Source organism: Amycolatopsis sp. 195334CR, from assembly GCF_017309385.1.
Lineage (GTDB): Bacteria > Actinomycetota > Actinomycetes > Mycobacteriales > Pseudonocardiaceae > Amycolatopsis.
Map to the genome: position 1 here is coordinate 1,353,687 of NZ_JAFJMJ010000001.1, position 55,941 is coordinate 1,409,627.

The window sequence follows — 55,941 nt, forward strand, 5'->3', positions numbered from 1 at the left end:
CCGTCCGCCAGCTTCGCCGCCAGCTCGGCCGCCATCCCGCTGAGCCGCCGTTCCCGCAGGTCGAGCAGGTGCGCGCGGGCTTCCTGGTGCAGGTCGACGGCCTTCACCTGCACCTCGACCGCAGCCCGCACGGCCTCTTCCGCGGCCGGGATCCGGTTGGCGGAGGCGACCGCGCGGGTCAGTTCGTCGGCACGGGCCTGCGCGCCGTCCAGCTTCGCGGCGGCCTGCGTCGCCGCCTCGACCCGCGACCGCAGTTCCTCGGAACGGGCGGGCATGGTGGCGAGCTTGCCGCCCAGCGTCTTCGCCCGCTCGTTCGCCTGATCCGCCTGTACGGCGAGGCGGCCGAGCCGCTCCTTGTCCCGCCGCTGCTGCTCACCCTCCTCGACGAGCCCGGACAACGCACCCGCCTCTTCGCGCAGCTCACCGGCTTCCTGCCGCAGCTCGGGCACGGTCGCCTTGGTGCGCGCAAGCGTTTGCGCCCGCTGCTTGGCGTTCTGCTGGACCTCGGTGAGGCGCTCCTTCAGCCGTTCCTCGGTGGCCACCGCCTCGGCCACCGGGATGGCCCGGCGCGCGGCCGCGATCTCGGCCGTCCAACGACGGCGTTCGGCCTCGCCTTCCTTCCAGGAAGCCAGGTTCGTCATCGCCACCCGCACGCGGCGGACCTGCTCGACGAACGTGCGGCCCTCCTGCAGGCGCTGGTCCGCGGCGTCCCACGCCTTGCGGGCGGCGGTCTCGGCGGCGAGCGCCCGCGCCACCTCGGCGTCGGCGCGCTCGCGCAACTCCAGCGCCCAGGTGGAGCTGACCTCCTCCGGCGCTTCCACCCCGGCCGCCTGCGACAGGCGCGCGACCCACTCCCGCACGGTCTGGCGGCGGACCTCCAGGTCCCGCATGCGTTCGGTGCGCAGGTTCCGGAACCACGCCTCGACGTCCGAGAAGCGCTTGGTGCCGAAGAGCCGCTCCAGCAACTGCTCGCGTTCGGCGGTGTCCGCGCGGAGGAACCGGGCGAATTCGCCCTGCGGCAGCAACACCACCTGGAAGAACTGGTCCGCGCTCATGCCGAGCAGCCGCTGCACCGTGCGCGCGACCTCGTCGATCCTGGTCAGGCCCTCGGCGGGCTGCCCGGCCGGCGTTTCGCCGACCCACGAGAGCGAGCACTTCGCGCGCTGCTTGGTGGTGCCGTCACCACTGCGCTTGGGGCGGTCGTATTCGGGACTGCGGACCAGCCGGAGCCGTTGGCCCTGCACGGTCACCTCGAGCACGACCTCGGTGACCTGCTCGGCCTCGGCGAGTTCGCAGCGCAGCTTCTTCGCTTCGTTGCGGGCACCGGGGACCACGCCGAACAACGCGAACGCGACGGCGTCGAGCAGGGTGGTCTTGCCCGCGCCGGTGTCGCCGTGCAGGAGGAAGAGGCCGTCGGCGCCGAGCGCGTCGAAATCCACCACCTCGCGGCCCGCGAACGGGCCGAAGGCGGCGACTTCCAGCCGGTGCAGCCTCATAGTTCCGGGCCCACCGCCTCGAGCTTGCCCGCTTCCTCCAGCGCGCGGGTGAGCAGCGCCTGCTCGGATTCGTTGGGCGCGGCACCGCGGCAGTCGGCCACGAAGGTGGACGCGATCTCCAGATCGGACCGGCCGCGGATGGCCTCGGAGTACTTGAGCTCACCGGTGGCGCGTCCGCCGTCCGGCTCCCATTCCAGGTGCACGGCGTGGGCGAACCTGGTGCGCAGCTTGCGCATCGCGTCGATCGGGCGGACCTCGTCGGTGAGCGTGATCGAGAGGTAGCAGTCCTCGAACTCGGTGTGCTCAGGCGCTTCGAGCAGGGCCTCGAGCTTGCCGCGCAGGGTGGCGAGGCGGCGCGGCACGGGCAGGTCGTGCCGGGTGACCTCGGCGAGCCCGGCCGCGTCGAACTCCACCAGCCACACCGATTTCCGTTGCTGCGACTCGGAAAACGAGTACGCGAGCGGGCTGCCGGAGTAACGGAGGTGGGGGGCGAGCACCTGCGGGCCGTGCAGGTGGCCGAGTGCGACGTAGTCCACGCCGTCGAACACCGAGCCGTCGACGTCCTCGACCCCGCCGACGGCGATGGTGCGTTCGGATTCGGTGGGCGCGGCACCGCTGACGAAGGCGTGTGCGAGCACGATGGACCGGGTTCCGGCGGGCCGGGTGGCGAGGTCCTCGCGGATGCGCCGCATGGCTTCGGTGAGCACGCCGGTGTGGCCCTTCGCCTCCGGCACGCCGAGCGCGTGCCGAGCTGGTTCCGGCTCCAGGTAAGGGATTCCGTAGCAGGCGATCGGGCCGTGGTCATCCTCGAACAGGACCGGCTCGTGCAGTTCCTCGATGGTGGTGCGGAGGTACAGCCCGCCCGCCGCGGCGAACCCGGCGAACGCGCCCAGCCGCGCGGCGGAATCGTGGTTGCCCGGGGTGATCACCACGCGGGCGCCCGCCTCGCGGATCTGCTCCAGGCCCCTGGTCGCGGCCCGCACGGCCTCGGCGGAGGGCACCGCGCGGTCGTACACGTCCCCGGCGACGAGCACGACGTCGACCGCCTCGGCCGAGACCAGCTCGGCGAGGTGGGTCAGCACGGCTTCCTGCTCGGCCAGCAGGTCGGTGCCGTGGAAGGTACGCCCGACGTGCCAGTCCGACGTGTGCAGGACCTTCATGTTCTTCAAGTTAGGCGCTGCCTCCGGGAAGACCGGGGACCTGTCGTGGGCGTGTCACCGCACGGATTCTGTCGGTGTCCTCGGCCATGATGGGCACCGACCCCTTCGACGCAGGTTCGACGCAGAGGAGTGTGCTTGCGGTGACCACGGTGATCACCGCGGCGGCGGTGGCCGTCGCGCTGGTGCTCGCGATCGGGATCGCCCTGGTCTGGCGGCTCTACACGGACAGCGTGCGGCGGGCGGACTCGGCGGTCCGGCAGATCGACGCCGAGCGCAAGCGGGTGGACGCGCAGCAGGCCGCGTTGCGGCGGTACGAGGTCGCGTTCGCCTCCATCAGCGGCCGCGGTGAACTGGGCGAACAGGTGCTCGCGGAGACGGCGAAGGCGCTGGGTCTGCGTGAGGGGCTGCACTTCACGCTGCAGACGGACCTGGCCGGTGGTGGCGCGGCCAAGCCGGACATGGTGCTGCGGGTCGGCGGCGACCGCACGGTCCCGGTGGACGCCAAGGCGAGCATGGCGTGCTGGGCGGAGGCGGTGGAAACGGACGATCCGGCCGAACGGCTCGACGCGCTGCGGGTGCACGTGCGCAACCTGCGGTCGCGCGCGGCGGAGCTGTCCGGGAAGGGGTACGCGCGCTGGGCGGACGCGATCTACGGCACGATCATGTTCGTCCCGTCGGACGCGGCGGTGGTGGCCGCACTGGACACCGATCCCGAACTGCTGCGCTGGTTGCTGGACCGGCGGATCTTCATCTGCGGCCCGACGGGGTTCGCGGTGCTGGCTTCGTCCGCTTTGTTCGCGGTGACCGAAACGGCGCTGGCCGAGGACGTGGAGATGGTGCGGGAGGCGGCCGCTTCGGCGCACCGGGCGGCCGGTGGGGCGATCGACGCGCTGAACCTGTCCAGCACGCACCTGCAGCGCTTCGTCTCCGCGCGGCGTCGTGAACTGGAAGCGCTGGAAGGCTTCCGGGCGGCGGTCACGCCGTTGACCGAGGCCGCCGCGAGCCCGGCCCCGGTGCCCGCCATCCGGCGCGGGGAGGAGCTTGCCTAGACGCCGTGGGAATCGAGTCGCAAGGCGACGCTCCGGACGCTGCGAAATCGAGGCAGAGGTCTGCGTCACACCGCAGAGGGGAACGCATTCGCCCTGATGGCGGCATTGTCGATCACGCTGGGAGGCCGATCGGGCGAGTGGGCTGAGACAGTGGTGGCATTCCCCCCGTGACCACGGGATACGGTGTGCTGTGTGACCGCCATACGCGATCGGCAGAGCGATCCCGACGCCGACGACCTCTTCGTACCCTGGGACGAGCTTCCCATCGTGGGTACGCGACGAGGGCTGCCCTGGTGGGGCGGCGTGCTGCTGGGCTTCGGGCTGGCCGCGCTCGGCGCGGTGGCCAGCCTGCAGATCACCGACAACCTGGAACTGATCTTCCAGGGTGCCTACTTCATCGGTGCGGTCGGGGCGGTCGCCGCGGTTCAGCGCCGCAGCCTGTTCGGGCCGATGGTGCAGCCGCCGCTGATCCTGGCCGTCACGGTGCCCGCCGCGTTGCTGTTCTCCGGCACGCCCGCCGGCGGGGACACCTTCTCCACCGCGCTGGCCATCGCGCAGCCGCTGATCAACGGCTTCCCGACGATGGCCATCACCACCGGCGCGGCGCTGGCGCTCGGTTTCTTCCGGATCTACCGCGAGCGGGACCCCGACCCGCCGATGAAGCCCATGAAGAAGGGCAAGGACGGGCGGCCTGCCGAAGCTGCTCGGCCGCCGAAGGCTCGGGCGCGCGCGGATGAGGACGCTCCGCCGCGACGTCCGGCCCGTGGCGGCCGCGACTCGGACTTCGACGACTTGGACGACGACCGGGGCCGGGGCCGCGGGTTCGGCCGTGGCCGCGGCGCAGACCGCGGCTCGGGCCGCGATGGCGGCCGTGGCGAAGGCGGCCGTGGTGGCCGCAGCGGTGGTGGCCGTGGCGACTTGGACCGCGGCGACGGTGGCCGCGATGGCGGTCGAGGTGGCGACGGAGGCCGCGGTGACCTGGGCCGCGACGGTGGCCGGGGCGATGGCGGCCGAGGTGGCGATGGCGGCCGGGGCGACGGTGGCCGAGGTGGCGATGGCGGCCGCGGCGACGGTGGCCGAGGTGGCGATGGTGGCCGCGGCGGTGACCTGGGCCGTGGCGATCGGAACCCCGATCGTGGGCGCGGTCGAGGCCGGGATCGCGAGCCGCTGCGGGACCGTGAAGCTCCGTCGCGGCGGCCGGCCGCCGGTGCTGGCGGGCCCGTGCGGCGCCGCCCGCCGGAAGACACGCCGCGTCGCCGGGAACCACTCGACCGTGAACCCCGAAAGCGCAACCCACCACCGGGCGACAAGCCGGTCCGCCGGAACCCACCGCCCCCGCGTACCGGCGACGCCCCCCGCGACCGGACCGGCCGCCCACCCGGCAGGCGCACCCCTCCCCCGCGAACCCGCCCCTGGGACGACGAGCGCGACTGACCGAGGCCGCCCCCGACGGCGCCCCGCCCGCCAGCGTCGCCCCCGCCCGCCAGCGCAGTGAATGTGGCTTTCACTGCACATTCCGCAGTGAAAGCCACATTCACTGCAGCCGGCTAGCGGGAGGCGGCCGGCTAGCGGGAGCCGTGCAGGGCGGCGTCCGCCACCCCCAGGCGGTCACCGGCGGTCTTCGCCTGGTGCCAGTGCGGGTAGATCAGCTCCGGCGCGCTCACCGAATCCAAAGTAGACAGTTCAGCATCCGACAACCGCAACGAAGCCGCGCCCAGGTTGTCCACCAGCTGCGACTCCTTCCGCGCCCCGATGACCAAAGTGGACACCGCGGGCCGCGTCAGCAGGTACGCCAGGGCCACCTGCGCCGGCGAAACCCCGTGCCCCGAAGCGATTTCCACCAGCCGGTCGATCGTGTCGTAGAGGCGCGACTCGTTCCGCACCGGCGGCTCGTCCCATGAACTCAGGTGCCGGCCCTCCGAAGCCGAAGAACCCCGCCGGTACTTCCCCGACAGCAGCCCACCGGCCAGCGGGCTCCACACCATGATCCCCAGCCCCTGGTCCACGGACAGCGGCACCAGCTCGTACTCCGCGTCCCGGCTCTCCAGCGAGTAGTAGATCTGGTTGCTCACGAACCGCTGGTACCCGCGCGCGTCCGCCACCGCCAGCGCCTTCATCAGCTGCCAGCCCGCGTAGTTCGACACCCCCAGGTACCGCACCTTCCCCGACCGCACCAGGGTGTCCAGCGCCTCGAGCGTCTCCTCCAGCGGCGTCTGCCCGTCCCACTCGTGCACGTGGTAGATGTCGATGTGGTCGGTGCCGAGCCGCCGGAGGCTGGCTTCGGCCTGCGTCAGCACGTGGTGCCGCGAAAGCCCGGCGTCGTTCGGGCCGTCGCCCATGCCCATCCGGACCTTCGTCGAGATGAGCACGCGGTCCCGGCGCCCGGCGAGCACCTTGCCGACGATCTCCTCGGACACCCCGGTCGAGTACACGTTGGCCGTGTCGATCAGGTTCACCCCGGCGTCGAGGCACAGGTCGACCTGACGCCGGGCATCGTCCACCCCGGTGTCCCCGACGTTGGCGAACACCCCGCCACCGCCGAAGGTCATCGTGCCCATGGTCAGCGCCGAGACCCGCAGCCCGGACCGGCCCAGCTGGCGATACTCCATCGAGCGTCCTCCCGATTTCCGTTGCCCCTCAAGGCGAACCTAACCGGGAAGCGAGCTCAGCGCACGGTGCTGCGGAGCTCCTTCGGCAGCGAGAAGGTGATCTTCTCGCTGGCCGTGGTGACCTCGTCGACGTCGCCGTAACCGCGCTCGGCCAGCCAGTCGAGCAGGTTCATCACCAGGCTGTCCGGCACGGAGGCCCCGCTGGTCACGCCGACCGTGGTGACCCCGTCCAACCAGGACTCGTCCACCTCGTGCGCGAAGTCGACCAGGTGCGCGTCCTTCGCCCCGGCCTTCAGCGCCACCTCGACCAGCCGCTTCGAGTTCGACGAGTTGGTCGAGCCGACCACGATCACCAGGTCGCACTCCGGCGCCAGCGCCTTCACCGCCACCTGCCGGTTCGTGGTGGCGTAGCAGATGTCGTCGCTCGGCGGGTCCGAGATCTCGGGGAACCGCTCGCGCAGCTGATCCACCCGCTCCATCGTCTCGTCCACGCTCAGCGTGGTCTGGGACAGCCAGATCACCTTCGACGGGTCGCGCACGGCGACCTTGTCCACGTCCTCGGCGGTGTCCACCAGCTGGACGTGCTCGGGCGCCTCGCCCGCGGTGCCCTCGACCTCTTCGTGCCCCTCGTGGCCGATGAGCAGGATGTCGTAGTCGTTCTTGGCGAACCGGTTGACCTCTTTGTGCACCTTGGTGACCAGCGGGCAGGTGGCGTCGATGGTGCGCAGGTTGCGCTCGGCGGCCTCGGCGTGCACCGCGGGTGAAACGCCGTGCGCGGAGAACACCACGAGCGCGCCCTCGGGCACCTCGTCCGTCTCGTCGACGAAGATCGCGCCGCGCTCGCGCAGCGTCTCGACCACGTGCCGGTTGTGCACGATCTCCTTGCGGACGTACACCGGCGGGCCGTGCAGCTCCAGCGCCTTCTCCACCGCGATCACCGCGCGGTCGACCCCGGCGCAGTAACCGCGCGGCTTCGCGAGCAGCACTCGCTTGCCCTCGCGCGGCTTGATCGGGGCGATTTCGGCGGGCTCGGTACCAGGAGTCGGTGAGCTCATGCCCCCAGGGTACGGGTACGCCCGTTGTGCCCGGGCTCACGCGTGGGTCGTTCGGTTAGGCCGTTGGAGTAGGCCGAACAACACACAGAGTTGGGCAGGACGGCCTAGGTACGGCAGGCTGTACGGCATGAAGCCACTCCCGCTCCCGCTGCGCGTCGCGGCGGGCCTCGCGGTGGAGACCGTAGAGCGGGCTCGCGAACTGCCCCGGCAGCTCACTGGCCTCCCGGTCACCGTCGCCAGCCAGGTACTCCAGTTCTCCATGCGCGTCCAGCAGCACGTCACCGAGCTGGCGATCAAGGGGGACGACGTGCTGTCCTCCCTGCGCCCGGTCGAGGAGTCGCCCAGCTGGGCCACCTTCGACGAGGACCTGCCGGAGGCACCCTCCCGCAACGGTCACCGCGCCGAACCGGCCGCCGCCGAAGCCGCGGCCGCCAAGGCCGGAGCCACCGCCACCGGAGCCACAGCCGCCGAGGCCGGAGCCGCCGAGGCCGAGGACCCCTGGGCCGCCGAAGAGCAGGCCATCGCCGAGGAGGCGGGCCCGGCCGGCGTCACCGGTTACGACGAGCTGACCCTGCCGCAGCTGCGCGCGCGGCTGCGGAAGTTCTCCGCCGCCGAGGTGGAGGAGCTGCTCGCCTACGAACGCGACCACCAGAACCGGCCGTCGTTCACCGGCATGCTGGCCCGGCGGCTCGGCAACCTCCAGCAGCCCGGCGAAGGCGGCCAATGAGCGAAACCGCGGCTCGCGAGACCTCGACCGCGGAGAACCCCTGGCCGGTGCGCACGGTCGCACGCAAGATCGGGGACTGGATCCACCGCCTCGGCGCGGTGTGGGTGGAGGGGCAGGTCACCCAGATCTCCGCCCGGCCAGGCACCGGGACGGCCTTCCTCACCCTGCGCGACCCGGCCGCGGACGTGTCGATGTCGGTGACCTGCCCGATGAGCCTGCTCCGCTCGCTCGAACCGCCACCGCGCGAGGGCGCCAGCGTGCTGGTCAACGCGCGGCCCGCGTACTTCTTCGGACGCGGCACGCTGAGCCTGCGGGCCAGCGAGATCCGCATGGTCGGCATCGGCGAGCTGCTCGCCAGGATCGAGCGCCTGCGCCGGCTGCTCGCCGCCGAAGGCCTGTTCGCCCAGGAGCGGAAGCGACGGCTGCCGTTCCTGCCGAAGGGCATCGGACTGATCACCGGCCGCGCGTCGGCCGCCGAGCGCGACGTGCTGGTCAACGCGCACGCCCGCTGGCCGGCCGCGCACTTCCGGGTGATCAACACCGCGGTGCAGGGCGCGCTCGCGGTCCCGGAGATCCTCGACGCACTGTCCATTTTGGAACGCGACAAGAACGTCGAGGTGATCGTGATCGCCCGCGGCGGTGGCAGTGTGGAGGACCTGCTGCCGTTCTCCGACGAGGCGCTGTGCCGCGCGGTCTCGAACGCGCGCAAACCGGTGATCAGCGCGATCGGCCACGAGCCGGACACCCCGCTGCTCGACCACGTCGCCGACGTGCGCTGCTCCACGCCCACCGACGCGGGCAAGCGCGTGGTGCCGGACGTGCGCGAGGAGAGCGAGCGCGTGCGGCAGATGCGCGACCGCGGCCGCCGCGCGTTGCACGGCTGGGTGGACACCCAGCGCCGCCTGCTCGACCAGCTGCGCAGCCGTCCGGCGCTGGCCGACCCGCTCGGCCCGATCGACCGGCGCGCCGACGAGGTCGAACTCCAGCGCCAGCGCGGCCGTCGCGAGATCCTGTCCACGCTGACCAGGGAGCAGACCGCGCTGACCGCGGCGCGGGCCCGGTTGACCGCGCTCGGTCCGGCGGCGACCCTGGAACGGGGTTACGCGGTCGTGCAGTTTTCCGACGCGGCGGGCAACCTCGGAGTGCTCCGATCGGTCTCTGAAGTGTCGGACGGAACCGAGGTCCGCATCCGGGTGGGCGACGGCGCGGTCCGGGCGATCGTGTCCGGGCCCGCAGAGGAGGGGTGAGGGGTGCTCGAACCACGGGCGAACGAGTTCCTGCCTCTGACCAGCGGGGCCGCCGCGCGCGCCGGTGCCGGGGCGGTGCTGCTGCGGGCGCAGGAGGCCGACGTCGCGGCGGGTGCCTGCTGGACGGCGCTGATCGCGGGCTGCGCGAACGCGGGCCGGTGGGGGCTGGCGCCGCGGCTGCGGCAGCTGTCCGAGGCGACCTCGGAGTACGTCGGCACCCGCTGGTGGTCGACCGAGGGCGTGTCGCACCGCAACCGGGTGGCCGGGGCGCAGGGGCAGATCGAGGACGCGATCGCCGAGGGTGACGGCCAGGAGTTCGCGAAGGCGTTCAGCGACTACGACAACGCGATGGCCAGCGCGGTAGTGTGCGGCGGACGTCATCGAGCGGAGAAGCAGGCACAGTGACCGAAGAACTCGGCTACGAGCAAGCACGCGACCAGCTGGTCGAAGTGGTGCGCGACCTGGAAGCGGGCGGGCTGTCCCTGGAGCAGTCGCTGGCGCTGTGGGAGAAGGGCGAGAAGCTCGCCAAGGTCTGCGAGCGCCACCTCGACGGGGCGCGCGAACGGGTGGAGGCCGCGCTGGCCTCGGTGGAGGATTCTCCGGAAGAGGGCAACGCAGGGTGAGGAACCCCATCCTCGCGGGTACCCGGAGTGCCGCCGGTATCTGAGAGGATGACCGGGCGACTGGACGACCCTGGAGGCAACACATGTCCAACCCCAGCCAGCCCACCGAAGCCGCCCGCCGCGGGGAGGCACCCGACCGCAACCTGGCCATGGAGCTGGTCCGGGTGACCGAAGCCGCCGCGATGGCCGCCGGGCGCTGGGTCGGCAAGGGGGACAAGAACGGCGGTGACGGCGCCGCGGTCGACGCGATGCGCCAGCTCGTCGGCACCGTGTCCATGCGCGGGGTGGTGGTCATCGGCGAGGGCGAGAAGGACGAAGCCCCGATGCTCTACAACGGCGAAGAGGTGGGCAACGGCGACGGGCCGCACTGCGACGTCGCGGTGGACCCGATCGACGGCACCACGCTGATGGCCAAGGGCATGCCGAACGCGCTCGCCGTGCTCGCGGTCGCCGAGCGCGGCGCGATGTTCGACCCGTCCGCGGTGTTCTACATGGAGAAGATGGCGGTCGGGCCGGAGGCCGCCGGGCTGGTCGACCTGGCCGCGCCGGTCGCGGAGAACATCCGGCGGGTGGCGCAGGCGAAGAACAGCGGCGTGTCCGACGTGACGGTGTGCATCCTGGACCGCCCCCGCCACGAGCAGCTGATCAAGGAGGTCCGCGAGGCGGGCGCCCGGATCCGGTTCATCTCCGACGGTGACGTGGCGGGCGCGATCGCCGTCGCGCGGCCGAACACCGGGGTGGACATGCTGCTCGGCATCGGCGGCACGCCGGAGGGCATCATCGCGGCGAGCGCGCTCAAGTGCATCGGCGGTGAGCTGCAGGGCCGGTTGTGGCCGAAGGACGACGAGGAGCGCGAGAAGGCCCTCGGCGCCGGGCACGACCTGGAGCGCGTGCTCTCCACCGACGACCTGGTCCAGGGCGACAACGTGTTCTTCTGCGCCACCGGCGTCACCGACGGCGACCTGCTGCGCGGGGTGCACTACCGCGCGGGCGGCGCGACCACGCAGTCGATCGTGATGCGGTCGAAGTCCGGCACGGTCCGGATGATCGACGGGTACCACCGGCTGACGAAGCTGCGCTCGTACTCCTCGGTGAACTTCGACGGTCACCTCGACGACGTCGACGACGAGCTCGACGTGGTGCCGCCGCTCCCGTGATCAAACGCCTCGCCCTCTGCCTGACCGCGCTGCTGCTCGCCGCCGCGCCGGCTTCCGCCGTGGAGCCGTTCATCGTCGGCGGGGTGGTGGCCGACCAGGAGTACCCGTTCATCGTCTCGCTGCAGTCGAGCACCGGGAAGCACAACTGCGGTGGCTCGCTGATCGCGCCGGACCAGGTGGTCACCGCGGCGCACTGCGTGCAGGGCCGCAACCCGGACATGCTCAAGGTGCGCATCGGCAGCAACGACCACAGCCAGGGCGGCGAGGAGCTGCGGGTGACCGGGCTGGCCGTGCACCCGGAGTACAACCCGGACGGTGCGCGGGGCGACATCGCCATGGTGCGCCTGGAAAAGGCGGCGGCCGCGACGCCGATCCCGCTCGGCGCGAGCGCGGGCGTCGGCACCTCGACGCGGTTGCTGGGGTGGGGGCAGACCTGCCCGAAGCTCGGCTGCGCGGACAAGCCGACGCAGTTGCAGCAGCTGGACACCTCGATCGTGGCGCCGGAGGAGTGCGCGGCGGTCGCCTTCGACGGTGCGGTGGAGTTGTGCACGGACAACCCCGGGGACACCGCTGGCTCCTGCTACGGCGATTCGGGTGGCCCGCAACTGGCCAAAGTGGACTCCCGGTGGGTGCTGGTCGGCGTGACGAGCAGGCCGGGCAACGACTCCGACACGTGCGGGACGGCTCCGTCGATCTACACGTCGGTGGTCGCCTACGCGGGGTGGATCACGGAGCAACTGGCCGGTCCTACCGAGCCCGCGCCGGAGCCGCCACCAGAACCTTCGCCGGAACCCTCGCCTTCGCCTTCGCCTTCGCCGTCGCCGGAACCCTCACCTTCGCCGGAACCCTCGCCTTCGCCGGAGCCTTCCCCTTCGCCGGAGCCCACTCCGGAACCGTCTCCGGAGCCTTCACCCGAGCCCTCCCCGGCACCGAGCCCTTAACCGGACCGATGCAGTGAATGTGGCTTTCACTGCCGATTCCGCAGTGAAAGCCACATTCACTGCACCCGCACCTATTCGGCGTTGCTCGAGTGGCCTGGGAAGAGGTGCGCCTCCGGGTCCAGCGCGACGGCGATGTTGTTCACCGCCGTGGCCGCTTCGCCGAAGCCCGTGGCGATCAGCTTCACCTTCCCCGGATAGGCCGCCACGTCGCCCGCCGCGTAGACGCGTGGTTTCGCGGTGGCCATGGTCGAGTCCACCGAGATGGCGCGGTGGTCGATCTCCAGCCCCCAGTTCTCGATCGGCCCCAGGTCCGCGGTGAAACCCAGCGCGGCGATCACCGACTGCGCGGGCAGCACCAGGGTTTCCCCGCCCTTCACCTCGACGGTGATCTCGCCGAGCGCGCCGTCGCCGGTGTCGCGCAGTTCGGTCACCTCGGCGTCGGTGATGATCCGGACGCCCAGCTCCCGCGCCTGCCGCACGATCGACTCCACCGCGCGGAACCGCGCCCGCCGGTGCACCAGCGTGACGCTGCGCGCGATCGGGTGCAGCGCGAGCACCCAGTCGAACGCCGAGTCCCCGCCGCCGACCACGACCACGTCCTGCCCCTCGTGCGCCCGCAGCGAAGGCACGAAGTGGACCATGCCCCGCCCGAGCCAGCCGTCGCCGGCGGGCAGCGGCCGCGGGGTGAACTCGCCGATGCCCGCGGTGATCAGCACCGCGCCCGTCCGCAGCACCTCACCGCCGTCGAGGGTGACCGACAGCCCGTCGCCGACGTAGTCCAGGCCTTCGGCCTTGCGGCCCAGCAGGTACGTCGGCTTCCACTGCGCGGCCTGCTCGACCAGTGCGTTGACCAGATCCCGCCCGCGCACCGCGGGGAACCCGGCCACGTCGTAGATCATCTTCTCCGGGTACATCGCGGTGACCTGACCGCCCGCCTCCGGCAGCGAGTCGATCACGGCGGTGGACAACCCGCGGAAACCGGCGTAGTAAGCGGCGAACAGGCCGGTCGGCCCGGCACCGACGATCGCCAGGTCCACGGTCGAATCGGGCGCACTCATCCTGAAGAATCCCTCCGCCGTGCTGTGGTGGTGTGGCAGCAGTCACAGCCCACCCTAGTGCGAAAGACCACTCCGCAGGCTTGCCTTACCTGGGCCAGACTGGAGTTATGCCTGAACAGGAATTCCGGATCGAACACGACACGATGGGCGAAGTGAAAGTGCCCGTCGACGCGCTGTACCGCGCCCAGACGCAACGCGCCGTGGAGAACTTCCCGATCTCCGGCCGCGGCCTGGAACGCGCCCAGATCCGCGCGCTCGGCCTGCTCAAGGCCGCGACCGCGCGGGTGAACGCCAAGCTCGGCGTGCTCGACGAGGACCTCGCCACCGCGATCGCCGCGGCCGCCGACGAGGTCGCCGAGGGCAGGCACGACGCCCACTTCCCGATCGACGTGTTCCAGACCGGTTCCGGCACATCGTCGAACATGAACGCCAACGAGGTCATCGCGACGCTGGCCACCCGCGCCCTCGGCCGCGACGTGCACCCGAACGACCACGTCAACGCCTCGCAGTCGTCCAACGACACCTTCCCGACCACCATCCACGTGGCCGCGACGGAAGCAGTGCTCTCGGATGTGATCCCCGCTCTCGACCACCTCGCGCAGGCCATCGAAGCCCGGGCCGCGGAGTGGGCGGACGTGGTCAAGTCCGGCCGCACGCACCTGATGGACGCGGTGCCGATCACGCTGGGCCAGGAGGCCGGGGCGTGGGCCGCGCAGGTCCGCTTCGGCATCGAGCGGCTGCGGTCCGGGCTGGACCGGCTCGGCGAACTGCCGATCGGCGGCACCGCGGTCGGGTCCGGCCTCAACGCGCCGGACGGCTTCGGCGCCGCGGTCGCGGCCGAACTCGCCGAGGTGACCGGCCTGCCGCTGACCGAGGCCCGCGACCACTTCGAGGCGCAGGCCACCCAGGACGGCGTGGTGGAGACCTCCGGCCACCTGCGCACGGTCGCCGTCTCGCTGAACAAGATCGCGAACGACCTGCGCTGGCTGGGTTCCGGCCCGCGCACCGGGCTCGCCGAGCTCGCGCTGCCGGACCTGCAGCCGGGTTCGTCGATCATGCCGGGCAAGGTCAACCCGGTCATCCCGGAGGCCACCCTGCAGGTGGTCGCGCAGGTGATCGGCAACGACGCGGCGGTGGCCTTCGCCGGTGCGCAGGGCAACTTCCAGCTCAACGTGAACCTGCCGGTGATCGCGCGCAACGTGCTGGAGTCCGCGCGCCTGCTCGCCGCGGTCTCGCGCCTGCTGGCGGACAAGGTGTTCGCCGGGGTCACGGTGAACACCGACCGGGCGCGGGAGTACGCCGAAGGTTCGCCGTCGATCGTGACGCCGCTGAATAAGTACATCGGCTACGAAGAGGCGGCGGCCGTGGCGAAGCAGGCGCTCAAGGAGTTGAAGACGATCCGCGAGGTGGTCATCGAACGCGGGTACGTCGCCGACGGCAAGCTGACCGAGGCTCAGCTAGACGAGGCGCTCGACGTGCTCCGGATGGCGCGCGGCGGCAAGTAGTCAGTCGAGTTCGCGCAACGCGGCGGTGAGCGGGCCGGCCAGCCGGTCCGCGAACCCCGCGGGCACCGGTTCGCGCAGCATGTGCAGCCAGGCGAACACCGACCCGAGCAGAACGGCGTGGACGGCCGTCGGCTCGGGTCGTTTTTCCAGCTCGCCGCGGGCCACCGCGCGGTCGAGCATCCGCACCAGGTAGTCCCGCTGCCGCCCGACGAACTGCGTGCCGAAGCGCTCGGCCAGTTCGGGGTCGGCCTGGACGTCGGCGAGCAGGCCGGGGATCGCGCTGGCCGCCGCCGGTCCGTCCAATGAGGACTGGATGACGGCGAGCACGCCGGCCACGTCCCCTTGCAGCGAGCCGGTTTCCGGTGGTGGTGGCAGGTGCTCGTCGTGCACCACCGCGGCGAAGACCAGTTCGGCCTTGGACCGCCAGCGCCGGTAGACCGCCGCCTTCCCCACCCCGGCACGCGCCGCGATCATGTCCACAGTGGACTTCTGGTAACCGGACTCGGCGAGCAGCTCGTGCACGGCGGCGCGTACCGCGTGGTCGATCTCGGTGGCCCGCGGCCTGCCCCGGCGAGGTGTGCTCATGGGGTCAGTTTACGGAACCGGCAGTTCCGTATATGTTCGGGGTCATGACCTGGACGAGAAGCGCCACGCAAGTCCTCGACGTCGAACGCGAACTGGTCTGGCCGGTGCTGGCCGACCTGCCCGGCTGGTCGCGCTGGGACCCGGACCTGGTCGAGGTGACCCGGCACGGCGAAGGTGGTGACCTGGTGCCGCCGGGGCGGTTCTGGGGTGCGGTGCACCGGAAGACGGCGGGGCCGTACCGGCTGGTCGCGGTCGAGGAGGGCAGGCGGATCGAGTTGCACCAGCCGATTCCGCTGGGCGTGATGCGGTTGGAGTACCTGCTCGCGGACGCGCCGGGCGGGCGCACTTCGTACACGCAGCACGTGTCGCTCTCGGGGCCGCTGGCGCGGGTGATGGTGTGGGTGGTCGGCGGGAACGTGGTGCGGCACTTCCCGGAGAAGGGGGCCGCACTGGCGCGACTGGCGTCACCCGCGACGGCGTAGGCCGATCAGCACGCCGAGCGCGACCAGGCCGACGCCGGCGAGATCGGTCAGTTCGAGCCGTTGGGCGCCGAGCAGGACCGCGACGAGCAGGCCAGACACCGGCATCACGCCGATCAGCACCCCGGCGCGATCGGCGCCGAGCACGGAGACGGCGAAGTACCAGATGCCGAATGCGACGGCGGTGACCACCACGGCCAGCACGAGCAGAGCGGTGAGCTGCGTGGTGTTCGGCCGGATCCAACTCTCCACAAAGGACGAGAGCAGGGCGCTGCCGATGGCCGCGGCGAGGCAGCTCCAGGCCGAGGTGGCGAGGGGGCCGAGCCGTTTCACCAGGCCGACGGCGAAGAGGGTGAAGCAGGCCTCGCAGAGCATCGCGAGCACGGCCAGCACGAGGCCGGGGCCGGTGGTGGCGCCGCCGCCGGTGAGGACGACGACTCCGCTGACCGCGAGCACGGCCCCGAAGATGGGCGCGGCGGACGGCTGCTTGCGCGCGAGGAGCGGCCCGGCGACGGCGAGCACGAGCGGACTACCCCCGAGGACGGCGGCGACGAGGCCGGGCTCGGCGTAGCGCTGGGCGTAGAGGAGGCAGGCCTGGAAGCCGACCATCCCGGTGGCGGCGAGGGCGATGAGGGCGGGGAGGTCCGTCCACTTCGGAATGGGGAGGGAACGTCGGCGGAGGGCGAACCAGGAGAGGAGGAGGATGCCGGCTAGGCCGTAGCGGAGTGCCTGGCCGAGGAGGAGGGGGTACTCGTCGAGAAGCCCGGTCACGGGCACCGACCCGCCGACGATCGTGGCGGTGGTCACCCCAGCCACAATCCCGAGGCGGTCGCGGGTTGGCGCCACAGTCGTCGTCATAACGATCAGCGTGGCTGGGGAGCGGCCCACTCAGAAGGACCACTTCACCTCCACTGACTTGATCCATCCGCGCCACCCTCTTCGACCGAGAGCGCTGCTCTCCTCTCAGATCACCGCTCTCGCCCACTTCGAGATCACCGCTCACCAACGAGAGCACCGCTCTCCACCCAGGGCACCCGAGCCGGAGAGGGGAAGCCAAAGGAGAGCCCTGCTCTCCCAGAGCGCCCCCGCCAGCGCCACCCCACCCAGCCAGGCGCCCGGCCAGCGCCACCCGATCAGCATCTCCCCAATCAGCGCCGCCCCAATCAGCGCAGCCCCGCCCCGGCGCCACTCCGACCAGCGCCGCCCGGTCGGCGCCACTTCCGATCAGCGTCGCCCGGTCGGCGCCACTTCCGATCAGCGTCGCCCGGTCAGTGGCGGCCCACCCCGGCGGCGGCCCACCCTGGCGGCGGCCCGATCGCCGCCGACCGGTTAGCGCCGTCGCAGGGACTTGTCGGCTAGGGCCGGCGGCACGTAATCCGCCTCCAGTCGGTTCAGGTCTACGCCCGGCGGCACGATCTCATCGATCCGATCCAGCGCCGCCCCGTCCAACCGCAGGTCCGCCCCCTCCAGCAAGTCCGTCAGCTGAGCAGGCGTCCGCGGCCCGATGATCGCCGACGTCACAGCCGGGTGCGAGAGCACGAAAGCCAGGGCCAGGTGCGACATCGGCCTCCCCAATTCCGCCGCCAGCTTCCGTAGCTCCCCCAGCGCCGCGAACTTCGCCGCGTTCCCCGGCAGCGACGGATCGAACTTGTGCGCCTGAACAGCCTGCCGCCCCTTCGTCAAATCCACATCCCCAGGCTCCACATACCGCCCCGACAACCACCCGCTCGCCAGCGGCGACCAAGTCAGCACCCCCAGCCCGTACCGCTGCGCCGTCGGCAGCACCGCCCCCTCGATCGCCCGGTTGAAGATCGAGTACGGCGGCTGCTCACTCCGGAACCGCACGTGCCCCCGCCGCTCCGCCACCCACTGCGCCTCGACGATCTGCTCCGCCGGGAACACCGAATGCCCGATCGCCCGCACCTTCCCCGCCCGCACGAAATCCGACAACACCGACAGCGTCTCATCGATGTCCGTCGCGTGATCCGGCCGGTGAATCTGGTAAAGGTCCAGGTAGTCCGTGTCCAACCGCCGCAGGCTTCCTTCCAGCGCCCGCACCAGCCACCGCCGTGAATTGCCGGAGTGGTTCTCATCCGGCCCCATCGGGAAATGCGCCTTCGAAGCCAGCACCACGTCGTCGCGACGCCCGCGAAGGGCCTTCCCGATAATCCGCTCGCTCTCCCCGTCCGAATACATGTCGGCGGTGTCCACAAAATTGATGCCGCCGTCCAAGGCCGCGTGCACCATCCGCACGCCCTCCTCGTGCGACGGATTGCCCCACGCCCCGAGCATCATCGCGCCGAACGCGTATTCGCTGACCGAAATACCCGTACCACCCAGAATTCGCCTGTGCATCGCCAGTTCCTTTCCTAGTCCGGAGTCCGGAGTCCTGACACCAGCCTGCGTCCGGGAACCACGACCGCCCAGGCCCGCCGCAACCTGGGTCTGCCAGTACCAGGCACCTCGCCCCCAGGCGGGGATACTGGAGGCATGACCGAACTCGGCGGCTTCCTCAGGGCCCGGCGCGCGGAACTGGACCCCTCCGACTTCGGGCTGCCGCCGGGGGTCAACCACCGGCGCGTGGCCGGGCTGCGCCGCGAGGAACTCGCGCAGCTGGCCGGGATCAGCGTCGACTACTACACGCGCCTGGAGCAGGGCCGCGCCCGCAACGTCTCCGACGCCATCCTCGACGCGGTCGCGCGCGCACTGCGCCTGACCGCCGACGAAGAGGCCTACCTGCGCAACCTCGCCACGCCACAACGCCGCCGCCCGAGCGCCCCGGCCAAACCCCGCGTACGGCCGGAACTCCAGCACCTGCTCGACGCCATGCAGGTCCCGGCCTTCGTCTTCGGCCGCTACATGGACGTGCTGGCGTGGAACCGGCTGGCCAACGCGCTCTCCTTCGACTTCGACGCGATGCCGCCCGAGGAGCGCAACATCCCGCGCCTGTTCTTCCTCGACGACTCGGCCGCCGAATTCCACCCGCAGTGGGCCAAGGTCACCGGTGAGATCGTGGCCAACCTGCGTGCCGAGGCCGGCCGCCACCAGGACGACCCGAAGCTCGCGCAACTGGTCGGCGAACTGTCCGTGCGCAGCGAGGAGTTCCGCCAGCTGTGGGCCCGGCACCAGGTGCAGGACAAGGCCCACTGCACCAAACTCGTGCGCAACCCGGTCGTCGGCGACCTCGACCTGCGCTACGAAACGCTGCGCCTGCCCGACGAGGACCTCGCCGTGGTCACCTACACCGCCGAGCCCGGCAGTGAATCCGAGCGCAGGCTGAACCTGCTGGCCTCCTGGGTGACCGAGGCGGCCCGTGCCGGATAGCGCACTGCGGGAGCTGCTGCTCCCGGCGATCGACGCGGGCGGACGGCCGGGCAAGGCCGCCGAATCCGCGCTGCGCGAGGCGATCCGCTCCGGCAGGCTCCCCGCGCACACCCGGCTGCCGTCGAGCCGCGACCTCGCCGTGCAACTGGGGTTGGCCCGCGGCACGGTGATGGCCTTCTACGCGCAACTGGTCGCCGAGGGCTACCTGTTCGCCGAACGCGGTTCCGGCACGCGCGTGGCACCGATCGGCGGTGGCGCCGAAGCGAAACCGGCCCCTACCACCAGCGCGCCCGCCTGGCGCTACGACCTCAAGCCGGGCCTGCCCGCGCTCGGCGCCTTCCCCCGCGCGGAATGGCTCGCCGCCGAACGCGAGGCGCTGAACTCCCTGCCCGACGCGGGACTCGGCTACCCCGATCCCGCCGGACTGCACGAGCTGCGCGTGGAACTGGCCAGCTACCTGGGCCGCGTGCGGGCCCTGCCGACCAGCCCGGACGACGTGGTGATCACCAGCGGGGCCGCCGAAGCGCTGTCCCTGCTGTCGACCGTGTTGCACCAGCGCGGCGCGCACCGGATCGCCGTCGAGGACCCGAGCCACCTCGGGCAGGCGGACCTGCTCGCCTCCCACGGCCTCGAACCGGTCGGCGTCCCGGTCGACGAGGACGGCATCGACATCAGCCTGCTGACCGAGCCCGGCTGTGGTTCGGTGCTGGTCACGGCCGCGCACCAGTTCCCGCTCGGCATGGCGCTGCACCCGAAGCGCCGCCGCGCGCTGCTGTCGTGGGCCGAGCGCACCGGCGGGTTGGTCATCGAGGACGACTACGACGCCGAACACCGCTACGACCGGCCCGCGCTCGGCGCGATCCGCGCGCTCGACCCGGGCCGCGTGGCCTACATCGGCAGTGTGAGCAAGGTGCTGATCCCCGCGTTGCGCATCGGCTGGCTACTGCTGCCCGCGCACCTGCGCGACCACGTCGTCCGCACCAAGCACCGCCACGACCTCGGGTGCGCGCCGCTGCCGCAGGCCGCGCTCGCCAGGATGCTGCGCACCGGCGGGTACGACCGCCACCTGCGGCGCACGCGGCGGCTCTACCGCCAGCGGCGGGACGCCCTGCTCGACGCGCTCGCCACCGCACTGCCCGACTGGCGCCCGGTGGGCATCGCGGCCGGGCTGCACCTGGTGGTCCGGCTGCCCGACGGCACCGACGACACCGAGGTGCACCGGGCGCTGGCCGCACGCGGGATCTACGCGCCGGCGCTGTCCGAGTACGCGCATTCGGCCGCGGGCCGCCCGTTCCCCGGCCTGGTGCTCGGGTACGCGGCCTCCTCCCCCGACCGGTTGCGGGCGGCGGTGGCCGAGATGGCCGAGGTCACCACCGGCTGAACCCCCGGTGAACAGCCGGGTTTTCGCCGTGGTGCGCCAAAACCGCCGCCTAGGATCCGGCGGTGTGGGGATCGGGCAGGTGCTGCAGTCGCTGGCCGACTTGCTGAGCTCCGACCAGGGCAGCCTGCTGCTCGGCATCGCCGCGCTCGCCGCCATCGGCGCGCCGCTGGCGGACCGGTACCTGGTGCGCCGCAAGCGGATCCAGTTCCGCGTGCTGTACAACTCGAAGATCGGGCTGAACCCGGTCGACCTGAACGGCGAGCCGGGCGTCGACCCCGAACTGCGGCAGCTGGCGCAGCTGCTCGACCGGCTCAGCGTGGTGGTCATCCGGATCCGCAACACCGGCGGCTTCGACATCGGCCCGGACGACTTCGACACCCCGATCGCGTTCACCTTCGGCAGGCGGATCGTCTGGGACGCCAGGATTTCCGAGGCGAGCGACCCGGATCTGCGGAAGCTCGTCCGGGAGAACATGGAGTTCTTCTCCACCGGGGTGCCGGAGGAGGGCCTGACCGAACTGCGCCGCTCGATGGCCGACCGGCTGCGGGGCATGTTCGCCGCCAAGGCGCAGGCGGCGCCCGCCCCACCGCAGTGGCACGGCGTGCGGCTGAGCAAGCTTTCCTTGAAGGCCAAGGAGAAGTTCAAGCTGGTGGTGGTGCTGCGCGAGCCGGACGACGCCGACGGGCCGGACATCACCAAGGAGTGGCACCGCGAAGGCCGGATCACCGGCGGCCGGATCAAGGACGAGAAGAAGCAGCGGCGGCTGAGCTGGCCGGTGCTGGCCGTGGCGGTCGGTGTGCTGCTCACCGGCGCGCTGCTGGCGACCCTGCTCACCGCGGGTTCCCGGCCGGACCTGGCCGAGCAGTGCGCCGAAGGCTCGCTGAACGTCGAGGGGTCGAGCGCCTTCGAGCCGATCATGCGGACCATCGCGGCCGAGTACGCCGCGGGTTGCTCCGACGCCGCCGTGGCCACCCGCGCGACCGGCAGCAACGACGGCATCCGCGCGCTCAACGAGCTGCCGCCGGAACGCCAGCACGAGCTGGCCGTGCTCTCCGACGGGGTGGCCGGTGAGGCCGGCCCCGAGCTGGTGTCGCAGAAGGTGGCGGTGGTGGTCTACGGCGTGGTGGTGAACGCGTCGGCCGGGGTCGACGGGCTGACCGCGGACCAGCTGCGCGGGATCTACGAGGGCCGCTTCCGCGATTGGAAGGACGTGCGCGGCGGCGAGTCGCTGCCGATCCGGATCGTCGGGCGCGGGCAGGAATCGGGCAGCAGGCAGGTGTTCGAGGGCAAGGTGCTCGGTGGTGACGGACGCCGGATCTCCGAGGGCGTGCTGTCCTCGGATTCGTGCGAGCAGGCGACCGTGCCCGCGCCGACCACCCGCTGCGAGCGCAGCAGCACCGCGCAGGTGCTGGAGGAGGTCGCCGCGACCCCGGGTGCGATCGGCTACGCGGACGCGCCCGCGGCGAAGGCGGCGACCGCGCGGAACCCGGCCGTGGTGACCGCGACGATCGACGGCCGGTACCCGGACTTCACCGCGATCGAGCCCGGTTATCCGTTCTGGACGATCGAGTACCTCTACACCAAGGGCGTGCCGAAGAACGACACGCTGCTGAAGAAGTTCGTCGACTACCTGGGCAGCGACACCGCCCGCGCCGAACTGCAGGACGCCGGGTACACGCCCTGCGTCGGCCGGGACGGCTTCCCGCACCCGCTCTGCGTCCGGGGCGAGTAACGCGCGAACTGTCGGGGGTCGGCCGCACAATGGGGCCATGTTGCTCGCCGACGCCGTGCAGGCCTCCGCCGCGCTCAGCGCGACGCGATCTCGCAAGACGAAGATCGCCACGCTGGCCGAAGTGCTGCGCGCGGCCTCACCCGAGGAGCTGGCGCCGGTGGTCGGCTTCCTCACCGGTCAGCTGGTGCATGGCCGGATCGGGGTCGGCTGGCGCACGCTGGCCGAGCTGGGCGTCACCCCGGCCGCCGAACCGTCGCTGACCATCGCCGAAGTGGACCAGCGGCTCACCGACATCGCCGGGATCACCGGATCGGGGTCCGGCAAACCGCGGACGGAGGCGCTGCACGAGCTGTTCGGCCGGGCCACCGAGGACGAGCAGCAGTTCCTCGTCCGGCTGGTGACCGGCGAGCTGCGGCAGGGCGCGCTCGAAGGGGTGATGGTGGACGCGGTGGCGGCTGCCGCCGAGGTGCCGCTGGAGGTGGTCCGCCGCGCGTTCATGCTGTCCGGGCGGCTGCCCGCCACCGCCGTGGCCGCGATGAACGGGGGCTCGGCCGCGCTCGGTGAGTTCCGGCTGGAGCTGGGCAGGCCGATCCGGCCGATGCTGGCGTCCCCGGCCGAATCGCTGGCCGAAGCCGTCGCCGAGCACCCGAGCGCGCTGGTCGAGTACAAGATGGACGGTGCGCGCATCCAGGTGCACCGCGACGGCGACGAGGTGCACGTCTACACCCGCACGCTGCGCGAGATCACCGGTTCGGTGACGGAGCTGGTCGAGCTGGTCAAGGCGCTGCCGTGCGAATCGGTGGTGCTCGACGGCGAGACGCTGGCCCTCACCGACGACGGCAGGCCCCGGCCCTTCCAGGAGACGATGAGCCGGTTCGGCAGCACGCGCGAAGAGCAGGTGCGGGCGCTGCTGCTGCGGCCGTACTTCTTCGACTGCCTGCACCTCGACGGCGAGGACCTGCTCGACGCCCCGCTGCGCGAGCGGAACGCCGCCCTGCGCAAGGTGGTCGGCGAGCACCTGATCCCCGGTGAGGTCGAGCCCGCCGACCCGGCCCGGCTGCTCGGCGACGCGCTGGCCGCCGGGCACGAGGGCGTGATGGTGAAGAGCCTCGATTCGCCGTACGCCGCGGGTCGCCGCGGCAACGCGTGGCTGAAGGTCAAGCAGGTGCACACGCTCGATCTGGTGGTGCTCGCCGCCGAATGGGGGCACGGCCGCCGCACCGGTTACCTGTCGAACCTGCACCTCGGCGCCCGCGATCCCGACGGCGGTCCGCCGATCATGGTCGGCAAGACGTTCAAGGGCCTCACCGACGAGCTGCTCACCTGGCAGACCGCGAAGTTCCAGGAGATCGAGCGCGAGCGCGACGACTGGACCGTGTACGTGCGCCCGGAGCTGGTGGTGGAGATCGAACTGGACGGCGCGCAGGTCAGCACGCGCTATCCGGGCGGGGTCGCGCTGCGGTTCGCGAGGGTGGTGCGGTACCGGCCGGACAAGGACCCGGGCGACGCCGACACCATCGACGCCGTCCGGGCCACGTTGGCTACCAGCTAGCGACCGTCTTGACCACGCCGCCGTGGGACGGGAAGTTGGTCGGGCAGCCGATCTTCGAGCCGTCCTTGAAGTAGACGGTCACCTTGCCGCCGCACTCGAACGCCTCGAACCCGCCCCAGGTCCGGGTGCCCGGCTTGAGGCAGAGCGCGTCCTTGCCGAACCGGCGGATGTAGCCGGCGTAGCCGTCCCCGCAGGTGCGGATCACGTCGTTGGGTGCCTGCGCGGCGGTGGCTCCCTGCTCGGCGGCCGAGGCCGCTACCGGGACGGACAGCGCGGTCACCGCGATCCCGAGCATGACCGTGGCTTTGGCGAATGCACGCATGGAAGTCCTCCTCAGTAGCAGCGGGCCGATGAGATGGCGTAGGTGTAGTTGTTCGTGGCGTTCGAGGTGACCTCGAAGTCGATCTTGTAGCCGAGCGGGGGCTCGCCGAAGATGTCGGTGGTCACCTTCTTGTCCTTGCCCGGCCCGACCACGCCCTTCCACAGGCCCTTGTCGAACTTCACGTCGCGGATGGTGACGAGCATGCCGCGGTAGTCGTGGTTGTGGACCTTGATGGTGATCTTCTGGTCGGCCAGCACCTCGGCGCGGGTGGTCTGGCCGCCCTTGAGCTGCCCGCCGGCGCACACCCGCTCGGCCGCCGAACCGGCCGGCGCGGTCGCCAGCGGGACCGCGATCGCCAGCGCCAGCACCGCGCCGCCGCGCTTGAGCCATCCTGAAGTAGTCATGTTCCCTGTGCTCCCCGTCTGTCTGCTGTGGACGGAGATGACGCTAGGGAGCCGGGTGCGCACCGCGGAAGCACTCGACCGGCCGCGGGCCGGAAAGCCACTGTCCACGCAGGTCAGCGCTTTGGCCACCGGTCGCGGTAGCCAAACTCACCCGTCTATGGTGAGCAGGAAGTAGAGGCCGCGGTTGCCGGGGAGCAGCAGGCGGCCCTGCGCGTCGGCCATCTTCCAGTAGACGTGGCAGTGCCCCGGCCGCGACGGCGTGCGCACGTCGACCGAGACGCGCACGGTCTGCCCCGGCGCAGTGTCGGGCACGGGCACCTGCGGCGGGGTGACGCACTCGTCGGGGTCGCCGAAGGCGCCCTCGCGGCGCAGCACGCGGCCGACCCACGGGACGGTGCCGCTGTTGCGGATTTCCCAGGTCTTGATCACCTGGGTGTCGGTCGGCACGCGGGCGCCGTCTTGGAGGGTGACGTCGCTTACGTACTCGGAAGCGTCTCCGTCCACGATCGGGGCGGCGGGCGTGGCCTGGTCGGGCGGGTCCTCCTGGCCGAGGACCAGCACGAGCCCACCGGCAAGCACCAGCGCCACCACCGCGGCGACGCCGATCACCGGCCACCACCGCTTGCGCGGCTGTTCGACCGGGACCGCCTCGACCACGGACTCTTTGGCCGGTTGCTGGGCCCGTTCCCAGCGGCCGCGCCACTCGTGACGCACCCGCTCGACGTCCTCCCCCAGCACGCCGACCGCCAGCACCCGGACGAACTCCCAAGCCGTCTCCCAGGACGGCAACCGATCCCCGCGCGCCGCCGCCGACAACGCCGACTTGGAGGCGAGAGCCCCCAACTCGTCCCGCATGCGGTCGTAGGAGGGATCGCCGGCCGCCCGCTTCAACTCCCAAAGCCCATGGGCGAACTCGGGCACCGGACCAGCCGCGGGATCCGGCCCCTTCGCCACCCGCCCGCGACGCGCTTCAGTCATTGCCTCAGCGTAACCAGTGGTCACCGCCGGTATCAGCCGGAGAGGGCCTTGCCCAGTTCGGTCGGGCCGTGCAGCACCGAATTGCCCAGCCGCCGGCTGTAGATCAGTCCCGCATTCCGCAGCACCGTCGCGTGCTGACTCGCCGAAGCCGTGGAGACGCCCAGTTCTCGCGCGATTTCCGTGGTCGTCCGCCCGCCGTCGGAATGGGCGATGCAGCTGAGCACCTGCTGCCGCGTCGGGCCGATCAGGGCGGCGATCGCGCCGGCTTCGGCCTTCGGCTCCGACCAGTCCGCGGCCACCGGGTACACCAGCACCGGCGGCAGGCCCGGGTCCCGCAGGCTGGTCGGCCGCCCCAGGCAGAAGGCCGACGGCAACAGCACCAAACCGCGCTCGTCGAGTTCCAGCTCCTGCTCCACCGGGAAGTCCACCTCGAGCACCGGCGCCCGCCAGCGCGCGAACGGCGCGAACGAGTCGAGCAGCCCCTCCACGCCCTGGTCGAGCAGGATCCGGTCCCGCACCATCCGCTCGGCCTCGAACACCGCGCGCAGCTGCCGCGACACCGGCGCGATCGCCACCTCGTGGAACCGCGTCATCGCGCCGACCAGGTCCCCCAGCCCGGTTTCGGTCACCCACCTGGTGTGCTCCCAGCGCTGGTCACCGAGCAGCCGCAGCTCCGCCTCGACCCGTTCGGCCGGCGTGTCCAGCAGCGTGCGCACCCCCGCGTCGAGCGTGGTCTCGCCCCTGGTCGGGGTCAGGAAATCCGGGAAGTACCCGCGACTGGGCAACACCGTGGCCAGCCGGTGCACCGCTTCGCGCCCACCCGGCGTGCGGGACACCTGACCACCGGCCCAAGTCCGCCACCCACCGAGCGCGGTCGAGCCGTCCGCGGCGCGGAGCCGTTGCAGGCCGAGCGCCACGTTCCACAGTTCGTCGGGCTGCCGGGCCACGCGCACCCGCCCCAGATCGGCCGACGACAGATGAATCCGCAGCATGCGTGCGTCTCCTGTTTGTTCGCTCAGGCCTGCTCACGGTAACCGGCGACGCGCACGAGCGCACTCATGAAGATCTTTCAGCCACGCACCCGGCGGAACGCGTTCAGCGGGTCGCTGACCCCCGCGTGCACCAGCGACCGGAGCGCGCCCCGCCGCCGGTCGACCGGCTTCCCGGCGGCGATCCGGTGCATCTGCTGCGTGTGCCACTGGATCTCCAGCCAGCTGTCCGCCAGCTTGACCCCGGTCTTCGGGCACAACCGCTCGGCGCCGATCTCCTCGCCGTCCAGCAGCCGCCCGACCAGGTCGGGGGCGACGGTCAGCGGGCGGCCGAGGCCGATCACGTCCAGCGCGCCGAACCGCACCGCGTCGGCCATGCCGTCCGCGGTGCTGAACCCGCCGGTGACCATCAGCGCCACGTCGGTGACCTTGCGCGCCTTGGTCGCGTAGTCCAGGAAGTACGCCTCACGACGACTGGTGCTTTCCCTGGTCATCCCCATCATCGCGGCGCGCTCGTAGGTCCCGCCGGAGACCTCCAGCAGATCGATCCCGGCCTCGCCCAGCTCGCGCACCACGGCCAGCGACTCCTCCTCGGTGAAGCCGCCGCGCTGGAAGTCCGCGCTGTTCAGCTTCACCGACAACGGCACGTGGTCCCCGATCGCCCCGCGCACCGCCCGCACCACCTCCAGCAGGAAGCGGCTGCGCCGCTGCCCCCAGACGTCGGTGCGGCGGTTGGTCAGCGGCGAGAGGAACTGGGAGATGAGGTAACCGTGCGCGCCGTGCAGCTGCACCCCGCCGAACCCGGCTTCGACGAAGGTCATCGCGGCGAGCGCGAACCGGTCGATGATCGCCTCGATCTCGTCACCGGTCAGCTCGCGCGGGGGCGCGAACACCGAGCGGATGCCGCGGGACTCGAACGGCACCGCCGACGGCGCGACCGGCTGGCGCGACAGGAACCGCGGGCTCTGCCTGCCGGGGTGGTTGAGCTGCACCCAGAGCTGGGCGTCGGTGCCGGACACCGCATCGGCCCAGGTGCGGTACTCGGCGGCGTCCGGTTTCTCCGGCAGCGCCACGTTCCTCGGCTCCCCGAGCGCGGCCGGGTCGACCATCACGTTGCCGGTGCAGAGCAGGCCGGAGCCGCCGCGCGCCCAGGTCCGGTACAGCTCGACCAGCTCCGCCGACGGCCGGTTGCGCCGGTCGCCGAGCTGCTCGCTCAGCGCCGACTTGGCGATCCGGTGCGGCAGCTTCGCCCCGCACCGCAGTTCCACCGGCTCAGCCAGGAGTTCCACCGCACCCATGCGGGCCATTTAACGGGAGAGTAGATACCGTCAGTATCCCAAGGTGATCCCGGTCACTGTTAGGGTCCGGCGGCATGACGGCGATTGTGCAGAACGTGGTGACGTCGGGCGTGTTCGAGCTCGACGGCGGCAGCTGGGACGTGGACAACAACGTCTGGCTGGTCGGGGACGGCGAAGAGGTGCTGGTCATCGACGCGGCCCACGACGCGGCGCGGATCGAGGGCGTGATCGGCGAGCGCAAGGTGGTCGCCATCGTCTGCACCCACGCGCACAACGACCACGTGAACGCGGCCCCCGAGCTGGCGAGCCGCACCGGCGCGCCGATCCTGCTGCACCCCGAGGACCGCGTGCTGTGGGACCTCACGCACGCCGACCGCGCCCCGGACGGTGAACTCGCCGACGGCCAGGAGCTGACCGTCGCGGGCACCCGGCTCAAGGTGATCCACACGCCGGGGCACGCGCCCGGCGCGGTCTGCCTGTACGCGGCCGACCTCGGCACGGTGTTCACCGGCGACACCCTGTTCAACGGCGGCCCCGGCGCCACCGGACGGTCCTATTCGGACTATCCGACGATCAAGAAGTCCATTCAGGACAAGCTGTTCGGGCTGCCCGAGGAGACGCGGGTGAACACCGGCCACGGCGAGGGCACCACCATCGGCACGGAGAAGGCCGCCTCAACCGGCTGGGACTGACACCCCGAACGGGTTGTCGATCACGTAGCACCAGCACCCGTCCCCGCCCCGGCGCGCGACGTCGGTGGCGGTGCCGCTGATTTCGTCGCCGACCGTCCAGTCGACGATCAGCAGGGCGAGGTCACCGGCCACCTCGACGCGCCGCGGCCGCACGGTGATCGGCAGGGCCAGTGCCTGGAATTCGTGCACTCACGGTCCGGAACGCGAATTCGCGCCGATCGCTGGACTGAGTGGTTCGAGGCCGCCCAGCGGCATCGAACCGCGAGGGAAGCGATCGGATCCGAGCGAATTCGCGCGCCGTGCCGGAGGCACGGCCAAATACAGAGTTGGTGCCGGACGCCCGAGGCCGCACCCGGCGGCCCGAACCGGACTGCCCGGTGGAGGTCGCGCTCGCCGCGATCTCCGGCCGGTGGACCACCTTGGTCCTGCGCGAACTGATGGCCGGCCCGCGCTCCTTCGGCGAACTGCGGGAGGCGATGCCCACCCTGTCCGCCAAGGTGCTGGCCGAACGGCTGACCGCGCTCGCCGCCCGCGGCCTCGCCGAACGCACCGCGCTGCCGGGCTTCCCGCCGCGCACCAGCCACCGCCTGACGCCCCGCGGCGAGCAGCTGCGCCCGCTGCTGGTCGAGCTGTATCGAACCGGCGCCGCGATCGCCGCCGTGCCGGAAGCGCGGCCGACAACCCTGTAGCCTGGGATCTCGTGCGCTTTATCGATGGCCACCGGCCCGCCCACGACCTGACCTACGACGACGTCTTCCTCGTCCCGAACCGCTCCGACGTGGAGTCCCGGTTCGACGTCGACCTCTCCACCGTGGACGGCACCGGCGCCACCCTCCCGGTGGTGGTGGCGAACATGACCGCCGTCGCCGGGCGCCGGATGGCGGAGACCGTCGCGCGCCGCGGTGGGCTCGTGGTGCTGCCGCAGGACGTGGACCCGGCCGCCGTCGCCGACATCACCGCCTGGGTCAAGAGCAGGCACGTCGTCTGGGACACCCCGCTCGTGCTGACCGGCGGGGACGCCGTCGCCGACGCGCTGAACCTGGTCGGCAAGCGCGCCCACGGCGCCGTCGTGGTGGTCGACGACGAAGGCCGCCCGGCCGGGATCGTCACCGAGGCCGCCTGCCAGGGCGTGGACCGCTTCGCGCGGCTCGCCGAGATCGTCGAACCCGCCGCCGTCACCGTGCCGCTGGACACCGAGCCCCGCGAGGTCTTCGAGCGCCTGCACGAGCACGGCGACAAGCTCGCCCTGGGCGTCGACGAGACCGGACGCCTCGCGGGCGTGCTCACCCAGGTCGCCGCGCTGCGGGCGGAGATCTACACCCCGGCGCTGGACGCCGCGGGCAAGCTGCGCGTGGCCGCCGCGATCGGCGTCAACGGCGACGTGGCCGCCAAGGCGGAAGCCGTGCTCAAGGGCGGCGTGGACGTGCTGGTGGTCGACACCGCGCACGGTCACCAGGAGAAGATGATCGCCGCGCTGAAGGCCGTCCGCTCGGTGTCGCCGTCGGTGCCGATCGTGGCGGGCAACGTGGTGACCGCCGAGGGCACGCGCGACCTGATCGCCGCCGGTGCCGACGTGGTCAAGGTCGGCGTCGGTCCCGGCGCGATGTGCACCACCCGGATGGCCACCGGCGTGGGGCGCCCGCAGTTCTCCGCGGTCGCCGAATGCGCCGCGGCCGCCCGTGAGCTGGGCAAGCACGTGTGGGCGGACGGCGGCGTGCGGCACCCGCGCGACATCGCGCTCGCGCTGGCGGCCGGCGCGTCGGCGGCGATGGTCGGCTCGTGGTTCGCCGGCACCCACGAATCCCCCGGTGACCTGCGGTACGACGAGCAGGGGCGGCCGTACAAGGAGTCGTTCGGCATGGCGTCGAAGCGGGCCGTCGGCGCGCGGACGCGCACGGACAACGTCTACGAGCGCGCGAAGAAGGGCCTGTTCGAGGAGGGCATCTCGTCCTCGCGGATGGCGCTGGACCCGGGCCGCCCCGGCGTCGAGGACCTGCTCGACTCGATCGGTTCCGGCGTGCGGTCGGCGTGCACCTACGCGGGCGCGCGCACGCTGGAGGAGTTCCACGAGCGGGCCGTGCTGGGCATCCAGTCGGCCGCCGGTTTCGCCGAAGGCCGCCCCCTGCCCGCCGGCTGGTAAGCCGCCGTGCAGTGAATGTGGCTTTCACAGCGCCTGGCGCTGTGAAAGCCACATTCACTGCATCCGGGCGTCAGTGATCCTCGAGCATTTCGGTCACCAGGGCGGCGATCGGGGAACGCTCCGAGCGCGTCAGCGTGACGTGCGCGAACAGCGGGTGGCCCTTGAGCTTCTCGATCACCGCCGAGACCCCGTCATGCCGCCCGACGCGCAGGTTGTCGCGCTGCGCCACGTCGTGCGTGAGCACCACCCGCGACGCCGTGCCGAGCCGCGAGAGCACGGTCAGCAGCACGTTCCGCTCCAGCGACTGCGCCTCGTCGACGATCACGAAGGCGTCGTGCAGCGACCGGCCGCGGATGTGCGTCAGCGGCAGCACCTCGAGCATGCCCCGGTCGAACACCTCGTCCAGCACGTCCTGGCTGACCAGCGCGCCGAGCGTGTCGAACACCGCCTGCGCCCACGGCTGCATCTTCTCGGACTCCGAGCCGGGCAGGTAGCCCAGCTCCTGCCCGCCGACCGCGTAGACCGGCCGGAACACCACGACCTTGCGGTGCGCGCGGCGTTCCATCACCGACTCCAGCCCGGCGCACAACGCCAGCGCCGACTTGCCGGTACCGGCCCGGCCGCCGAGCGAGACGATGCCGATCTCGGGGTCGAGCAGCAGGTCGAGGGCGATCCGCTGCTCGGCGGACCGGCCGTGCAGGCCGAACGCCTCCTTGTCCCCGCGCACCAGCCGGATCCGCTTGTCCGGGGTGATCCGCCCCAGCGCGCTGGAGCTGCCCGCGAGCAGCCGCAACCCGGTGTGGCAGGGCAGTTCGCCCAGCTCGTCGAGGCCGAACTCGGCCGGGGTGACCGGCCCGTCGTGGAAGAGCGCGTCCAGCACCGGCTGCTGCACGTCGACGTCGGCCATGCCGGTCCAGCCCGACGGCGTGACCTCCTGCGCCCGGTACTCGTCGGCCACCAGCCCCACCGCACCCGCCTTGACCCGCAGCGGGATGTCCTTGGTCACCAGCGTCACCGCTTCGAGCTCGACCGCGAGGTTCAGCGCGCAGGCCAGGATGCGGTGGTCGTTGGAGTCGGTGCGGAAACCCGGTGGCAACACGGACTGGTCCGAGTGGTTCAGCTCGACGTGCAGCGTGCCGCCGCTCTCGCCGATCGGAACCGGGGCGTCCAACCGGCCGTGGGTGCGCCGGAGGTCGTCCAGCAGGCGGAGGGACTCCCGCGCGAACCAGCCCAGTTCGGGGTGGTGGCGCTTGGCCTCCAGTTCGCTGATGACCACCAGCGGCAGGACCACGGCGTGCTCGGCGAACCTGGTCACGGCCCAGGGGTCGGACAGCAGGACCGAGGTGTCGAGCACATAGGTGTGCCGCGGGGATTCTGGGGATTCGAGAACTTTCTCAGTGCCGTCGGCACTGGTCGAAGAGCGGCCGGAGGCCTTTCGGGGCAAACGCTGCGCAGTCACGACGGCATCTCCCTCGTGGGCGTGGCACCACGCCCGCACTCGCTGGGCCGGGCACTGCCCCGGTTGGTCCGCTCCGGCTTCGGCGCTGTGCGCGCCTCAGCCTTCGCGGCCACGAGGGCCGGGTGCCGGCCCACTCGTGCGTATCACGAGCGGTTGAACCGCTCCTTCTACGACCGCCACGACCAGGGCCTCCCGTGATGGCCCGCAGGGGTCGCGGTCCATCACTTCGCAAGCTACCTGCGGATCGCGAACACTGCAGGCAGCCACACAGGTGATTCGTCAAACCGTCATCTCACCGTCAGTCGCAGGTTACGAACAGGGAGTGAAACCGGCTCACCTGTCACGCTGCGTGAGCGATCACCCGGGCCAGCTACCCCCGCGCGATGCCCGTTCACCGAGCCGAATGACGATTCGAACGCGGACCATTGTCCACAGTGGCTTTAACACGGGACATTGTGGACTGCCGGATGGAAATGCGAATGGCACCCGGAACGGGTGAGGAGCCCAGGAAAACCCTCACACAATGGTGGCACCAAACAGACACCGGGCGGTAATCGGTAGTAATTTTCACGTCGAGGGAAAGCAGGGATCCCCTCGACTCCCCCGGAGTCCCATTTCTACATAGGAGTGTGCGCAGTGCTGAAGAAGGCTGGTTTCGTGGCCGCTACCGCCGTGGGCCTGATGATGGTCGGCGGCACCGCGTTCGCACAGTCGCCGGACACCGACTCCAACGCCACCGACAAGGTGACGTTCTCGGACGCCTACTACACCTTCATCGAGGGTGGCGGCGCACTGGGCTACGGTGCGGCCTCGCTGGTCGCTGGTGCGTACGCCGGTATCGCCAACACCCCGGCGCTGGTCCTCTACTCGCTGGACGAAGACTGATCCGCGAGTAACCATGCGAAGGGCCCGGAGTTCGCTCCGGGCCCTTCGTCATGTTCGACTGAAATGGCGTGAATGACTCAGGCGCCGAACCGCCGGTGCCGCACCGCGAAGTCACGCAGCGCACGCAGGAAGTCGACCCGGCGGAAGGCGGGCCAGTACGCCTCGGTGAACCAGAACTCCGAATGGGCGGACTGCCAGAGCAGGAAACCGGACAGCCGCTGCTCGCCCGAGGTCCGGATGATGAGATCGGGATCGGGCTGCCCCGAGGTGTACATGTGCTCGGAGATGTGGTCGACGTCGAGGATCTTGGCCAGCTCGCGGATGCTGGTGCCCTCGTCGGCGTGGTGGAGCAGGAGCTTGCGCACGGCGTCGGCGATCTCCTGGCGGCCGCCGTAGCCGACGGCGATGTTGACCTCCATGCCGGTGCGCTTGTCGGTCCGCTCGGCGGCGGCGGTCAGCCGCTTGGCGGTGTGCTCGGGCAGCAGGTCGAGCGCACCGACCATGCGCAGGCGCCACGGCGTTTCCGGGCCGGACAGCTCGTCGACCACGTCGGGGATGATCTCGAGCAGGGCCTCGACCTCCTCGGAGGTCCGGCTGAGGTTGTCGGTGGAGAGCAGCCAGAGCGTGACCACCTCGACGTCGGCCTCGCGGCACCAGCTGAGGAAGTCGGCGATCTTCTTGGCGCCGACCCGGTGGCCGTCGCTGACGTCGGTGAAGCCGGCCTCGCGCGCCCATCTGCGGTTGCCGTCGAGCATGATCGCGATGTGCCGGGGGTGCTTGCCCGCGGCCTGCTGGATGAGGCGCCGCGAGTACGCGCTGTACACGATGTCGGCGACGAATGATCGAACGCTCACGTCGGCACAGCGTACGCAACCGGCGCGTGGGGCGGTGGGGCGCGCCACGCTCGAGTGGAATTCCACCTACGCTCCCGTAACCTGGCACGGGTGAGCACTGCTACCGATCTCGAGCCCCGGCCGGGCCCGGAAAGCCGCCCTCGCCTGCGGGGACACATCCACTTCTGGTCGTTCTTCGTCTCGGTGGCCGCCGCGGCCACGCTGATCAGCCTCGCCGCGTCGACGGTGTCCGGGGTGGCCGCGCTGGCCACGTCGGTGTACGGCCTGACCGTGCTCGGGCTGTTCGGCGTGAGCGCGCTGTACCACCGCCGCATCTGGAGCCGGAAGGCGTACCAGTGGATGAAGCGGGCGGATCACTCGATGATCTTCCTGTTCATCGCGGGGACCTATACGCCGTTCACGCTGCTGGCCATGTCCAAGCCGACGGGTTACGTCGTGCTGGCCATCGTCTGGGGCGGGGCGATCGCCGGGGTGGCGCTGAAGCTCCTGTGGCCGACGGCCCCGCGGTGGCTGGGCGTGCCGATCTACATCGCGCTGGGCTGGGTGGCGGTGTTCGTGCTGCCCGAACTCCTGGCCAGCGCGGGGGTCGCGGCTTTGGTACTGCTGCTGGTCGGAGGCGCCTTCTACACGGCAGGGGCGGTGTTCTACGCGGTCAAGTGGCCGAACCACTGGCCCCACGTGTTCGGGTACCACGAGTACTTCCACGCGTGCACGGTGCTGGCCGCCGCTTCGCACTACATTGCCATTTGGCTGGCGATGTACGCCTGACTGCGACGCGAGGTGAGCCGCGGGTGTGGAAGCGGCTCACCTCGGCAGCGCGGTCAGGGGATGTGCAGGATGGTTTCGGCGTCGGAGAGGGTGTCGGGGTCCAAAGGGAAGTAGCCCTGCATCGGGGTCGGGTCGGTGCGGGTGGTGGCGGAGGGGACCGAAGCCGCCGGGAGGAGGGTCCAGGAAGAAGTGGGTAGGGCGGCCTCGTAGGTGCCCGCGGGCGGGGCGGCCAGGGAGATGGCCGCGCTGGCACCCAAAGATCCCGCGATGAAGGTGTACGTCTCGTCCGAAATCGAACTGACGATGGCGCCGGCGGAAGACCACGAGAGCTTCATGTCCCACATGTCCAGAACACTCTCCACCCGCTGCAGGTGACGGTTGTGCGAGAAGACGAGTGTCCCGCCGCGGGAACGCTCAAAAGTCCTGATGTTCAGCAGGTTTTCCGCCATCAGGGCATCTCGCGTGCCACCCAGCGCCGAGACTCGGGTGTCCATGGGGTCCACTGGCTGGGCGCATTGCGCGTGGTACCTCAGCAGCGCGATGCCCGCGGTCAGGAACACGTAAGCACGGCGCCACGCCGCCAGCGAACCGGCGGCGATCAGCGAAGAGGCACTCGCGTGGAGCCGGACCATCATGTCGTCGGCGAGTACGCGTAACTGGACAGCATCGGGCGTCAGCCCGGGCGAGTCGGCGTAGTTCATCACCGACTCGGTTCGGCTCCAGCGGTCATCGTCTCCAGCCACCGAAGCGATGTCCCAGGACAGGCCGAGGTAGTCGCGGGCGTGTTCCAGGTACGTGCGCGGGCTCGGCGCGCTCATGGTCTCCATCGGCGTGTCGTAGCCGTGGAAGGTCAGGCGGTCGGCGGGTGAGCGCTCAGAGTTGTAAGAACGCATCCAGCCGACAAGCTCCCGGTTGTACTTCAACTCGCCGAAGCCGTGGGTGAAGCCGGCCCGCATCACCTCGTCGAAGTCGCCGGTTCCCGAGAAGACGTAGTCGTTCACCGCCAAAGCCGCCACGCGGTCGGTCTCCAGCACGATCGAGCGGAAGCCCCGCGCCGACACCAACTGGGCGAACAGCTCGTTGCGGACCCCGGCGAAGGCCGGTTCCTGGTGGGTGGGCTCACCGTAGGCCACGATGTCCACGGAATCACTGACGAAGTCTCGAATGTCCTGGCTCATGTGGGTCAAGCGTATCGCTGAAAGCTCCATTGAAACTCTCAGCACAACGCCCCAGAAGAGACACGGTAAAGTCTCAAACAGCCATGAAGAGACCCACCGACCTCGCCCGCGAGCACGGGATCTCCACCCAGGCCGTCCGCAACTACGAGCAGGACGGCTTCCTCCCGCCTGCCGAGCGCACCCCCAGCGGCTACCGCATCTACACCGAGCTCCACGCCGCCGCCCTCCGCGCGTTCCTCGCCCTCATCCCCGCCTACGGTCACGCGCTCGGCGGCCAGATCATGCGGGCCGCCCACCGGAACGCCCTCGACGAACTCCTGACCACCATCGACCGCGGGCACGCCCAGCTCCTCCGCGACCGCGAAACCCTCGACTCCGTGCGCGAAGCGGTCGACCACCTGACCGCTCAAGCCCCACCGGGAAAGCCCACGACCGCGCGGAACATCGGCGAGCTCGCGCACCAGCTCAGCGTCACCCGAGCGACCCTGCGCAACTGGGAAGCCGTCGGAATCCTTGCCCCGCAACGGGAAAAAGGCACCGGTTACCGCGTCTACCAGGCGGGCGACATCCGCGACGCCGAACTCGCCCACCTGCTCCGGCGCGGCGGTTACCCGCTCGAGCACATCGCGACCGTGGTCCAGCAGATCCGCACGGCCGGCGGCACCGACTCACTCGCCCGCGCCCTCGACGACTGGCAGCGGAAGCTGAACGCACAGGGCCTCGCCATGCTCAAAGCGGCCACTTTGCTCAGTGCTTACCTGGAACTGGCAGCCGCCGGTCGAGGAACTTGAACAACACCGCGAAAACCAGTGCCAGCGCGACCACCAGGGACGCGTTCCGCACGGCGACGCCGAAACCCAGTTCCGCCGCGTCCAGGAACGGGTACGGGTACCACCGGGTGAACGCGCCCTGCGTGAAGATGTAGACCAGCCAAGCCACCGGCCAGGCGAACGCGCCCGCGACCGTGCCCCAGGTCATCCGCGGCCGGGGCCCGAAGAACAGCCACGCCACCACGCAGGCCCACGGCGAGACGTAGTGGAAACCGATCGTGGCGACCAGCGCGGCGCCGGTCAGGTGCACCTGCGGCGCCAGCACGATGGCGAACACCAAGCCGGTGATCAGGATGCCGAGCAGGGCGTCCAGCCGGACGATCCGCCACAGCCTGCCGTCCACCTCCGGTTTCCACGCCAGCACCAGCGCGGTGACCAGCACGAACAGGTTGCTCTCGATGGTGAAGTAGCTGAACAACCGCCACAGCCGGAGTCCGATGCCGCCGCCGGTCTCCCCCGAGTTCGCGTCGGCGCCGCCGCTGAACAGCAGGACCAGCTGGATCACCAGTGAACCGATGATGACCAGCGCCAGCGCGCCGTGCCACCACCGGGACGCCCTGGTCACGACTCCAGCAGCGGAGCACGCAGGAACTGGGACGGCACCGCGAAACCGTCGACCAGTACGCGCGCATGCGGGCGCAGCTCCGCGCACAACGAGTTCACCGCCGAGACCACGGCCTTCGACCGCGACGACGTCAGCCGGCCGTGTTCCAGGAACCAGGCCCGGTCGGCTTCGATGTTGGACAGCGCGTACAGGTCGCACACCCGCTCGAGCAACGCCGCTGCGGCGGGATCGGCGCAGCGCGCGATCGCGGCAGTGAAAGCCTCCAACACCAGGCGGTCGACGTGCACCCGACCGGCCCGCAGCACGTGGTCCTGCGCGTCGTTGAACGCCTCGAACGGATCGCCGGCCTCCGCCGCCTTCCGCAGCCGTCGCGCGACGCCGTCCAGGACGTGTTCTTCCCGGTCCTCGAACAGTTTCAGGTGCCATTCGCGGTTGAACAGCACGTCGTCGTCGCTCGCGCTGGCCAGGCGTTCGACCACCTTGCGCGCCGACGTGCGCTCGATGACCGTCTCCACGATCTGCTCGGCCACGAACCGCACCGTGCCGAACGTGCTCAGATCCGCGAACTGGTCCTTGTAACTGGTCAGCAAGCCCTTCGCCACCAGCTGGAGCAACACCGTGTTGTCACCCTCGAACGTGGTGAACACGTCGGTGTCCGCCTTCATCGCGGGCAGCAGGTTCTCCGCGAGATATCCCGCGCCCCCGCAGGCTTCCCGCGCCAGCTGGATGGTCTGCGTGGCGTGCCAGGTGGTCACCGCCTTGAGGCCGGCCGCCCGCGACTCCAGTTCGCGCTGCTCCTGCTCCGGCGGATCCATCCCGAGGTCGTGCAGCGTGCCGACCAGTTCCTCCTGCGCGAAGTGCAGTGCGTACGTCTTCGCGATCGCGGGCAGCAGTTTCCGTTGGTGCGCCCGGTAATCCAGCAGGACGACCTCGTCGCCACCCGGCTTGAAGAACTGGCGGCGCCGCTCGCCGTACCGCACGGCGACGGCGAGCGCGCGCTTCGTCGCGTTGCCCGCGCTGCCCGCCACGCTGATCCGGCCGCGGATCAACGTGCCCAGCATGGTGAAGAACCGCCGGTTGTCGCTGTCGATCGGGCTCGAATACGTGCCGTCCTCGGCCACGTCGGCGAAGCGGTTCAGCAGTGCCTCACGCGGCACGCGGACGCCGTCGAACGACAACCGTCCATTGTCGACACCGTTCAACCCGGCCTTGAGGCCGCAGTCGGTAATGGTCACGCCGGGCGCGGGCTTGCCGTCGATCCGGATCGGCACCACGAAGGCGTGCACACCACGGGATTCGCCGCCGGTGATCAGCTGCGCGAACACCACGGCCAGTTCACCGTCACGCGCCGCGTTGCCGATGTACTCCTTGACCGCCGACTCGTCCGGGGTGTCGATGACGAACCCGCCGTCGGAGAAGGTCGCCGTGGTCCGCAGGTTCTGCACGTCGGACCCGTGCCCGTGCTCGGTCATCGCGAAGCAGCCGAGCAGGTCGAGGCTGGTGATCCGGCGGAGGTACCGCTCGTGGTGCCGCTCGGTGCCGAGCAACTGCACGGCCCCGCCGAACAGGCCCCACTGCACGCCGGCCTTGACCATCAGCGAAAGGTCGCCGAAGCCGAGCATCTCGAACGAGGTCAACGACCCGCCGACGTCACCGCCACCGCCGTACGCCGGGTCGTAACCGAGGCCGGGGCGATCCGTGCGCGCCAGCGCTTGCATCTGCTCCAGCACCTGCGCCCGGTGCGCCTCGGTGTCCAGTTCGGTGGGGTCGCGGAACTTCTCGTCGGCGATCTGCGCGCGCACGCCGCGCTTGAGTTCGGCCCACCGGCCGTCCAGTACCGCGGTCAGGGCTTCGGCTTGGACTTCGAGGTCGGGCACGGCTCCTCCTGGGGCTGCGGCAGGCTACCTACTCGTTGGTAACCCAGCCTGCCGCAGCGCCAAACCGAACGCGACCCGGATCACTCAACCGAGGTCGGGTCCCTTCGACCGCAGGTCGTCCACCTTGGACATGGCGTCCCGGAGTTCCCCGAGCCAGGTGTCCGCGTGCTCGCCGACCAGCCGGACCGCCCACGCCAGAGCCTCCGACCGCGACCGCGCCACGCCGGAGTCCACCAGCGTGTCCAGCACCAGCCGCTCCGGCTGCCGCAGGCGCGTCATCACCGGCGCCGACACCGTGGTGAACAGCTCCTGCGTGCCGCCGAGCCGCGCGCCCCAGGACACCTTCCGCTGGTACCGGTGCTCGGCCTGGCGCGCGATCTCGATCCGCTCGTCACGGGTCTCCTCGCGGAACCGGCTGATCCGGCCCGATTCGGCCGCGCTGCGGGCCGCGTCGTCATCGAACTCGCCCTCCAGCGCGGGCAGCTCGCCGACCAGCAGGATCTCCTCCCGGTCGACGGTGACCTGGGGTGCTTCGGTGAACCAGCCGTCGGGCAGCCGTCCGGCGAACCACGCCGCCGCGTCGTCGGCGGGCGGCGCCTCGGTCTGCTGCCAGCCACCGCGGCCGCGCCATCCTCGTCCCATCTCGCCCTCCCTGATTACATGATTACGTCGTAACTCACGTTACGCCCGCAATGAGGTAAGGCGAGGTCCGTTCACTGACGGCGGACAGGGCTCAGAGCGCCGCGCGCAGGTCCTCCACGCTGGTCACCGGGCGGTCGCAGAGGTAACCGCGGCAGACGTACGCCGCCGCCTCGCCGCCGACGAGCGGGCGGTCGGCGAGCAACGGCACGCCCTCGGCGTCGGGCATCCCACCGAGCACGATGCCGCCGCCGTGCACCCGGCGCGCGGCCTCGGCGACCAGTCCGGCACGCGCGACGGCGTCGGCACCGGTCACCGCGACCTGCACCGGACCGGCCCGCAACGCCTCCGCCACGCTCAGCCAGTGGCCGGCGAACCGCGGGATCTGCGAGGACAGCGCGCCCGTGCGGTTGATCGCCTGCTCGGCCGCGTCCCGGTAGCGCCCGGCCGCCTCCGGACCGGCCAGCGCCGAAGCCGTCAGCAACGCGCCTGCCAGCGCGGACGCCCCCGACGGGCTCGCGTTGTCACCGGGGTCGGACGGCCGATGGACCAGTTGCTCCGCGTCGTCCGCGGTGTCGTGGAAGGCGCCGGGCACCTCGGGGTCGGCGAACCGGGTCAGCGCGACCTCCAGCAGGTCGGTCGCGTCGGTCAGCCAGCGCGCTTCGCCGGTCGCCTGGTGCAGCGCGAGCAGGCCGTCGGCCAGGCAGGCGTAGTCCTCCAGCACCCCGGCCGCCTCGCCGACCACGCCGTGTCGCGAGCTGCGGCGCAAGCGGCCGTCGACGACGTGGGTGTCCACCAGGAAGCGCGCGGCCTCGGCGGCGGCGTCGATCCACTGCGTTTTGCCGAACGCCTGCCCCGCCTCGGCCAGCGCGGTGATCGCGAGGCCGTTCCAGGCGGCGATCACCTTGTCGTCCAGACCGGGCTGCGGGCGGTCGGCCCGCGCCCGCAGCAACGCCGACCGGATGCCGTCCAAGCGCGGCTCGTCGTCCGGGTCGAGCGGCAGCTGGAGCGTCGACGCACCGCCTTCGAAGGTGCCCTCCGGAGTGACCTTGAACAGCTCGGCGGCCCACTCGGCGTCCTTCTCGTCGAGCACTTCGACCAGCTGCGAGCGGGTCCAGACATAGGTCAGGCCCTCGATGCCGTCGGTGTCGGCGTCCAGCGAGGCCGCGAACCCGCCCTCGGCGGTGCGGAGGTCGCGGAGCAGGAAGGCGGCGGTCTCCTCGGTGATCCGCTCGGCGATGCCCAAGCCGCTGCGACGGTACAGGTGCGCGTACAGCCGAAGCAGCAACGCGTTGTCGTACAACATCTTCTCGAAGTGGGGCACCACCCAGCCGGCGTCCACCGAGTACCGCGAGAAGCCACCGGCGAGCTGGTCGTACAGGCCACCGCGGGCCATCGCGTGCGCCGCTCGTTCCACAATGGACAGAGCTTCGGCGGAGCCGGTGCGCTCGTGGTGGCGCAGCAGGAACTCCAGCACCATGGACGGCGGGAACTTCGGCGCACCGCCGAAACCACCGTTGGTCCGGTCCTCGTCCTCGGCCAGCTTCGCCACCGCGCCTGCCAGCGCCTCGTCGTCCACAACGGACTCCTTCAACGGGCCGGTGCTCTCGGCCAGGTGCGCCATGATCTGCCCGGCGCCCTCGCGCAGCTCGTCCGGCCGCTCGCCCCACGCCTCGGCCACCGCGACCAGCAGCTGCGGGAACGACGGCAGGCCCGGACGCGGTCGCGGCGGGTAGTAGGTGCCGCAGTGGAACGGCTTGCCGTCCGGGGTGAGGAAGCAGGTCATCGGCCAGCCGCCCTGCCCGGTCATCGCCTGGGTGGCGGTCATGTAGACCGCGTCGATGTCGGGGCGCTCCTCGCGGTCGACCTTGATGTTGACGAAGTTCGCGTTCATCAGCGCCGCGGTGCCCTCGTCTTCGAACGACTCGTGGGCCATCACGTGGCACCAGTGGCAGGCGGCGTACCCGACCGACAGCAGGATGGGCACGTTCCGGCGCTCGGCCTCGGCGAGCGCTTCGGGGCCCCACGGCCACCAGTCGACCGGGTTGTCCGCGTGCTGGAGCAGGTACGGGCTGGTCGCGTCGGCGAGTCGGTTCGGCATACGAGTAAGGGTTCCAGAGAGGGGGGTGCCGCGCAGCGGCTCGGTTGAGGGTGGCGGTGGGCTGGCGGGAGGGAGGGAAAAGCGCGTGTGCCGAACTCGGTCCCATTGCACACTGTTCCGGTGTTGTTGACGATCTCCACCACGCATCGACCGGCCACCGACCTCGGCTTCCTCCTGCACAAGCATCCGGAGCGCGCGCAGTCGTTCCCGATCTCGGCGGGTACGGCCCACGTGTTCTACCCGCGCGCTACGGAGGCGGAGTGCACGGTCGCGCTGCTGGCGGAGATCGACCCGATCGCGCTGGTCCGCGGCGGTGCGACCACGCTGACCCAGTACGTCAACGACCGGCCGTACGCGGCGGGATCGCAGCTCGCGGTGGCCTTGAGGACGGTCTTCACCACCGCCATGACCGGCCGCTGCGACGCCCGTCCGGAGCTCGCCGAGCAGCGGATCCCGCTGTCCGTGCGGGTGCCGTCGTTGTGCTCGCGTGGCGGGATCGAGCTGGTCAGGCGGTTCTTCGAGCCCTTGGGCTGGCAGGTCGACGGCGCGGAGGTGCCGCTGGACGCCGAGATCCCCGGCTGGGCCGAATCGAGGTACGTCGACGCGACGCTGACCGGTGAACTGCGGCTCGCGGACGCCCTGCGCCAGCTGTACGTGCTGCTGCCCGCGCTCGACGGCAGCAAGCACTACTGGGTCGGGCAGGACGAGGCCGACAAGCTCCTGCGGGCAGGCGAGGGCTGGCTCGCCGGGCACCCCGACCGCGAAGCGATCACCAAGCGCTACCTCGAACACCGGCGCACGTACGTGAATTACGCGCTGGAAAGGCTTGGCGTAACTGACGAAGCGGAGGAAGAACCCCGCGTGACCGAAGCACCCGAGCAGCCGGAATCGCTGGCCAAGCAGCGCCAGGGCAGCGTGCTGGCCGCGTTGCGCGCGGCCGGGGCGCAGCGCGTGCTCGATCTGGGCTGCGGTGGTGGCGCGCTGCTGCGCGTCCTGATGCGGGAGCCGTCGTTCACCGAGATCGTCGGGCTCGACGTCTCGGCGAAGGCGCTGGACGTGGCCGAGCGGCGGCTCAAGCTGGACCGCCTGCCGGACCGGCAGCGCGACCGGGTCAAGCTGCGCCAGTCCTCGCTGACCTACGCCGACCCGTCGCTGTCCGGGTACGACGCCGCCGTGCTGATGGAGGTGATCGAGCACCTGGACGAGGAACGGCTGCCCGCGCTCGAACACGCCGTCTTCGCCGTCGCCCGGCCGCGGTGCGTCATCGTCACCACCCCCAACTCGGAGTACAACGTGCGTTTCGAAACCTTGCCCGCCAACACCTTCCGGCACTCCGACCACCGTTTCGAATGGACTCGCGAGGAGTTCGGCCGGTGGGCTTCGGCGGTCGCCGAGCGCAACGGCTACACCGTGCGGCAGCTGCCGGTCGGCGCCGAGGACCCGGAAGTCGGCGCGCCCACGCAGCTCGCCGTGTTCACGGAGGTGGCGGCGTGAAGCTGACCGTTCCCGACATGTCCCTGGTCGCGCTGGTCGGCGTGTCCGGCTCCGGCAAGTCGACCTTCGCGCGCACGCACTTCGCCTCGACGCAGGTGCTTTCCAGCGACTTCTTCCGCGGTCTGGTCTCCGACGACGAGAACGACCAGGCCGCCAGCGCCGACGCCTTCGCCGCGCTGCACTTCGTCGCGGGCAGGCGGCTCGCGGCGGGCAAGCTGACCGTGGTCGACGCGACCAACGTGCAGCGGGGTTCGCGCGCGGACCTGGTCAAGCTGGCCAAGGAGCACGACGTGCTGCCCACCGCCATCGTGTTCGACCTGCCCGAATCGCTGTGCGTGGCGCGCAACGAGGCCCGGCCCGATCGCGATTTCGGTGCGCACGTGGTCCGGCGTCAGCGCGGCGAGCTGAAGCGGTCGCTGAAGTTCCTGCAGAAGGAGGGCTTCCGGCGGGTTCACGTGCTGCGCTCGGTCGAAGAGGTCGAGGCCGCCGAGATCGTGGTCGAACCGCTGATGAACGATCGGCGCGAGCTGACCGGCCCGTTCGACGTGATCGGTGACGTGCACGGCTGCCGCGAGGAACTGGAGGAACTGCTCGGCGAGCTCGGGTACGTGCACGACGGCGCGTACCACCACCCCGAAGGCCGGACCGCGTTGTTCGTCGGCGATCTGGTCGACCGCGGGCCGGACACGCCCGGCGTGCTCGAACTGGTCATGGCCATGGTCGAACGCGGCAGCGCGATGTCGGTGTGCGGGAACCACGAGCAGAAGCTGACGCGCGCACTGCAGGGCAAGAAGGTGCAGGTCACGCACGGCCTCGGCGAGTCGCTGGAGCAGCTCGGCACGCGGGACGAGGCGTTCCGCGCCAAGGTGCTGGAGTTCTGCGACGGGCTGATCGCGCACTACGTGCTCGACGGGGGCAGGCTGGTCGTCGCGCACGCCGGGCTGCCCGAACGGTTCCACGGCCGGGCGTCCGGGCGGGTGCGCAGCACGGCGTTGTTCGGGGAGACCTCCGGCGAGACCGACGAGTTCGGGCTGCCGGTCCGGTACCCATGGGCCCGCGACTACCGGGGCAAGGCGACCGTCCTCTATGGACACACGCCGACGCCCGAGGTGGAATGGGTCAACGGCACGCTGTGCCTGGACACCGGGTGCGTGTTCGGCGGCAAGCTGACCGCGCTGCGGTACCCCGAGCGCGAGGTGGTTTCCGTCGCGGCCAAGAAGGTCTGGTACGAACCCGTGCGCCCGCTGGGACCCGCCAAGCGCGAGCCGGCCGTGCTCGAACTGGCCGACGTCACCGGCAAGCGCATCCTCGAAACGCGCTACCACGGGCGGATCGGGGTGTCGGCCGAGCAGTCGGCCGCGGCGCTGGAGGTGATGAGCCGGTTCGCCGTGGACCCGCGGTGGCTGCTCTACCTGCCCCCGACGATGGCGCCGAGCGCGACCTCGGAGCGGGAGGACTTCCTCGAACACCCCGAGCAGGCCTTCGCCGAGTTCCGCGCGGCCGGGGTGCAGTCCGTGGTGTGCGAGGAGAAGCACATGGGCTCACGGGCGGTGGTGCTGGTCTGCCGCGACTCCGGCGTGGCGCCCGCGCGCTTCGGCATCGAGGGCGACGGCGTGGTGTACACCCGCACCGGGCGGCCGTTCTTCGCGGACACCGAGTTCCTCGGGCGCGTGCGCGAGGCGGCGACCTCGGCCGGGCTGTGGGACGAACTCGGCACGGACTGGCTCCTGCTGGACGCCGAGCTGATGCCGTGGAGCCTCAAGGCCGGGGCGCTGATCGCCGACCAGTACGCGTCGGTGGGCGCGGCCGCGCAGGCGGTGCTGCCCGCGGCGGTCGCCGAGCTGGACGCGGCGGCCGGGCGCGGGATCGACGTGGGGCCGCTGCTGGACCGCACGCGGTCACGGGCTTCGGCGGTCGACGCCTACCGGACGGCCTACCGGCGCTACTGCTGGCCGACCGACGGGCTGAACGGGGTGCGGCTGGCGCCGTTCCAGGTGCTGGCCTCGGCGGGCGCGGCGCACCACACGAAGCCGCACGCCTGGCACCTCGACCTGGCGGCCCGGCTGACCGCGGCCGATCCGGACCTGTTCGCGCCGACCGCGACGCGGTTCGTCGACACCACGGACGCCGACGAGCTGGCCGCGGCCACGCGGTGGTGGCTGGAGCTGACCGAAGCCGGCGGGGAGGGGATGGTGGTCAAGCCCGCCGCGAACCTCACCCGGGGCACGCGCGGGCTGGTGCAGCCGGGGGTCAAGGTGCGCGGGCGGGAGTACCTGCGGATCATCTACGGCCCCGAGTACCTCGACCACCTGCCGCAGTTGCGGAGCCGGGGACTGGGCCGGAAGCGGGCGCTGGCGCTGCGCGAGTACGCGCTCGGGCTGGAAGCACTGGACCGGGTGGCGCGGGGCGAGCCGCTCTGGCGCGTGCACGAATGCGTGTTCGCGGTGCTCGCGCTGGAGTCGGAGCCGGTGGACCCGCGGCTCTAACTGGAGGGCTTGGCTTCCTGGGGATCAGCGGTCTCGGCGGGCTTCTCCTCGCTCGCCGGGGCCGCTTCTTCCGCGGCCTCCGCCTTCGGTTCCGGGTCGTCGAAGCTCTCCGGCACCCGCTTGAGGTGCTTGGTCATCGAGCGGACCAGCAGCACCACGGCGATCAGGAACAGGATCAGCACCAGCAGGCCGACCGGCGAGGACTTGCCGAAGTCCTCGCCCTGGCCGCCGTTGTCGCCGTTGCCCGGCTGCTGGGCCAGCACCGCGGTCGCGGTGACCGGCACCACGGCCAGGTCCGGCAGTACAAAACTCATGGGCTCACCTTCTCAGAGCTTGGCCGGACGCCCTTCGGGCGCCCCCGCGATGCCCGCGAACAAATCGTCCTCCGGAACGGTGCTGTCCACCAGTGACCGGACCAGCTCGTACTCCTCGGTCGGCCACAGCTCGCGCTGGATCTCCAGCGGGGTGGCGAACCAGCGGCTGTCCGGGTCGATCTGGGTGGCGTGCGCCTTGAGCGCCTCGTCGCGCTGCTCGAAGTAGTCACCGCACGGGACCCGGGTGGTCACCCGCTCCATCACGTCCGGCTTGTCGTCGCTCCAGCGCTTGAGCCACTCCTCGTACGGCGACTCCAGGCCCGCCTTGAGCAGGGCCTCGTGCATCGCGGTCATCCTGGCGCGGGAGAACCCGTGCACGTAGTACAGCTTCAGCGGCTGCCACGGCTCGCCCGTGCCCGGGTACTTGTCCGGGTCGCCCGCCGCGTCGAAGGCGGCCATCGAGATCTCGTGCGTCCGGATGTGGTCCGGGTGCGGGTAACCGCCGTTCTCGTCGTAGGTGATGATCACGTGCGGGCGGAAGTCGCGGATGGCCTCGACCAGCGGGCCGGTGGACTCCTCGATCGGCACGGTGGCAAACGAGCCCTCCGGCAGCGGGGGCAGCGGGTCGCCCTCGGGCAGGCCGGAGTCGACGAAGCCGAGCCAGCGGTGCTGCACGCCGAGGATCTTCGCCGCGCGCGCCATCTCCTCGCGGCGGATCTCGGTCATGTTCTCCAGCACCTCGGGCCGGTCCATGGCCGGGTTGAGGATGCTGCCCGCCTCACCACCGGTGCAGGTCACCACCAAAACCTCGTGCCCCTCGGCGACGTAACGCGCCATGGTGGCCGCACCCTTGCTGGACTCGTCGTCCGGGTGGGCGTGCACCGCCATCAGCCGAAGCGCCATAACCGGCATGTCCCTTCTCTGCGTTGACCCCACGTCAAGCCCCCAGACGGCCAACGCGGATACTCGACTCAGCATTCCCCTGCCATTGTCCCCGCTGCACCGACCAGACGGCCCGGAGGCCCGGTTTGCCCACCGAAACGCCCGCTCGCCTGCCGGAAGGCCGGTACGGCAAGCCCCCGCGCAAAGCACCCAGGCGGTGGCGCGTGTGGGCGCTGAGCGTGGCCGGCCTGCTGGTCGGTGGCGCGGTCGCCTTCCTGGCCTACGCCAATCTCGGCACCGCGCCGATCGAGGGCCAGCGACGGCTGTTCACCGAGCTGCCCGGGAACGCGATGGAGATCACCGTCGACGTGACGAGGGACGAGCCGGAGCGCCCCGGCGTCTGCATCGTGCGCGTGCGCGACATCACCGGGGCGGAGAGCGGGCGGCGCGAAGTACTGGTGCCACCCGGTGACAGCAGCACCGCGGTGACGGCGGTGATCAAAAGCGGTGGGCGCCCGGTGACGGCCGACGTATTCGGCTGCTCGTACGAGGTGCCCGAATATTTGTCAACCCCGTAGCGGCCAACGGGGTGAAGCGGGCGGTCAACGCCCGTTCCACGGCCGGAAAAGGCGGCCTCGTGCCCCCTTGTCGTGTTATGCTGATCTACCGGCACGGCCCCAGGCGGGCCGTGTTTTTCCTTTATCTCTGCCTCGCCGGCGAGCCACGCCGGTGGAGGTAGCCGGCTTGCATACCCAAGACCGGCAGGCCCAACGAGGAGATGGTGACCGTGAGCGACACCCAGGTGACCTGGCTGACCCAGGATGCCTACGACAGGCTCAAGCACGAGCTCGACGAACTCATCGAGAATCGTCCGGTCATCGCCGCGAAGATCAACGACAGCCGGGAAGAGGGCGACCTCAAGGAGAACGGTGGCTACCACGCCGCCCGTGAGGAACAGGCCCACCAGGAGTCCCGCATCCGCCACCTCCAGGAGCTGCTGCGCGCGGCCAAGGTCGGCGAAGCCCCGGCGAACGACGGACTCGCGGAGCCCGGCAAGATTCTCACCGTGCGTTACGAGGGCGATGACGAGGACGAGAAGTTCCTGCTCGCCACCCGTGAGGAGGGCGCCGAAGGCGACCTCGACGTGTACTCCCCGGAGTCACCGCTCGGCCGCGCCCTGCTCGGCGCGAAGGAGGGCGAGGCTCGCGAGTACGAGCTGCCCAACGGCAACACCCAGAAGGTGACCCTGGTCAAGGCGGTGCCCTACACCGGCTGACCGCTCGCCGTCTCCCGACCTGAAGAACGCACGCCCGGCCGTGAGCTTTGCCCATGGCCGGGCGCGCATGTTTCCGGCTAGCGTCGGAAGCAAAGCTTTGGGAGGCAGTTTTGAGCGACTTACCAATTTGCGGGACCTGCGGGACCCAGTACGCGACGCCACAGACCGAATGCCAGATCTGCGAAGACGAACGCCAGTACGTCCCGCAATCCGGCCAGACTTGGACCACTCTCGCGAAGATGCGCGAGAGTGGCGATTATTCGGCACGCATCGAACACCCGGGCGAAGGCTTGATCGAAATCGGCACCGAACCCCGGTTCGGCATCGGGCAGCGCGCGCTGCTGGTGCAGGCCGCTTCGGGCAACCTCCTCTGGGACTGCGTGACCTACCTCGACGACGAGATCGTCGCCGCGGTCGAGGCGGCCGGCGGCATCACCGGCATCGCCATCAGCCACCCGCACTACTACGGCACCATGGTCGAGTGGGCGAAGGCCTTCAACGTGCCGATCCACCTGCACGAGAAGGACAAGGACTGGATCGGCCGCACCGACGACGCGATCGAGCTGTGGAGCGGTGACTCGAAGCAGCTCGCCGACGACCTGACGCTGGTCAACCTGGGCGTGCACTTCCCGGGGTCCACCGTGCTGCACTGGCGCGACGGCGCCGCGGGCAAGGGCGCGCTGCTCACCGGCGACATCGTGCAGGTCATCCCGGACCGCAAGTTCGTCGGGTTCATGTACAGCTACCCGAACCTGATCCCGGAGCGGCCGAGCATCGTCAAGCACGCCGCCGAGATCCTCGAGCCGTACCGGTTCGAGAAGCTGCACGGCGCCTGGTGGAACTCCTCCATCAACGCCGACGCGCACGGCATCGTCCAGCGCTCCGCGAAGCGCTACCTCGAGCACGCGCGCGACTGATCGCTCCGGCGACGCCGCCCATGTCACGAATGTGGCTTTCGAGACGTTCCGCGTCTCGAAAGCCACATTCGTGACACCAGGCGCGCCCGGCGGCGGCCGGTCACCGCTGCCGCGCGGTGCGTTCCAGCAGGGGACGCACCCGCGGCGGCACGGGCGTGGACAGCGCGATCGAGGTCGAGGTCCGCAGCACGTCCGGTACGCCGACCACCTCGTCGATCACCCGCTGCAGGTCGTCGTTGTCGCGCGCGACCATGCGCACGAACAGGTCGCCCTGCCCGGTGGTGGCGTGCACCTCGCACACCTCGTCGATCGCGGCCAGCGCCGCCGCCACCCCGGTGCGGCGGCCCTGCGCGATCTCCAGCCAGGCGAACGCGGTCAGCCCGTAGCCCATCGCGGCCAGGTCCAGTTCCGGCGGGAAGCCGCCGAGCACGCCCTTCGCCGCCAGCCGGTCCAGCCTGGCCTGCACCGTCCCCCGCGCCACCCCGAGCCGTCGCGCGCTTTCCAGCACGCCCAGGCGCGGCGCGTCGGTGAGCAGCAGGAGCAGGCGCGCGTCCAGGTCGTCGAGGGCTTCTTCAGGCATGGCGAATCTCCTGCACAGGTTGTCCACTCTGACCGGCCGATTCCCGGTTTCCTTGAGCATACTGCCCAGTGAATTCGATGACTGTTGCTCATCTTGCCCGGCGCGTTGATGCTCGAAGCATGACGCACACACTCGACCCACAAGGCGCACTCGACGACGTCAGCTACGACCAGCTGCGTCAGCTCGTCGGCCTCGTCGACCACGACGCGTCGGCCGACCCGTTCCCGGTGAAGGCCATGGACGCCGTGGTCTTCATCTCCGGCAACGCCACGCAGACCGCGTGGTTCTACCAGGTGGCCTTCGGCATGCGGCTGGTCGCCTACTCGGGTCCCGAGACCGGGCACCCCGAGCGCAAGTCGTTCGTGCTGAAGTCCGGTTCGGCGCGGTTCGTCATCAACGGCGGGGTCAAGCCCGACTCCGCGCTGCTCGACCACCACCGCCGCCACGGCGACGGCGTCACCGACCTCGCGCTCGAGGTCGCCGACGTGGACAAGTGCGTCGAGCACGCCCGGTCGCAGGGCGCGACCGTGCTCGAAGAGCCCTACGAGATCTCCGACGAGCACGGCACCGTGCGCATCGCGTCGATCGCGACCTACGGCGAGACCCGCCACTCGCTGATCGACCGCTCCCGCTACACCGGTCCCTACCTGCCCGGGTACGTGGCTCGCGAGAGCACCGTGAAGCGGCCGGAAGGCGCGCCGAAGCGGCTGTTCCAGGCGGTCGACCACTGCGTCGGCAACGTCGAGCTGGGCAAGATGGACTACTGGGTGGACTGGTACCACCGCGTGATGGGCTTCGTGAACATGGCGGAGTTCGTCGGCGACGACATCGCCACCGAGTACTCGGCGCTGATGAGCAAGGTGGTGTCGAACGGCAACCACCGGGTCAAGTTCCCGCTCAACGAGCCCGCCGTGGCGAAGAAGAAGTCGCAGATCGACGAGTACCTGGAGTTCTACGGCGGTGCCGGGTGCCAGCACATCGCGCTGGCCACCAACGACATCGTCGGCACCGTGGTCGCCATGCGCGCGGCGGGTGTGGAGTTCCTGGACACGCCGGACTCCTACTACGACGACCCGGAGCTGCGGGCGCGGATCGGCAAGGTGCGCGTGCCGATCGAAACGCTGAAGGAGCACCGGATCCTGGTCGACCGGGACGAGGACGGCTACCTGCTGCAGATCTTCACCAAGCCGATCGGCGACCGGCCGACGGTGTTCTACGAGCTGATCGAGCGCCACGGCTCGCTGGGCTTCGGCAAGGGCAACTTCAAGGCCCTGTTCGAGGCGATCGAGCGCGAGCAGGAACGCCGCGGCAACCTCTGAGGTCCCGTGCGGTGAATGTGGCTTTCACGGCGTCTGACGCGGTGAAAGCCACATTCACCGCATCACATCACCCGGAAGCCCGCGCGTTGCAGGTCGGCGGCGACCTCCGTGCAGTGCTCCGGGCCGCGCGTCTCCAGGTTCAACGAGACCTCCACCTCGCCCAGCCGCAGCGCGCCCGAGATGCGCGAGTGCTCCACGTCCACCACGTTCGCGCCCAGCTCGCTCACCTTCGACAGCACGCTCGCCAGCGACCCGGGGCGGTCCGGCACGCGCAGCCGCAGCTTCAGGTACCGCCCACCGGCGGTCATGCCGTGCTGGATGATCTGCAACAGCAGCAGCGGGTCCACGTTCCCGCCGGACAGCACCGCCACGATCGGCGGTTCGAACGCGCCGGGGTGCTGCAGCAACGCCGCCACCGCCGCCGCGCCCGCCGGTTCGACGACGAGCTTGCGGCGTTCCAGGCACAGCAGCACCGCCCGCGACAGCGACTCCTCGGTCACCGTCACCACGTCGTCCACCATCTCGGCCACGTGCGCGTAGCTGACCGGCCCCGGCGCGCCGACCGCGATGCCGTCGGCCATGGTGCTCAGCTCGGTCAGCCGCACCGGCTCGCCGGCGGCCAGCGAAGGCGGGTAGGCGGCGGCGTTCTCGGCCTGCACGCCGATCACCTTGACCTCCGGCCGCACCGCCTTCACCGCCGACGCCACCCCGCCGACCAGTCCCCCGCCGCCGGTGGCGACCAGGATGGTGGCCACGCCCGGCACCTGTTCGAGCACCTCCAGCCCGACCGTGCCCTGCCCGGCGATCACGTCCGGGTGGTCGAACGGGTGGATGAACACCGCGCCGGTGTGCTCGGCGAAGGCCATCGCCTCGGCCAGGGTCTCCTCCAGCACCTCGCCGTGCAGGTGCACGTCGGCGCCGTAGCCCTTGGTCGCGGCGAGTTTCGGCAGCGGGACGCGTTCGGGCATGAACACGGTGGACTTCGCGCCGAGCAGCGCGGCGGCCAGCGCCACGCCCTGGGCGTGGTTGCCCGCGCTCGCCGCGACCACGCCGCGCGCTCGTTCCTCCTCGCTCAGCCCGTGGATCCGGGTGTAGGCGCCGCGGATCTTGAACGATCCGGTGCGCTGGAGGTTCTCGCATTTGAGGTGGACGGGACCGCCGTGGAGCCGGCGCAGGTCACGCGCGTGCTCCATCGGGGTCTTCCGGACCACGCCGGCCAACAGGGTCCGGGCCGCCTGGATCCGGTCGAGATCAACCAGTTGCATGCCTCGGGATCATGCCAGCTTCCCCGACTTCGGCGGAGGTCCTCGGCCGGACCAGGTACCCTTGTCTCGTCACCGGTTTTCCACAGGGAGTGAAAGCATGTCACGGGTGTCCACCGCGGGCCGGTCGGTCGGCGTGCTGCCCCTGATCGCCGGCGTCGCCTCGGCCATCGCGCTCACCGGCGCGGCCTTCTACACCGTGGACGCCGCGAGCTGCGGCGAATCCGGCCAGTACATCCGCCACGACGACCACCTCGAACTGGTCGGCGGCTGCGTGGACGGCAGCTCGCTGCCGCACTCCCCGGAGAAAACGGGCAACGAGGCCGTCCCGCAGAACTACCGCCCCTAGCCGAGGGCCTTCAGCAGGTCGTCGAGCAGGTCGCGGCTGTCCTCGATGCCGACGGACAGGCGGAGCAGCTCGGCCGGGACCTGCAGCGTCGAACCCACCACGCTGGCGTGCGTCATCCGGCCCGGGTGCTCGATCAGCGACTCGATCCCGCCCAGCGACTCGGCCAGGATGAACAGTTCGGTCCGCGCGGCCGTCTCCAGCGCGGCCTGCTCGCCGTCGGCGTGGGTGAACGAGATCATCCCGCCGAACCGGCGCATCTGCTTCGCCGCGATCTCGTGGCCGGGGTGCTCGGGCAGGCCCGGGTAGTACACCTTGGCCACCTTCGGGTGCGCGACCAGCGCGTTCGCGATCAGCTCGGCGTTGTCGCAGTGCCGCTCCATCCGCACGGCGAGCGTCTTCAGCCCGCGCATGGTGAGGAACGCGTCGAACGGCCCGGGCACCGCGCCGGAGGTGTTCCGCATGAAAAAGAGCTGCTCGCGCAGCTCGTCCTCGTTGGTGATGACCGCGCCGCCGACCACATCCGAGTGGCCGCCCAGGTACTTCGTGGTCGAGTGCAGCACCACGTCGGCGCCGAGGGAGAGCGGGTTCTGCAGGTACGGGGTGGCGAAGGTGTTGTCCACCACCAGCCGCGCGCCCGCCGAGTGGGCCAGGCCGGACAGCGCGGCGATGTCGGCGATGCCGAGCAGCGGGTTGGTCGGCGACTCGCACCAGATCAGCTTGGTCTCGGGGCGGATCGCCGCGCGCACCTCGTCCAGGTTCGACAGGTGGGCCACCGAGTACTCCACGCCCCAGTGCGCGAGCACCTTGTCGATCAGCCGGAACGTGCCGCCGTAGGCGTCGTCGCCGAGCACGAGGTGGTCGCCGGGGCGGAGCACGGTGCGCAGCACGGCGTCGGTGGCGGCCATGCCGGAGGCGAAGGCGAGGCCGTGGCGGCCGCCTTCCAGGGAGGCCAGCGCCTGCTCGAGCGCGGTGCGCGTGGGGTTGGCGGTGCGCGAGTACTCGTAGTCGCCCTCGCGGGTACCGCCCACGCCGTCCTGGGCGTAGGTCGAGGTCTGGTAGATCGGCACGATCACCGCGCCGGTTCGCGGATCGGGTTCCTGGCCCGCGTGGATCGCGCGCGTTTCGAACCCGAACCTGAAGACGTCGTCAACCATGATCTCAGGGTACGGCCATCCGGCGGTTGTCCCGCGGGCTGGGAGGGTGGGACGGGGGGTTGACGCGGCAGCACCCGGGGTGGATACTGCCGCGTCCCCGGCTCACCAGCCCTGCGGCTGCGGCGCGCCGGCCTGCTGCAGGTAGCGACCGGTCGGCGGGACGGCCGCGAGCACCAGCGTGATGATCGCGGGCAGCGCCACGATGACCACCACGCCCACGGCGCCACCGACCACCGCACCGCTACCGCTGGCCCCGTCGACGTACATCGAGGTGTTCACGATGGTCAGCAGGCTGGAGATCAGCACCAGCGCGCAGCCGGCGATCACCAGCCACCGGCCGACCGGCTTCTTCATGAAGATCATGATGCCGCCGACGAGCAGCAGCAGGGCCTCGACGACCACCAGGCCGATACCGACGTAGCTCATCACCGGGATGCTGCCGGCGAACTCGGCGAGCAGGATGAAGCTGGCGATGAGGGAGATCAGCGCCCAGACCGCGCCGAGCACGGCCAGCACACCGGCGGTGATCGCGGTGCCACCGCTGGGCTTGGGCGGCGGCATCATCCCGCCGGGATAGGCGGGCGGCGCCTGCGGGTACGGCTGGGCCGGGTAGCCACCGGAGTTGGGGCCCGGCGCGGGGAAGCCGCCGGAACCGGGGGCTTGGAAGCCACCGGAGCCGGGCGCCTGCGCGGGAAAGCCACCGGAGCCGGGCGCCTGGCCCGGCACGCCACCGGGCGCCTGCGCCGGGAAGCCGCCGGAGCCAGGGGCCTGGCCCGGGTAGCCGCCGGGCTGACCGGGTGCGGGGAAACCGCCGGAGCCGGGTGCCTGCCCGGGATAGCCGCCGGGGTTCTGCGCGGGGTGGCCCCCGGAGTTCGGGTACTGCGGTTGGTTCGGCTGCGTCACTTGGTACTCCCCATTCACCGGCCGGGTGGCTCCATCGGTCGGTCAGCGTAGCTGGCCCGAATGGCGGAATCAGGAGAACCGCTGCCCTCGTTGACCCAGCGGTCGGTCGCGGGCACCAGCACCAGGCCCAACGTGACGATCGCGGGCACGATGGTGACGATCAGCACCACGCCCGCCATCGCGACGGTGGCCCCGGCGGCGCTGTCGGTCAGGCCGGTGAGACCACCGAGAATGACCAGCAGGTAGCTCAGCAGCGCCGCGCACACCCCGGCGATGACCATCAGCCTGCCGTAGGGACGTCGTCGCAGCAGTTTGGTCCCGCCGGGCAGCAGCAGCGCGGCCACCGCCAGGTTGAACCCGATGCCGACCACCACCTGGAACCAGCCCGCCTCGGTGGTGACCAGCGACGCGGCGGCCGCGAACAGGCCGAACAGGTGCCACAGCCCGCCGAGCAGCGCCAGCACCCCGGCGGCGACCGCGGTCCTCATTCACCAGCCCTGTTGCGGCGGGTACCCCTGCGGCGGACCGTAGATCGGCTGCGCCTGCGGTTTGTGGCCCAGGTACCGGAACGTGGTCGGCAGCACCGCGAGGATCAGCGTCAGCGGCGCCAGCACCATGATCATCACCCGCAGGATGGCCTCGCTCTGGCCGAACTCGAACACCAGGCTGTAGTGGCGGCCGTACAGCCGGTCCCACAGCGTCGGCTCGATGAACACCGCGACCGCGCCGAGCAGCGAGCCGATCAGCAGCAGGATCGCGCCCGCGGTGGCGCGGAAGAAGGTGATCAGCGCGCCGATCAGGGCGAACACCGCGCAGGCGGTGAGCATGCCGTAGTAGGTGAGCACCCCGCCGGGCAGGTCGCTGAGGCCGAACGCGGGCGGCATGTCGATGAACAACTCGGCGACCGTGAGGTAACCGGCCGTGCCGGCGAGCACCAGGCCGAGCACCGCCGCGATGATCGCGGTGGCTCCGTTCGGGCGCCGCTGCGCCGCGGGATAGCCGTGCTGCCCGGGGTGACCAGGGCCCGGCTGTGGCTGATAGCCGTAGGGATTCGTCACGGGGTTCTCCCAGGTGGGTCGCGAGTCCTCAGGCAGCCACCCTAGCGGGCCGGACCGCAAAAAAGGGTGCCCTCGGCCGAACGGCCGAGGGCACCCTTCGCGACTGCGCTTACCCCGTCACCACTGCTGCGGGGGCTGCTGCTGACCCGGCGGCGGCGGGAAGCCACCGGGCGGCGGGGGCTGCTGCCCCGGCTGCCCGAACGCGGGCGGCTGGCCCTGCTGCGGGAACCCACCGCTAGGCGGGCCCTGCGGCTGACCGAACCCACCGCTCGGCGGGCCCTGGGGCGG

The 55,941-nt window shown here is 71.0% G+C and carries 57 protein-coding genes (2 of these 57 running past the window's edge); 27 read left to right on the forward strand and 30 right to left on the reverse strand.

Annotated features, from left to right (window positions below):
• On the reverse strand, positions 1 to 1,496 hold the 5' portion of the coding sequence (locus JYK18_RS06570) for an AAA family ATPase (protein ID WP_206801253.1). It extends 1,453 nt beyond the left edge of the window; 1,496 of the gene's 2,949 nt are visible here — the first part of the coding sequence; its start codon is at positions 1,494 to 1,496; its stop codon lies beyond the left edge, outside the window.
• On the reverse strand, positions 1,493 to 2,656 hold the full coding sequence (locus JYK18_RS06575; RefSeq protein WP_206801254.1) for an exonuclease SbcCD subunit D: 1,164 nt from the start codon (positions 2,654 to 2,656) through the stop codon (positions 1,493 to 1,495). The genes JYK18_RS06570 and JYK18_RS06575 overlap by 4 nt, the downstream gene beginning before the upstream one ends.
• A gap of 140 nt (positions 2,657 to 2,796) precedes the next feature.
• On the opposite strand from JYK18_RS06575, the gene rmuC reads away from it, so the two are divergent.
• Positions 2,797 to 3,705: a DNA recombination protein RmuC gene (gene rmuC, locus JYK18_RS06580; protein ID WP_206801255.1), complete on the forward strand. Its 909-nt coding sequence runs from the start codon at positions 2,797 to 2,799 to the stop codon at positions 3,703 to 3,705.
• A gap of 192 nt (positions 3,706 to 3,897) precedes the next feature.
• Positions 3,898 to 5,139, forward strand: coding sequence for a DUF6542 domain-containing protein (locus JYK18_RS06585; protein ID WP_206801256.1), 1,242 nt, complete (start codon positions 3,898 to 3,900; stop codon positions 5,137 to 5,139).
• Between the two features lie 131 nt (positions 5,140 to 5,270).
• Here the strand turns inward: JYK18_RS06585 and JYK18_RS06590 are convergent, their stop codons facing one another.
• Both JYK18_RS06590 and JYK18_RS06595 read right to left on the reverse strand, forming a co-directional pair.
• Positions 5,271 to 6,314 carry an aldo/keto reductase gene (locus JYK18_RS06590; RefSeq protein WP_206801257.1) on the reverse strand — a complete coding sequence of 348 codons (1,044 nt, stop codon included), beginning with the start codon at positions 6,312 to 6,314 and terminating at the stop codon, positions 5,271 to 5,273.
• Positions 6,315 to 6,370: 56 nt separating this feature from the next.
• A complete protein-coding gene (locus JYK18_RS06595; protein WP_206801258.1) occupies positions 6,371 to 7,369 on the reverse strand; it encodes a 4-hydroxy-3-methylbut-2-enyl diphosphate reductase in 999 nt (332 codons plus the stop codon).
• A 127-nt stretch (positions 7,370 to 7,496) separates the two neighbouring features.
• Between JYK18_RS06595 and JYK18_RS06600 the strand changes: the two genes are divergently transcribed.
• The 6 genes from JYK18_RS06600 to JYK18_RS06625 all read left to right on the forward strand — a co-directional run bounded on the left by JYK18_RS06600 (position 7,497) and on the right by JYK18_RS06625 (position 12,064).
• The gene (locus JYK18_RS06600; RefSeq protein WP_206801259.1) at positions 7,497 to 8,096 is read left to right on the forward strand and encodes a lipid droplet-associated protein; all 600 of its coding nucleotides are present in this window, start codon (positions 7,497 to 7,499) and stop codon (positions 8,094 to 8,096) included.
• A complete protein-coding gene (gene xseA, locus JYK18_RS06605; RefSeq protein ID WP_206801260.1) occupies positions 8,093 to 9,343 on the forward strand; it encodes an exodeoxyribonuclease VII large subunit in 1,251 nt (416 codons plus the stop codon). Before JYK18_RS06600 ends, xseA begins: the two co-directional genes overlap by 4 nt.
• A 3-nt stretch (positions 9,344 to 9,346) precedes the next feature.
• Positions 9,347 to 9,748 (forward strand): hypothetical protein, encoded by a 402-nt coding sequence (locus tag JYK18_RS06610; RefSeq protein ID WP_206801261.1) that lies wholly within the window; start codon positions 9,347 to 9,349, stop codon positions 9,746 to 9,748.
• Complete coding sequence (locus JYK18_RS06615; RefSeq protein ID WP_206801262.1) at positions 9,745 to 9,966, forward strand: exodeoxyribonuclease VII small subunit; 222 nt, start codon at positions 9,745 to 9,747, stop codon at positions 9,964 to 9,966. Before JYK18_RS06610 ends, JYK18_RS06615 begins: the two co-directional genes overlap by 4 nt.
• Before the next feature lie 83 nt (positions 9,967 to 10,049).
• Complete coding sequence (gene glpX / locus JYK18_RS06620; protein WP_206801263.1) at positions 10,050 to 11,123, forward strand: class II fructose-bisphosphatase; 1,074 nt, start codon at positions 10,050 to 10,052, stop codon at positions 11,121 to 11,123.
• Positions 11,120 to 12,064: a trypsin-like serine protease gene (locus JYK18_RS06625; protein ID WP_206801264.1), complete on the forward strand. Its 945-nt coding sequence runs from the start codon at positions 11,120 to 11,122 to the stop codon at positions 12,062 to 12,064. The genes glpX and JYK18_RS06625 overlap by 4 nt, the downstream gene beginning before the upstream one ends.
• Before the next feature lie 71 nt (positions 12,065 to 12,135).
• Here the strand turns inward: JYK18_RS06625 and JYK18_RS06630 are convergent, their stop codons facing one another.
• Positions 12,136 to 13,122 (reverse strand): NAD(P)/FAD-dependent oxidoreductase, encoded by a 987-nt coding sequence (locus tag JYK18_RS06630; RefSeq protein ID WP_206801265.1) that lies wholly within the window; start codon positions 13,120 to 13,122, stop codon positions 12,136 to 12,138.
• Positions 13,123 to 13,229: 107 nt separating this feature from the next.
• Between JYK18_RS06630 and JYK18_RS06635 the strand changes: the two genes are divergently transcribed.
• Positions 13,230 to 14,627, forward strand: coding sequence for a class II fumarate hydratase (locus JYK18_RS06635; protein WP_206801266.1), 1,398 nt, complete (start codon positions 13,230 to 13,232; stop codon positions 14,625 to 14,627).
• Here the strand turns inward: JYK18_RS06635 and JYK18_RS06640 are convergent, their stop codons facing one another.
• Complete coding sequence (locus JYK18_RS06640; RefSeq protein WP_206801267.1) at positions 14,628 to 15,212, reverse strand: TetR/AcrR family transcriptional regulator; 585 nt, start codon at positions 15,210 to 15,212, stop codon at positions 14,628 to 14,630.
• Between the two features lie 44 nt (positions 15,213 to 15,256).
• Here JYK18_RS06640 and JYK18_RS06645 point away from each other — a divergent pair, with 44 nt between their 5' ends.
• Positions 15,257 to 15,694, forward strand: a complete 438-nt coding sequence (locus tag JYK18_RS06645; protein ID WP_206801268.1) for an SRPBCC family protein — start codon at positions 15,257 to 15,259, stop codon at positions 15,692 to 15,694.
• Here the strand turns inward: JYK18_RS06645 and JYK18_RS06650 are convergent.
• Positions 15,677 to 16,498 (reverse strand): DMT family transporter, encoded by an 822-nt coding sequence (locus tag JYK18_RS06650; protein WP_374194993.1) that lies wholly within the window; start codon positions 16,496 to 16,498, stop codon positions 15,677 to 15,679. The genes JYK18_RS06645 and JYK18_RS06650 overlap by 18 nt on opposite strands.
• Before the next feature lie 522 nt (positions 16,499 to 17,020).
• The gene (locus tag JYK18_RS06655) at positions 17,021 to 18,046 is read right to left on the reverse strand and encodes an aldo/keto reductase (RefSeq protein ID WP_206801270.1); all 1,026 of its coding nucleotides are present in this window, start codon (positions 18,044 to 18,046) and stop codon (positions 17,021 to 17,023) included.
• 135 nt (positions 18,047 to 18,181) lie between these two features.
• Between JYK18_RS06655 and JYK18_RS06660 the strand changes: the two genes are divergently transcribed.
• The 4 genes from JYK18_RS06660 (at position 18,182) to JYK18_RS06675 (ending at position 23,680) form a co-directional block, all read left to right on the forward strand.
• Positions 18,182 to 19,015 (forward strand): helix-turn-helix domain-containing protein, encoded by an 834-nt coding sequence (locus tag JYK18_RS06660; protein WP_206801271.1) that lies wholly within the window; start codon positions 18,182 to 18,184, stop codon positions 19,013 to 19,015.
• Complete coding sequence (locus tag JYK18_RS06665; RefSeq protein WP_206801272.1) at positions 19,005 to 20,396, forward strand: PLP-dependent aminotransferase family protein; 1,392 nt, start codon at positions 19,005 to 19,007, stop codon at positions 20,394 to 20,396. The genes JYK18_RS06660 and JYK18_RS06665 overlap by 11 nt, the downstream gene beginning before the upstream one ends.
• A 64-nt stretch (positions 20,397 to 20,460) precedes the next feature.
• A complete protein-coding gene (locus JYK18_RS06670; protein ID WP_206801273.1) occupies positions 20,461 to 22,128 on the forward strand; it encodes a PstS family phosphate ABC transporter substrate-binding protein in 1,668 nt (555 codons plus the stop codon).
• 37 nt (positions 22,129 to 22,165) lie between these two features.
• Entirely contained in the window at positions 22,166 to 23,680 is a 1,515-nt protein-coding gene (locus JYK18_RS06675) for an ATP-dependent DNA ligase (RefSeq protein ID WP_206801274.1), read from the forward strand.
• On the opposite strand, the gene JYK18_RS06680 is transcribed toward JYK18_RS06675, so the two are convergent.
• From JYK18_RS06680 to JYK18_RS06700, 5 genes are all read right to left on the reverse strand, one after another.
• The gene (locus JYK18_RS06680; protein WP_206801275.1) at positions 23,670 to 24,002 is read right to left on the reverse strand and encodes a hypothetical protein; all 333 of its coding nucleotides are present in this window, start codon (positions 24,000 to 24,002) and stop codon (positions 23,670 to 23,672) included. The two genes, JYK18_RS06675 and JYK18_RS06680, sit on opposite strands and share 11 nt — an antisense overlap.
• Before the next feature lie 11 nt (positions 24,003 to 24,013).
• Entirely contained in the window at positions 24,014 to 24,406 is a 393-nt protein-coding gene (locus tag JYK18_RS06685) for a hypothetical protein (RefSeq protein WP_206801276.1), read from the reverse strand.
• A gap of 147 nt (positions 24,407 to 24,553) precedes the next feature.
• Positions 24,554 to 25,384, reverse strand: coding sequence for an NBR1-Ig-like domain-containing protein (locus tag JYK18_RS06690; protein WP_206801277.1), 831 nt, complete (start codon positions 25,382 to 25,384; stop codon positions 24,554 to 24,556).
• 32 nt (positions 25,385 to 25,416) lie between these two features.
• Positions 25,417 to 26,376 carry a helix-turn-helix transcriptional regulator gene (locus tag JYK18_RS06695; protein WP_206801278.1) on the reverse strand — a complete coding sequence of 320 codons (960 nt, stop codon included), beginning with the start codon at positions 26,374 to 26,376 and terminating at the stop codon, positions 25,417 to 25,419.
• Between the two features lie 77 nt (positions 26,377 to 26,453).
• Positions 26,454 to 27,680 (reverse strand): NADH:flavin oxidoreductase/NADH oxidase family protein, encoded by a 1,227-nt coding sequence (locus JYK18_RS06700; RefSeq protein ID WP_242578986.1) that lies wholly within the window; start codon positions 27,678 to 27,680, stop codon positions 26,454 to 26,456.
• 65 nt (positions 27,681 to 27,745) lie between these two features.
• Here JYK18_RS06700 and JYK18_RS06705 point away from each other — a divergent pair, with 65 nt between their 5' ends.
• Entirely contained in the window at positions 27,746 to 28,363 is a 618-nt protein-coding gene (locus tag JYK18_RS06705) for an MBL fold metallo-hydrolase (protein ID WP_206801279.1), read from the forward strand.
• Here JYK18_RS06705 and JYK18_RS06710 read toward each other — a convergent pair.
• Complete coding sequence (locus tag JYK18_RS06710; RefSeq protein ID WP_206801280.1) at positions 28,346 to 28,552, reverse strand: hypothetical protein; 207 nt, start codon at positions 28,550 to 28,552, stop codon at positions 28,346 to 28,348. The genes JYK18_RS06705 and JYK18_RS06710 overlap by 18 nt on opposite strands.
• 140 nt (positions 28,553 to 28,692) lie before the next feature.
• Here JYK18_RS06710 and JYK18_RS06715 point away from each other — a divergent pair, with 140 nt between their 5' ends.
• Complete coding sequence (locus JYK18_RS06715; RefSeq protein WP_307795799.1) at positions 28,693 to 29,052, forward strand: helix-turn-helix domain-containing protein; 360 nt, start codon at positions 28,693 to 28,695, stop codon at positions 29,050 to 29,052.
• 11 nt (positions 29,053 to 29,063) lie between these two features.
• Positions 29,064 to 30,503 carry a GuaB1 family IMP dehydrogenase-related protein gene (locus JYK18_RS06720; RefSeq protein ID WP_206801282.1) on the forward strand — a complete coding sequence of 480 codons (1,440 nt, stop codon included), beginning with the start codon at positions 29,064 to 29,066 and terminating at the stop codon, positions 30,501 to 30,503.
• Between the two features lie 70 nt (positions 30,504 to 30,573).
• Here the strand turns inward: JYK18_RS06720 and JYK18_RS06725 are convergent, their stop codons facing one another.
• Positions 30,574 to 31,857, reverse strand: a complete 1,284-nt coding sequence (locus tag JYK18_RS06725) for a PhoH family protein (protein WP_206801283.1) — start codon at positions 31,855 to 31,857, stop codon at positions 30,574 to 30,576.
• Positions 31,858 to 32,619: 762 nt separating this feature from the next.
• Between JYK18_RS06725 and JYK18_RS06730 the strand changes: the two genes are divergently transcribed.
• Entirely contained in the window at positions 32,620 to 32,847 is a 228-nt protein-coding gene (locus tag JYK18_RS06730) for a hypothetical protein (RefSeq protein WP_307795800.1), read from the forward strand.
• 77 nt (positions 32,848 to 32,924) lie between these two features.
• Here JYK18_RS06730 and JYK18_RS06735 read toward each other — a convergent pair whose 3' ends face one another.
• A complete protein-coding gene (locus tag JYK18_RS06735; RefSeq protein WP_206801285.1) occupies positions 32,925 to 33,701 on the reverse strand; it encodes an isoprenyl transferase in 777 nt (258 codons plus the stop codon).
• A 90-nt stretch (positions 33,702 to 33,791) separates the two neighbouring features.
• Here JYK18_RS06735 and JYK18_RS06740 point away from each other — a divergent pair, with 90 nt between their 5' ends.
• The gene (locus tag JYK18_RS06740; protein WP_206801286.1) at positions 33,792 to 34,469 is read left to right on the forward strand and encodes a hemolysin III family protein; all 678 of its coding nucleotides are present in this window, start codon (positions 33,792 to 33,794) and stop codon (positions 34,467 to 34,469) included.
• Positions 34,470 to 34,522: 53 nt separating this feature from the next.
• Here the strand turns inward: JYK18_RS06740 and JYK18_RS06745 are convergent, their stop codons facing one another.
• The gene (locus tag JYK18_RS06745) at positions 34,523 to 35,647 is read right to left on the reverse strand and encodes an erythromycin esterase family protein (RefSeq protein ID WP_206801287.1); all 1,125 of its coding nucleotides are present in this window, start codon (positions 35,645 to 35,647) and stop codon (positions 34,523 to 34,525) included.
• Between the two features lie 83 nt (positions 35,648 to 35,730).
• Between JYK18_RS06745 and JYK18_RS06750 the strand changes: the two genes are divergently transcribed.
• The gene (locus JYK18_RS06750; RefSeq protein WP_206801288.1) at positions 35,731 to 36,438 is read left to right on the forward strand and encodes a TioE family transcriptional regulator; all 708 of its coding nucleotides are present in this window, start codon (positions 35,731 to 35,733) and stop codon (positions 36,436 to 36,438) included.
• Here the strand turns inward: JYK18_RS06750 and JYK18_RS06755 are convergent.
• The 4 genes from JYK18_RS06755 to JYK18_RS06770 all read right to left on the reverse strand — a co-directional run bounded on the left by JYK18_RS06755 (position 36,395) and on the right by JYK18_RS06770 (position 41,659).
• Complete coding sequence (locus JYK18_RS06755; protein ID WP_206801289.1) at positions 36,395 to 37,042, reverse strand: Pr6Pr family membrane protein; 648 nt, start codon at positions 37,040 to 37,042, stop codon at positions 36,395 to 36,397. The genes JYK18_RS06750 and JYK18_RS06755 overlap by 44 nt on opposite strands.
• Positions 37,039 to 38,919 (reverse strand): acyl-CoA dehydrogenase, encoded by a 1,881-nt coding sequence (locus tag JYK18_RS06760; RefSeq protein ID WP_206801290.1) that lies wholly within the window; start codon positions 38,917 to 38,919, stop codon positions 37,039 to 37,041. The genes JYK18_RS06755 and JYK18_RS06760 overlap by 4 nt, the downstream gene beginning before the upstream one ends.
• Before the next feature lie 84 nt (positions 38,920 to 39,003).
• Complete coding sequence (locus JYK18_RS06765; RefSeq protein ID WP_206801291.1) at positions 39,004 to 39,561, reverse strand: hypothetical protein; 558 nt, start codon at positions 39,559 to 39,561, stop codon at positions 39,004 to 39,006.
• Positions 39,562 to 39,652: 91 nt separating this feature from the next.
• Positions 39,653 to 41,659, reverse strand: a complete 2,007-nt coding sequence (locus JYK18_RS06770) for a thioredoxin domain-containing protein (protein ID WP_206801292.1) — start codon at positions 41,657 to 41,659, stop codon at positions 39,653 to 39,655.
• A gap of 120 nt (positions 41,660 to 41,779) precedes the next feature.
• On the opposite strand from JYK18_RS06770, the gene JYK18_RS06775 reads away from it, so the two are divergent.
• Positions 41,780 to 43,153, forward strand: a complete 1,374-nt coding sequence (locus tag JYK18_RS06775; protein ID WP_206801293.1) for a 3' terminal RNA ribose 2'-O-methyltransferase Hen1 — start codon at positions 41,780 to 41,782, stop codon at positions 43,151 to 43,153.
• The gene (locus JYK18_RS06780) at positions 43,150 to 45,639 is read left to right on the forward strand and encodes a polynucleotide kinase-phosphatase (RefSeq protein ID WP_206801294.1); all 2,490 of its coding nucleotides are present in this window, start codon (positions 43,150 to 43,152) and stop codon (positions 45,637 to 45,639) included. Before JYK18_RS06775 ends, JYK18_RS06780 begins: the two co-directional genes overlap by 4 nt.
• Here the strand turns inward: JYK18_RS06780 and JYK18_RS06785 are convergent.
• On the reverse strand, positions 45,636 to 45,953 hold the full coding sequence (locus JYK18_RS06785; protein ID WP_206801295.1) for a hypothetical protein: 318 nt from the start codon (positions 45,951 to 45,953) through the stop codon (positions 45,636 to 45,638). The two genes, JYK18_RS06780 and JYK18_RS06785, sit on opposite strands and share 4 nt — an antisense overlap.
• 12 nt (positions 45,954 to 45,965) lie before the next feature.
• The gene (gene mca / locus JYK18_RS06790; protein ID WP_374194994.1) at positions 45,966 to 46,865 is read right to left on the reverse strand and encodes a mycothiol conjugate amidase Mca; all 900 of its coding nucleotides are present in this window, start codon (positions 46,863 to 46,865) and stop codon (positions 45,966 to 45,968) included.
• Between the two features lie 116 nt (positions 46,866 to 46,981).
• Between mca and JYK18_RS06795 the strand changes: the two genes are divergently transcribed.
• The 3 genes from JYK18_RS06795 (at position 46,982) to JYK18_RS06805 (ending at position 49,028) form a co-directional block, all read left to right on the forward strand.
• The gene (locus JYK18_RS06795) at positions 46,982 to 47,413 is read left to right on the forward strand and encodes a DUF4307 domain-containing protein (RefSeq protein WP_206801296.1); all 432 of its coding nucleotides are present in this window, start codon (positions 46,982 to 46,984) and stop codon (positions 47,411 to 47,413) included.
• A 200-nt stretch (positions 47,414 to 47,613) separates the two neighbouring features.
• Positions 47,614 to 48,111, forward strand: a complete 498-nt coding sequence (gene greA, locus JYK18_RS06800; RefSeq protein WP_153029215.1) for a transcription elongation factor GreA — start codon at positions 47,614 to 47,616, stop codon at positions 48,109 to 48,111.
• A gap of 110 nt (positions 48,112 to 48,221) precedes the next feature.
• Positions 48,222 to 49,028, forward strand: coding sequence for an MBL fold metallo-hydrolase (locus JYK18_RS06805; RefSeq protein ID WP_206801297.1), 807 nt, complete (start codon positions 48,222 to 48,224; stop codon positions 49,026 to 49,028).
• 100 nt (positions 49,029 to 49,128) lie between these two features.
• Here JYK18_RS06805 and JYK18_RS06810 read toward each other — a convergent pair whose 3' ends face one another.
• On the reverse strand, positions 49,129 to 49,608 hold the full coding sequence (locus JYK18_RS06810; RefSeq protein ID WP_206801298.1) for an Lrp/AsnC family transcriptional regulator: 480 nt from the start codon (positions 49,606 to 49,608) through the stop codon (positions 49,129 to 49,131).
• Between the two features lie 119 nt (positions 49,609 to 49,727).
• On the opposite strand from JYK18_RS06810, the gene hppD reads away from it, so the two are divergent.
• Positions 49,728 to 50,927, forward strand: coding sequence for a 4-hydroxyphenylpyruvate dioxygenase (gene hppD, locus JYK18_RS06815; RefSeq protein ID WP_206801299.1), 1,200 nt, complete (start codon positions 49,728 to 49,730; stop codon positions 50,925 to 50,927).
• A 62-nt stretch (positions 50,928 to 50,989) separates the two neighbouring features.
• Here hppD and ilvA read toward each other — a convergent pair whose 3' ends face one another.
• Complete coding sequence (gene ilvA, locus JYK18_RS06820) at positions 50,990 to 52,192, reverse strand: threonine ammonia-lyase (protein WP_206801300.1); 1,203 nt, start codon at positions 52,190 to 52,192, stop codon at positions 50,990 to 50,992.
• A gap of 97 nt (positions 52,193 to 52,289) precedes the next feature.
• On the opposite strand from ilvA, the gene JYK18_RS06825 reads away from it, so the two are divergent.
• Positions 52,290 to 52,538 carry a hypothetical protein gene (locus JYK18_RS06825; protein ID WP_206801301.1) on the forward strand — a complete coding sequence of 83 codons (249 nt, stop codon included), beginning with the start codon at positions 52,290 to 52,292 and terminating at the stop codon, positions 52,536 to 52,538.
• On the opposite strand, the gene JYK18_RS06830 is transcribed toward JYK18_RS06825, so the two are convergent.
• The 5 genes from JYK18_RS06830 to JYK18_RS06850 all read right to left on the reverse strand — a co-directional run.
• Positions 52,535 to 53,692, reverse strand: coding sequence for a cystathionine gamma-synthase (locus JYK18_RS06830; protein ID WP_206801302.1), 1,158 nt, complete (start codon positions 53,690 to 53,692; stop codon positions 52,535 to 52,537). The two genes, JYK18_RS06825 and JYK18_RS06830, sit on opposite strands and share 4 nt — an antisense overlap.
• A 102-nt stretch (positions 53,693 to 53,794) precedes the next feature.
• A complete protein-coding gene (locus tag JYK18_RS47465) occupies positions 53,795 to 54,595 on the reverse strand; it encodes a hypothetical protein (protein WP_206801303.1) in 801 nt (266 codons plus the stop codon).
• Positions 54,596 to 54,609: 14 nt separating this feature from the next.
• Positions 54,610 to 55,083, reverse strand: a complete 474-nt coding sequence (locus JYK18_RS06840) for a hypothetical protein (RefSeq protein ID WP_206801304.1) — start codon at positions 55,081 to 55,083, stop codon at positions 54,610 to 54,612.
• Positions 55,084 to 55,653: a hypothetical protein gene (locus JYK18_RS06845; protein WP_206801305.1), complete on the reverse strand. Its 570-nt coding sequence runs from the start codon at positions 55,651 to 55,653 to the stop codon at positions 55,084 to 55,086.
• A gap of 117 nt (positions 55,654 to 55,770) precedes the next feature.
• A protein-coding gene (locus tag JYK18_RS06850; RefSeq protein WP_206801306.1) for a hypothetical protein crosses the window boundary here: on the reverse strand, positions 55,771 to 55,941 show its end. Its footprint extends 1,221 nt past the window's final position; only the last 171 of its 1,392 coding nucleotides appear in the window; the start codon falls outside the window, past its right edge; it ends in the stop codon at positions 55,771 to 55,773.

Coding starts and splice junctions, on each gene's coding strand:
- JYK18_RS06680 (WP_206801275.1), bottom strand. CDS start 24,002: ATGCGTGCATTCGCCAAAGCCACGGTCATGCTCGGGATCGCGGTGACC.
- JYK18_RS06705 (WP_206801279.1), top strand. CDS start 27,746: ATGACGGCGATTGTGCAGAACGTGGTGACGTCGGGCGTGTTCGAGCTC.
- JYK18_RS06640 (WP_206801267.1), bottom strand. CDS start 15,212: ATGAGCACACCTCGCCGGGGCAGGCCGCGGGCCACCGAGATCGACCAC.
- JYK18_RS06660 (WP_206801271.1), top strand. CDS start 18,182: ATGACCGAACTCGGCGGCTTCCTCAGGGCCCGGCGCGCGGAACTGGAC.
- JYK18_RS06595 (WP_206801258.1), bottom strand. CDS start 7,369: ATGAGCTCACCGACTCCTGGTACCGAGCCCGCCGAAATCGCCCCGATC.
- glpX (WP_206801263.1), top strand. CDS start 10,050: ATGTCCAACCCCAGCCAGCCCACCGAAGCCGCCCGCCGCGGGGAGGCA.
- JYK18_RS06785 (WP_206801295.1), bottom strand. CDS start 45,953: ATGAGTTTTGTACTGCCGGACCTGGCCGTGGTGCCGGTCACCGCGACC.
- JYK18_RS06840 (WP_206801304.1), bottom strand. CDS start 55,083: ATGAGGACCGCGGTCGCCGCCGGGGTGCTGGCGCTGCTCGGCGGGCTG.
- JYK18_RS06655 (WP_206801270.1), bottom strand. CDS start 18,046: ATGCACAGGCGAATTCTGGGTGGTACGGGTATTTCGGTCAGCGAATAC.
- JYK18_RS06600 (WP_206801259.1), top strand. CDS start 7,497: ATGAAGCCACTCCCGCTCCCGCTGCGCGTCGCGGCGGGCCTCGCGGTG.
- ilvA (WP_206801300.1), bottom strand. CDS start 52,192: ATGCAACTGGTTGATCTCGACCGGATCCAGGCGGCCCGGACCCTGTTG.
- JYK18_RS06685 (WP_206801276.1), bottom strand. CDS start 24,406: ATGACTACTTCAGGATGGCTCAAGCGCGGCGGCGCGGTGCTGGCGCTG.
- JYK18_RS06575 (WP_206801254.1), bottom strand. CDS start 2,656: ATGAAGGTCCTGCACACGTCGGACTGGCACGTCGGGCGTACCTTCCAC.
- greA (WP_153029215.1), top strand. CDS start 47,614: ATGGTGACCGTGAGCGACACCCAGGTGACCTGGCTGACCCAGGATGCC.
- JYK18_RS06690 (WP_206801277.1), bottom strand. CDS start 25,384: ATGACTGAAGCGCGTCGCGGGCGGGTGGCGAAGGGGCCGGATCCCGCG.
- JYK18_RS06810 (WP_206801298.1), bottom strand. CDS start 49,608: ATGCCTGAAGAAGCCCTCGACGACCTGGACGCGCGCCTGCTCCTGCTG.
- JYK18_RS06750 (WP_206801288.1), top strand. CDS start 35,731: ATGAAGAGACCCACCGACCTCGCCCGCGAGCACGGGATCTCCACCCAG.
- JYK18_RS06770 (WP_206801292.1), bottom strand. CDS start 41,659: ATGCCGAACCGACTCGCCGACGCGACCAGCCCGTACCTGCTCCAGCAC.
- JYK18_RS06590 (WP_206801257.1), bottom strand. CDS start 6,314: ATGGAGTATCGCCAGCTGGGCCGGTCCGGGCTGCGGGTCTCGGCGCTG.
- JYK18_RS06630 (WP_206801265.1), bottom strand. CDS start 13,122: ATGAGTGCGCCCGATTCGACCGTGGACCTGGCGATCGTCGGTGCCGGG.
- hppD (WP_206801299.1), top strand. CDS start 49,728: ATGACGCACACACTCGACCCACAAGGCGCACTCGACGACGTCAGCTAC.
- JYK18_RS06645 (WP_206801268.1), top strand. CDS start 15,257: ATGACCTGGACGAGAAGCGCCACGCAAGTCCTCGACGTCGAACGCGAA.
- JYK18_RS06635 (WP_206801266.1), top strand. CDS start 13,230: ATGCCTGAACAGGAATTCCGGATCGAACACGACACGATGGGCGAAGTG.
- JYK18_RS06825 (WP_206801301.1), top strand. CDS start 52,290: ATGTCACGGGTGTCCACCGCGGGCCGGTCGGTCGGCGTGCTGCCCCTG.
- JYK18_RS06765 (WP_206801291.1), bottom strand. CDS start 39,561: ATGGGACGAGGATGGCGCGGCCGCGGTGGCTGGCAGCAGACCGAGGCG.
- xseA (WP_206801260.1), top strand. CDS start 8,093: ATGAGCGAAACCGCGGCTCGCGAGACCTCGACCGCGGAGAACCCCTGG.
- JYK18_RS06830 (WP_206801302.1), bottom strand. CDS start 53,692: ATGGTTGACGACGTCTTCAGGTTCGGGTTCGAAACGCGCGCGATCCAC.
- JYK18_RS06695 (WP_206801278.1), bottom strand. CDS start 26,376: ATGCTGCGGATTCATCTGTCGTCGGCCGATCTGGGGCGGGTGCGCGTG.
- JYK18_RS06745 (WP_206801287.1), bottom strand. CDS start 35,647: ATGAGCCAGGACATTCGAGACTTCGTCAGTGATTCCGTGGACATCGTG.
- JYK18_RS06675 (WP_206801274.1), top strand. CDS start 22,166: ATGTTGCTCGCCGACGCCGTGCAGGCCTCCGCCGCGCTCAGCGCGACG.
- JYK18_RS06700 (WP_242578986.1), bottom strand. CDS start 27,680: ATGGCCCGCATGGGTGCGGTGGAACTCCTGGCTGAGCCGGTGGAACTG.
- mca (WP_374194994.1), bottom strand. CDS start 46,865: ATGCCGGTTATGGCGCTTCGGCTGATGGCGGTGCACGCCCACCCGGAC.